The organism is Pseudomonas sp. LB3P25, from assembly GCF_054897985.1.
Window position 1 is genome coordinate 3,545,796 of sequence record NZ_CM142711.1, and the last position, 57,671, is coordinate 3,603,466.

Annotated in this window: 43 protein-coding genes and 1 tRNA gene (2 of these 44 cut by a window edge); 23 read left to right on the forward strand and 21 right to left on the reverse strand. The window is 60.0% G+C overall.

Annotated elements, in window-relative coordinates:
* Positions 1-302, forward strand: the 3' portion of a protein-coding gene (locus tag ACYZTW_RS16020) for an IS4 family transposase (RefSeq protein WP_462000820.1). Its footprint begins 1,030 nt before the window's first position; only the last 302 of its 1,332 coding nucleotides appear in the window; its start codon lies off the left edge, out of view; it ends in the stop codon at positions 300-302.
* A 47-nt stretch (positions 303-349) separates the two neighbouring features.
* On the opposite strand, the gene ACYZTW_RS16025 is transcribed toward ACYZTW_RS16020, so the two are convergent.
* From ACYZTW_RS16025 to ACYZTW_RS16040, 4 genes are all read right to left on the reverse strand, one after another.
* Complete coding sequence (locus ACYZTW_RS16025; protein WP_462000821.1) at positions 350-826, reverse strand: hemerythrin domain-containing protein; 477 nt, start codon at positions 824-826, stop codon at positions 350-352.
* A 254-nt stretch (positions 827-1,080) separates the two neighbouring features.
* Positions 1,081-1,593, reverse strand: coding sequence for a hypothetical protein (locus ACYZTW_RS16030; protein WP_462005880.1), 513 nt, complete (start codon positions 1,591-1,593; stop codon positions 1,081-1,083).
* The gene (locus ACYZTW_RS16035; RefSeq protein ID WP_462000822.1) at positions 1,565-2,908 is read right to left on the reverse strand and encodes a cation:proton antiporter; all 1,344 of its coding nucleotides are present in this window, start codon (positions 2,906-2,908) and stop codon (positions 1,565-1,567) included. Before ACYZTW_RS16035 ends, ACYZTW_RS16030 begins: the two co-directional genes overlap by 29 nt.
* Before the next feature lie 265 nt (positions 2,909-3,173).
* Positions 3,174-4,328 (reverse strand): MalY/PatB family protein, encoded by a 1,155-nt coding sequence (locus ACYZTW_RS16040; RefSeq protein ID WP_462000823.1) that lies wholly within the window; start codon positions 4,326-4,328, stop codon positions 3,174-3,176.
* 360 nt (positions 4,329-4,688) lie between these two features.
* Here ACYZTW_RS16040 and fdnG point away from each other — a divergent pair, with 360 nt between their 5' ends.
* The 7 genes from fdnG (at position 4,689) to ACYZTW_RS16075 (ending at position 13,765) form a co-directional block, all read left to right on the forward strand.
* Positions 4,689-7,754, forward strand: coding sequence for a formate dehydrogenase-N subunit alpha (gene fdnG / locus ACYZTW_RS16045; protein WP_462000824.1), 3,066 nt, complete (start codon positions 4,689-4,691; stop codon positions 7,752-7,754).
* The gene (fdxH, locus tag ACYZTW_RS16050; protein ID WP_462000825.1) at positions 7,755-8,690 is read left to right on the forward strand and encodes a formate dehydrogenase subunit beta; all 936 of its coding nucleotides are present in this window, start codon (positions 7,755-7,757) and stop codon (positions 8,688-8,690) included.
* Positions 8,687-9,340 (forward strand): formate dehydrogenase subunit gamma, encoded by a 654-nt coding sequence (locus tag ACYZTW_RS16055; RefSeq protein ID WP_462000826.1) that lies wholly within the window; start codon positions 8,687-8,689, stop codon positions 9,338-9,340. The genes fdxH and ACYZTW_RS16055 overlap by 4 nt, the downstream gene beginning before the upstream one ends.
* Before the next feature lie 4 nt (positions 9,341-9,344).
* Positions 9,345-10,271 (forward strand): formate dehydrogenase accessory protein FdhE, encoded by a 927-nt coding sequence (gene fdhE, locus ACYZTW_RS16060; RefSeq protein ID WP_462000827.1) that lies wholly within the window; start codon positions 9,345-9,347, stop codon positions 10,269-10,271.
* A gap of 63 nt (positions 10,272-10,334) precedes the next feature.
* Complete coding sequence (gene selA, locus ACYZTW_RS16065; RefSeq protein WP_462000828.1) at positions 10,335-11,759, forward strand: L-seryl-tRNA(Sec) selenium transferase; 1,425 nt, start codon at positions 10,335-10,337, stop codon at positions 11,757-11,759.
* The gene (gene selB, locus ACYZTW_RS16070; protein WP_462000829.1) at positions 11,756-13,663 is read left to right on the forward strand and encodes a selenocysteine-specific translation elongation factor; all 1,908 of its coding nucleotides are present in this window, start codon (positions 11,756-11,758) and stop codon (positions 13,661-13,663) included. The genes selA and selB overlap by 4 nt, the downstream gene beginning before the upstream one ends.
* A gap of 6 nt (positions 13,664-13,669) precedes the next feature.
* Positions 13,670-13,765: transfer RNA gene (locus ACYZTW_RS16075), tRNA-Sec, on the forward strand.
* Positions 13,766-13,774: 9 nt separating this feature from the next.
* On the opposite strand, the gene ACYZTW_RS16080 is transcribed toward ACYZTW_RS16075, so the two are convergent.
* From ACYZTW_RS16080 to phbB, 5 genes are all read right to left on the reverse strand, one after another.
* Positions 13,775-15,106, reverse strand: coding sequence for an OprD family porin (locus tag ACYZTW_RS16080; protein WP_462000830.1), 1,332 nt, complete (start codon positions 15,104-15,106; stop codon positions 13,775-13,777).
* A gap of 67 nt (positions 15,107-15,173) precedes the next feature.
* A complete protein-coding gene (locus tag ACYZTW_RS16085; protein ID WP_462000831.1) occupies positions 15,174-15,827 on the reverse strand; it encodes a hydrolase in 654 nt (217 codons plus the stop codon).
* A gap of 145 nt (positions 15,828-15,972) precedes the next feature.
* On the reverse strand, positions 15,973-17,676 hold the full coding sequence (gene phaC, locus ACYZTW_RS16090) for a class I poly(R)-hydroxyalkanoic acid synthase (RefSeq protein WP_462000832.1): 1,704 nt from the start codon (positions 17,674-17,676) through the stop codon (positions 15,973-15,975).
* A gap of 96 nt (positions 17,677-17,772) precedes the next feature.
* Positions 17,773-18,951, reverse strand: a complete 1,179-nt coding sequence (locus tag ACYZTW_RS16095; RefSeq protein ID WP_462000833.1) for an acetyl-CoA C-acetyltransferase — start codon at positions 18,949-18,951, stop codon at positions 17,773-17,775.
* 57 nt (positions 18,952-19,008) lie between these two features.
* A complete protein-coding gene (phbB, locus tag ACYZTW_RS16100) occupies positions 19,009-19,755 on the reverse strand; it encodes an acetoacetyl-CoA reductase (protein WP_462000834.1) in 747 nt (248 codons plus the stop codon).
* Between the two features lie 450 nt (positions 19,756-20,205).
* On the opposite strand from phbB, the gene ACYZTW_RS16105 reads away from it, so the two are divergent.
* Positions 20,206-21,249 carry an AraC family transcriptional regulator gene (locus ACYZTW_RS16105; RefSeq protein ID WP_462000835.1) on the forward strand — a complete coding sequence of 348 codons (1,044 nt, stop codon included), beginning with the start codon at positions 20,206-20,208 and terminating at the stop codon, positions 21,247-21,249.
* Positions 21,250-21,418: 169 nt separating this feature from the next.
* On the opposite strand, the gene ACYZTW_RS16110 is transcribed toward ACYZTW_RS16105, so the two are convergent.
* Complete coding sequence (locus ACYZTW_RS16110) at positions 21,419-23,851, reverse strand: DUF3141 domain-containing protein (RefSeq protein WP_462000836.1); 2,433 nt, start codon at positions 23,849-23,851, stop codon at positions 21,419-21,421.
* Between the two features lie 255 nt (positions 23,852-24,106).
* Between ACYZTW_RS16110 and phaP the strand changes: the two genes are divergently transcribed.
* Positions 24,107-24,676 carry a TIGR01841 family phasin gene (phaP, locus tag ACYZTW_RS16115; RefSeq protein ID WP_462000837.1) on the forward strand — a complete coding sequence of 190 codons (570 nt, stop codon included), beginning with the start codon at positions 24,107-24,109 and terminating at the stop codon, positions 24,674-24,676.
* Positions 24,677-24,711: 35 nt separating this feature from the next.
* Here the strand turns inward: phaP and phaR are convergent, their stop codons facing one another.
* The 6 genes from phaR to ACYZTW_RS16145 form a co-directional block, all read right to left on the reverse strand.
* Complete coding sequence (gene phaR, locus ACYZTW_RS16120; protein WP_462000838.1) at positions 24,712-25,233, reverse strand: polyhydroxyalkanoate synthesis repressor PhaR; 522 nt, start codon at positions 25,231-25,233, stop codon at positions 24,712-24,714.
* Positions 25,234-25,471: 238 nt separating this feature from the next.
* On the reverse strand, positions 25,472-26,740 hold the full coding sequence (locus ACYZTW_RS16125; RefSeq protein ID WP_462000839.1) for an OprD family porin: 1,269 nt from the start codon (positions 26,738-26,740) through the stop codon (positions 25,472-25,474).
* A gap of 128 nt (positions 26,741-26,868) precedes the next feature.
* The gene (locus ACYZTW_RS16130) at positions 26,869-28,641 is read right to left on the reverse strand and encodes an acyl-CoA dehydrogenase C-terminal domain-containing protein (RefSeq protein WP_462000840.1); all 1,773 of its coding nucleotides are present in this window, start codon (positions 28,639-28,641) and stop codon (positions 26,869-26,871) included.
* Positions 28,642-28,705: 64 nt separating this feature from the next.
* Positions 28,706-30,376, reverse strand: coding sequence for a cation acetate symporter (locus ACYZTW_RS16135; protein WP_462000841.1), 1,671 nt, complete (start codon positions 30,374-30,376; stop codon positions 28,706-28,708).
* Positions 30,376-30,702: a DUF485 domain-containing protein gene (locus tag ACYZTW_RS16140; RefSeq protein WP_048393398.1), complete on the reverse strand. Its 327-nt coding sequence runs from the start codon at positions 30,700-30,702 to the stop codon at positions 30,376-30,378. Before ACYZTW_RS16140 ends, ACYZTW_RS16135 begins: the two co-directional genes overlap by 1 nt.
* 122 nt (positions 30,703-30,824) lie before the next feature.
* Positions 30,825-32,447 (reverse strand): acyl-CoA synthetase, encoded by a 1,623-nt coding sequence (locus ACYZTW_RS16145; protein WP_102616629.1) that lies wholly within the window; start codon positions 32,445-32,447, stop codon positions 30,825-30,827.
* A 230-nt stretch (positions 32,448-32,677) separates the two neighbouring features.
* Here ACYZTW_RS16145 and ACYZTW_RS16150 point away from each other — a divergent pair, with 230 nt between their 5' ends.
* The 3 genes from ACYZTW_RS16150 (at position 32,678) to ACYZTW_RS16160 (ending at position 37,044) form a co-directional block, all read left to right on the forward strand.
* Positions 32,678-34,954, forward strand: coding sequence for a PAS domain-containing sensor histidine kinase (locus ACYZTW_RS16150; protein ID WP_462000842.1), 2,277 nt, complete (start codon positions 32,678-32,680; stop codon positions 34,952-34,954).
* A 4-nt stretch (positions 34,955-34,958) separates the two neighbouring features.
* Positions 34,959-35,594 carry a response regulator transcription factor gene (locus ACYZTW_RS16155; RefSeq protein WP_008146422.1) on the forward strand — a complete coding sequence of 212 codons (636 nt, stop codon included), beginning with the start codon at positions 34,959-34,961 and terminating at the stop codon, positions 35,592-35,594.
* A 349-nt stretch (positions 35,595-35,943) separates the two neighbouring features.
* Entirely contained in the window at positions 35,944-37,044 is a 1,101-nt protein-coding gene (locus ACYZTW_RS16160; RefSeq protein WP_462000843.1) for an AI-2E family transporter, read from the forward strand.
* A gap of 15 nt (positions 37,045-37,059) precedes the next feature.
* On the opposite strand, the gene ACYZTW_RS16165 is transcribed toward ACYZTW_RS16160, so the two are convergent.
* On the reverse strand, positions 37,060-37,200 hold the full coding sequence (locus ACYZTW_RS16165) for a hypothetical protein (protein ID WP_462000844.1): 141 nt from the start codon (positions 37,198-37,200) through the stop codon (positions 37,060-37,062).
* Positions 37,201-37,558: 358 nt separating this feature from the next.
* Between ACYZTW_RS16165 and ACYZTW_RS16170 the strand changes: the two genes are divergently transcribed.
* Together ACYZTW_RS16170 and ACYZTW_RS16175 are read left to right on the forward strand one after the other, a co-directional pair.
* On the forward strand, positions 37,559-38,023 hold the full coding sequence (locus ACYZTW_RS16170) for a MaoC family dehydratase (RefSeq protein WP_462000845.1): 465 nt from the start codon (positions 37,559-37,561) through the stop codon (positions 38,021-38,023).
* A gap of 69 nt (positions 38,024-38,092) precedes the next feature.
* The gene (locus ACYZTW_RS16175; RefSeq protein ID WP_462000846.1) at positions 38,093-39,277 is read left to right on the forward strand and encodes a patatin-like phospholipase family protein; all 1,185 of its coding nucleotides are present in this window, start codon (positions 38,093-38,095) and stop codon (positions 39,275-39,277) included.
* Positions 39,278-39,494: 217 nt separating this feature from the next.
* On the opposite strand, the gene ACYZTW_RS16180 is transcribed toward ACYZTW_RS16175, so the two are convergent.
* The 3 genes from ACYZTW_RS16180 to gfa all read right to left on the reverse strand — a co-directional run bounded on the left by ACYZTW_RS16180 (position 39,495) and on the right by gfa (position 41,329).
* On the reverse strand, positions 39,495-39,821 hold the full coding sequence (locus ACYZTW_RS16180; protein ID WP_462000847.1) for a nuclear transport factor 2 family protein: 327 nt from the start codon (positions 39,819-39,821) through the stop codon (positions 39,495-39,497).
* Positions 39,822-39,926: 105 nt separating this feature from the next.
* Complete coding sequence (locus tag ACYZTW_RS16185; RefSeq protein WP_462000848.1) at positions 39,927-40,586, reverse strand: MliC family protein; 660 nt, start codon at positions 40,584-40,586, stop codon at positions 39,927-39,929.
* 164 nt (positions 40,587-40,750) lie between these two features.
* Positions 40,751-41,329, reverse strand: a complete 579-nt coding sequence (gfa, locus tag ACYZTW_RS16190) for an S-(hydroxymethyl)glutathione synthase (protein ID WP_462000849.1) — start codon at positions 41,327-41,329, stop codon at positions 40,751-40,753.
* 460 nt (positions 41,330-41,789) lie between these two features.
* Here gfa and ACYZTW_RS16195 point away from each other — a divergent pair, with 460 nt between their 5' ends.
* On the forward strand, positions 41,790-43,511 hold the full coding sequence (locus tag ACYZTW_RS16195; RefSeq protein ID WP_462000850.1) for a type I secretion system permease/ATPase: 1,722 nt from the start codon (positions 41,790-41,792) through the stop codon (positions 43,509-43,511).
* Positions 43,504-44,874, forward strand: a complete 1,371-nt coding sequence (locus ACYZTW_RS16200; protein WP_462000851.1) for an HlyD family type I secretion periplasmic adaptor subunit — start codon at positions 43,504-43,506, stop codon at positions 44,872-44,874. The genes ACYZTW_RS16195 and ACYZTW_RS16200 overlap by 8 nt, the downstream gene beginning before the upstream one ends.
* Positions 44,875-45,144: 270 nt before the next feature.
* On the opposite strand, the gene ACYZTW_RS16205 is transcribed toward ACYZTW_RS16200, so the two are convergent.
* Entirely contained in the window at positions 45,145-50,439 is a 5,295-nt protein-coding gene (locus ACYZTW_RS16205) for a M10 family metallopeptidase C-terminal domain-containing protein (RefSeq protein ID WP_462000852.1), read from the reverse strand.
* 538 nt (positions 50,440-50,977) lie between these two features.
* On the opposite strand from ACYZTW_RS16205, the gene wrbA reads away from it, so the two are divergent.
* The 6 genes from wrbA to ACYZTW_RS16235 all read left to right on the forward strand — a co-directional run.
* Positions 50,978-51,580, forward strand: coding sequence for an NAD(P)H:quinone oxidoreductase (gene wrbA / locus ACYZTW_RS16210; protein WP_123359376.1), 603 nt, complete (start codon positions 50,978-50,980; stop codon positions 51,578-51,580).
* A 234-nt stretch (positions 51,581-51,814) separates the two neighbouring features.
* Complete coding sequence (locus tag ACYZTW_RS16215; RefSeq protein ID WP_462000853.1) at positions 51,815-52,978, forward strand: thiolase C-terminal domain-containing protein; 1,164 nt, start codon at positions 51,815-51,817, stop codon at positions 52,976-52,978.
* A gap of 68 nt (positions 52,979-53,046) precedes the next feature.
* Positions 53,047-54,876: a DUF1302 domain-containing protein gene (locus ACYZTW_RS16220; protein WP_462000854.1), complete on the forward strand. Its 1,830-nt coding sequence runs from the start codon at positions 53,047-53,049 to the stop codon at positions 54,874-54,876.
* A 33-nt stretch (positions 54,877-54,909) separates the two neighbouring features.
* Complete coding sequence (locus tag ACYZTW_RS16225; RefSeq protein ID WP_462000855.1) at positions 54,910-56,271, forward strand: DUF1329 domain-containing protein; 1,362 nt, start codon at positions 54,910-54,912, stop codon at positions 56,269-56,271.
* Positions 56,272-56,349: 78 nt separating this feature from the next.
* Complete coding sequence (locus ACYZTW_RS16230) at positions 56,350-57,426, forward strand: WD40/YVTN/BNR-like repeat-containing protein (RefSeq protein ID WP_462000856.1); 1,077 nt, start codon at positions 56,350-56,352, stop codon at positions 57,424-57,426.
* 36 nt (positions 57,427-57,462) lie between these two features.
* A protein-coding gene (locus tag ACYZTW_RS16235) for an efflux RND transporter permease subunit (protein WP_462000857.1) crosses the window boundary here: on the forward strand, positions 57,463-57,671 show its 5' end (the start). It continues 2,227 nt past the right edge of the window; the window shows 209 of its 2,436 coding nt (coding positions 1-209); the start codon lies at positions 57,463-57,465; its stop codon lies off the right edge, out of view.

Consider the following 57,671-nt stretch of genomic DNA (forward strand, 5'->3'; position numbering starts at 1 on the left):
AGGTATGGGGACTCTTGCTGGCTTACAACGTAATTCGTCGGGAAGCCAGTCAGGCGGCGGTGGCGTTTGGTCGAGCGCCATCGGACATCCGTTTCAAACCGGCCTGCCAGTACATCGCAGTCCAACTGATCGTCATGGCAGCGGCTAACCCGGTTTCAGCGACCGGGAGACGATTGGCAGAGTTGAGGGCAGGTATCGGAGGATTGTTTCTGGACCACCGCCCCAGGCCTTCGAGGCCAAGGACGGTGAAGATCTCAAAGACCCGGTTTCCAGTGGACCGTAAGGCTGCTCCGCTTAAGTGAACAGCATTACGGCTTGCACCGGGCCTTTTGTTGTCCTGGCACCTGCATCAAGCCGCCAGATTGGCGGCACTCATTTCTTTCTTGTACTGGGCTTTCAAACTTTCCATTTGCGTGCCCAGCTCTTCCAGTGTGGCTTTGCCCAACAGTTTTTTCGCCTGAGGGAACATTTCCGTTTCCTCTTCTTCAATGTGGTGTTCCAGCAGTTCCTTGACCACTTTCACGCGACCGGCAAATTCCGGGGTGGACGGGTCGGTGACTTTCAAGTCTGGCAGCACCAACGAATCAACGGTGCGATGTTCTTCCTTGGCTTCGTAATACATGACGTCCTGCTCTTTGCCTCCAGCCTTTTTATACGCCGGGTACAAAACTTCTTCTTCGAGACGGGTATGGATGGCGATCTCCATCTCCAGCTTGGCCAGCAACTCGCCGCGTTTTTTCACACCACGTTCGGTGGATTCGCTTAGTTGGGTCAGGATGCCTTTTACGCGTTCATGGTCGGCTTTCAACAGGTCTATGGCGTTCATGGTCGAGTCTCTCAAATAGTCAGGGGTGAGCGCTAACGGTCTCAAGGCCGAAAGTCGCTCATAGTCCTTGAGCATTTGTCGTGCCGGTTTTTCGGTGCGATAACTTTCTTATAAAACAATGAGTTGAAGTGACTGATAGCAAACTGAGGTCATGCAGCCTGCATGAGTCCGGGAATTGACTCATGCAGATCGCTGTGGCGTTATCGATGCACCGGGCAGCAAAAAGCCCGGCGACTGTGCCGGGCTTTTCAAGTTTATGTTCTGGATTCGAGCGCAGGGTGTAGACGATGAACGTTGTGCGTAGACGTCGAGATGGGTGGGAAATCTTCGTTAAGCAGCCGCAAGTGCTCGATCGCTTCCTCGAACTTCAAGTCGGCCTTCCTGCGCATTGCCTGATAGCGATCAAACAGTTCCACATCCATGTCGCTGACCTCGAGTAACGCCCAAGCGCTACGGCTTAGTGCCTGGGCGTCTTGAAACATCTGACGATTACGTTCCAGGGCGAATGCCCGGCAGGCTTTGATTTCATCGGAGGTGGAATAGTGAATCATGACCAGCACCTGATTTTCCCGAGGTTCCTTTTGATAGGTATTGACGCCGCAGGGGAACCGAACCTGATATGTCCCGCCGTGCAAAAGCCGGGCGAGATTAAAGTTGTGACTGGCCGGGACGCGAAGAATTTCAAATTTATGAACGCAAAAATCCGATAATTCCGACCCTGAACGCGCGGACATCAAATCAAATACCCTGTTTTTTATGCTGCTCATATCGAGCCAGGATCGGTTGAGTGCTGATCCCGTGGATGAGGATACTGAGCGCGACCACGGACAAGGTCAGATCAATACAGAGTGTGGAGATCGACTCGCCCAGCCCTTGGTTCAGGGCATAAAACAGGTAATACAGGCTGCCGATGCCGCGTATGCCGAACCAGCCAATCAACATTCGCTGGCGACCATCGAGCAAACCACCCCAGGGCATGGCGACGACGCTCAGCGGTCGTATCAGGCAAAACAAAACGCCGGCGATCGGCAACGCGCGCCAGTCCCAGTGCGCCATCAGCACCACGCCAAGCAGTGTGACCAGAAAGACTTCCATGGCCCGTTCCACCAGGCTGCCGAAAGCGAGCATGTCGCCCATCATGATGCCCGCGGCGACCTGAGTGTCTTCAAGGTTTGCGGTATCACCATGAATGGCCTGTTGCGGCTCGACGTTCTGATGACCCACAACAGGCTGAACCAGATGCTCGGCGGGAATCTCGTCGTCGCCGGTGGATTTGACTTCTTCGTGGCGCAAACCCAAGCCGGCGGCGAACACCGACAGAAAGCCGTAACCGTGAATTGACTCGGCCCCGACATACGCCAGGGCAATCAAGGCGAGGGCGAGGTAATCATTCGGAGAAAGGGTGCTGTCGTCATTCTTGATGCGCATTAACAACGTCAGGCGGCCAATACCGCGTCCCATCCAGTAGCCGGTGAGCAAACCGGCCGGGACTGCCCACAACAGACTGCGCAGCACCCAATCGCTCAGCCAGCCGGGGTTGCCGTCGTGTTGCACCAGGAGCAGGCCCAGGATCACAAACGGGAAGGCGATGCCGTCATTGAGCCCGGCTTCACCCGACAGCCCGAAGCGCACGCTGTCGTCATCCCGGGCGTCGTTGACTTGCACCAGGGCGGCGAGTACCGGGTCGGTGGGCGCCAGAATCGAGCCGACCAACACGGACGCGCCCCAAGACAATTCGAAACCGTAATGCAGCAACAGGCTGACGCCGGCAATGGTCAACACCATGACCGGGCCGGCCAGGCCGCAGGCGACGCGCCAGTTTTTATCCTTGAGCGGCAAGCGCAACTTCAAACCGCAGACAAACAACGAAAACAGCACCGCGACTTCCGTCAGGTGCTCCATCCAGGTGGACGCATCATCGGTATCCAATTTCAACAGCCCGAGCCCCGCGGGCCCGATGGCCACGCCCAGCACCAGGCACACCGCCGACGTGGTCACCGGCATCCATCGCAGATACGACGACGTCAGCGCCAGCGTCAGCAGCACGGCACCCAACACCGCCACCCACAAAATGAAACTCATGCTCGGTACTCGACGGGTGAGTGCTGCGATGTAGGGCCTTTGGCAATCAACCGACAGTCGCGCGCAGGTATTCAGGTGTCAGTACGTTGAACCATAGCAGGATCATCGAGACCAGGATGGATCAGCGCTACGCCGGCGACGATCCATGATCGTTCCCACGCGCAGCAAAGGAATGCAGCCGGGGACGCTCCGCGTCCCAAACCTGGACGCAGAGTGTCCGGTGAGGTATTCCCACGCGGGAGCGTGGGAACAATCAATCAAAAGGTCAGGCCTTGCGATTGAGCAAACTGCGCTCCATCCGCGCAATGCCTTCTTCCAGCAATGCCCGTGGGCAGCCGAAATTCAGGCGCACGAATTGTTTGCTGTCATCGCCGAAATCCAGACCAGGGCTCAACCCGACCTTGGCTTGCTCAAGGAAAAACTGCTGCGGGTTATCCAGTCCCAGCGCCGAGCAATCGAGCCACGCCAGATACGTACCCTGCGGGATATTCATGGTCACACCCGGCAGTCGCGTGTTGACCGCTTCCACCAGATAATCCCGATTGCTTTGCAGGTACGCCTTCAACCCGGCCAGCCAAGGACCGCCTTCGCTGTAGGCGACGCGAGTCGCTTCCATGCCCAACGGGTTGACGCTGTCGACCATGCCGCAGCGGGCGTGGTTGACCCGCGCACGCAACGCCGAGTCCTGAATGATCATGAACGATGTTTTCAGCCCGGCAATGTTGTAAGCCTTGCTCGCCGACATCAGCGTAATGGTTCGCTTGGCGATTTCCGGGCTCAGGGAAGCCGTCGGAACATGCACACGCCCGTCGAAACACAGCTCGGCGTGGATCTCGTCAGAGATGATCCAGGTGTCCTGCTCCAGGCAGATGTCAGCCACCGCTTGCAGCTCTTCCCTTGGGAAGACCTTGCCCAGCGGGTTGTGCGGGTTGCTCAGCAGCAGCGCACCGCCACCTGTCAGCGCCTGATTCAGGGCATCGAGTGGCGTGGCATACGTGCCGTCCGCCAACGCGTCGAATTCGAGTTCAACCTTGTTCAACCCCCAGTGACCCGGCGCATGGCGCAGCGGCGGGTAGTTCGGAACCTGAACCACAACGTTCTGCTGCGGCTGGACCAGCGCATTCAGCGCCATGTTGAAACCCGACTCCACGCCCGGCAGGAAAATCAGTTCCTCAGGCAATACGCGCCAAGCGTACTTGTTCCACAGATCGGCGACGATGGCATTGCGCAAGTCATCCTGGGCCACGCTGTAGCCGAGCATCGGGTGTTCCAGACGTTTTTGCAGGGCCTGGATAATCACCGGCGGTGCGGAGAAGTCCATGTCGGCCACCCACATCGGCAACACGTCGGCCGGATAACGGCTCCATTTGGTACTGCCGGTGTTGTGGCGGTCGAACACCTGATCAAAATCGAAAGTCATGCTCAGTCTCATAAAAAGCGTGGTTGGACGTGGGGCAATGATAAACGCCAAGCCCCTGTGGGAGCGAGCTTGTGTGGCGAGGGGATTTATCCCCGTTCGGCGGCGAAGCCGTCGTAATCCAGTGGGCGCGGTTTGGCTGGAAAAAACAGGGGCCGCTTCGCAGCCCAACGGGGATAAATCCCCTCGCCACGCAGGTTGTGTGTGATGGCTGATGCTCCGGTATTGCCCGATGGTCGGTTTTCACACAGTCAGTTCTAACATTGTCTACAGTTTTAAATGTCGGCAGCCAGACTGCCGCAACCGTGATTGTCCAGAAAAACCCGGCAAAAGTACCGGGTCTCCACCTGACAGGAGTGCACGATGGACCTCAACCGTCGTCAGTTCTTCAAGGTCGCTGGTATCGGCCTTGCGGGCTCGAGCCTCGGCGCGCTGGGCATGGCCCCCGCGACTGCCTTCGCCGAGCAAGTGCGCCACTTCAAGCTTGCCCACACCCATGAAACCCGCAACACCTGCCCGTACTGCTCGGTCGGCTGCGGCGTGATCATGTACAGCCAGGGCGATGCCGCCAAGAATGTCGCGCAATCTATCATCCACATCGAAGGCGATGCCGACCACCCGGTCAACCGCGGCACGCTATGCCCCAAAGGCGCAGGCCTGCTCGATTTCATTCACAGCCCCAGCCGTCTCCAGTATCCGCAGGTACGCAAGCCCGGCACCACGGAGTGGACGCGAATCTCCTGGGATGAAGCGCTGGATCGCATCGCCGACCTGATGAAGGCCGACCGCGACGCCAACTTCATCGAGAAGAATACCCAGGGGCAAACAGTGAATCGTTGGCTGACCACCGGTTTCCTTGCGGCGTCGGCGTCGTCCAACGAAGCGGGTTACATCACCCACAAGGTGATTCGCAGTCTGGGCATGCTGGGGTTCGATAACCAGGCACGTGTCTGACATGGCCCGACGGTGGCAAGTCTTGCCCCGACGTACGGCCGTGGTGCCATGACCAACCACTGGACCGATATCGCCAACGCGAATCTGGTTCTGGTGATGGGTGGTAATGCCGCCGAAGCGCACCCTTGCGGTTTCAAATGGGTGACCGAAGCCAAAGCCCACAACAAGGCGCGGCTGATTGTGGTCGACCCGCGTTTCACCCGTACGGCCTCGGTGGCCGACTATTACGCGCCGATCCGCACCGGCACCGACATCGCCTTCATGGGCGGGCTGATCAATTACCTGCTGACTGAAGACAAGATCCAGCACGAATACGTGCGCGCCTATACGGACGTGTCGTTCATCGTCAAGGCCAACTACGGCTTCGAGGACGGGTTGTTCAGCGGTTACGACGCGAGCAAGCGTACCTACACCGACAAGTCCGGCTGGGGCTACGAAATCGGCGAGGACGGTTTCGCCAAAGTCGACCCGACCTTGCAGGACCCGCATTGCGTCTATCAATTGATGAAGCAGCATTACAGCCGCTACACCCTGGAGCTGGCCAGTCAGGTTTGCGGCATGCCCACGGACGCGATGCAGAAAATCTGGGAGGAGATCGCCACCTGCTCGCAACCGGGCAAAACCATGACGATTCTCTACGCGCTGGGCTGGACCCAGCATTCGATCGGCTCGCAGATGATCCGCAGCGCGGCCATGGTGCAACTGTTGTTGGGCAACGTCGGCATGCCGGGCGGGGGCGTCAACGCCCTGCGCGGGCACTCCAACATCCAGGGCCTGACCGACCTGGGCTTGCTGTCCAACCTGCTGCCCGGTTACCTGACTCTGCCGTCTGAGGCCGAACAGGATTACAACACCTATATCGCCAAGCGGGCACTCAAGCCGCTGCGTCCCGGGCAGATGTCCTACTGGCAGAACTACGGCAAGTTCCACGTCAGCCTGATGAAAGCCTGGTACGGCGCCAATGCCACCGCTGAGAATAATTGGGGCTACGACTGGCTGCCCAAGCTGGACATTCCCGGCTACGACATCCTGAAAATGTTCGACATGATGGGTAAGGGCGAGGTCAATGGCTATATGTGCCAAGGCTTCAACCCGATCGCCGCCTTGCCGGACAAGAACCGTGTAATGAAGGCGCTCGCCAAACTCAAATGGCTGGTGGTGATGGACCCACTGGCCACCGAAACCTCAGAATTCTGGCGTAACGTCGGGCCTTACAACGATGTGGAAACGGCCAGCATCCAGACTGAAGTCATCCGCCTGCCGACCACCTGTTTCGCCGAAGAAAACGGTTCGCTGGTCAACAGCGGTCGCTGGCTGCAATGGCACTGGAAGGGTGCCGATGGCCCGGGGCAGGCGCGCACGGACGTGAAGATCATGGCCGAGCTGTTCTTGCGCCTGCGCAAGCGTTACCAGGCCAATGGTGGTGCCTGGGCCGAGCCGATCCTCAAGCTCGACTGGCCCTACAAGATTGCGGATGACCCGACGCCGGAAGAGCTGGCCCGGGAATTCAACGGCTATGCCGTCGCCGATGTCACTGACGCCTCGGGCGCGGTGGTCAAGGCCGGTCAGCAGCTGTCCGGCTTCGGCCAACTCAAGGACGATGGCAGCACGGCTTCCGGATGCTGGATCTTCTGCGGCAGCTGGACCGAGCAGGGCAACAACATGGCCCGGCGTGACAACAGCGATCCTTTCGGTATGAAGCAGAACCTGGGGTGGGCCTGGGCCTGGCCGATGAACCGGCGGATTCTCTACAACCGCGCGTCCTGTGACCCTCAAGGCAAACCGTGGGACGCGAACAAACGGCTGGTGTGGTGGAACGGCAAGGTCTGGACCGGCACCGACGTGCCCGACTACAAGGTCGACGCCCCGCCGGAAGCGGGCATCAACCCGTTCATCATGAACCCCGAAGGCGTGGCGCGTTTCTTCGCCCTCGACAAGATGAACGAAGGGCCGTTCCCGGAACACTATGAGCCGTTCGAGACGCCCATTGGCATCAACCCGATGCACCCGAACAACAAGCAGGCGACCAGCAACCCGGCCGGGCGGATCTTCGATTCAGTCTGGGAAACCCTGGGACAGGCCAAGGACTTCCCTTATGCGGCGACCAGCTACCGGCTGACCGAACACTTCCACTTCTGGACCAAGCATTGCCCCATCAATGCCGTGACCCAGCCTGAGCAGTTTGTCGAAATCGGTGAAGCCCTGGCCAAGGAGAAGGGCATTGCCGCCGGCGACCGGGTGCGGGTCAGTTCCAAACGCGGGCATATCGAAGCGGTGGCGGTGGTGACCAAGCGGATTCGTCCGCTGCAGGTCAACAATCAGGTGGTGCACCAGATCGGTATTCCGTTGCACTGGGGCTTCACTGGCGCCACCCGCCACGGCTACCTGACCAACACCCTGGTGCCGTTCCTCGGCGATGGCAACACTCAGACCCCGGAATCCAAGTCATTCCTGGTCAACGTGGAGAAAGTCTAAATGGCCAGCCAAGACATCATCGCCCGTTCGGCCACCACGACCGTCCCGTCCTCGGTACGCAATCAGGAGGAAGTGGCCAAGCTGATCGACACCACCAAGTGCATTGGCTGCAAGGCGTGTCAGGTTGCCTGCTCGGAATGGAACGAGCTGCGCGACGATGTCGGCCGCAACCTCGGCACCTACGACAACCCTCAGGACCTCAGCGCAGAAACCTGGACCTTGATGCGCTTCACCGAGCACGAAACCGACGCCGGCAATCTGGAGTGGCTGATTCGCAAGGACGGCTGCATGCACTGCGCAGAGCCCGGTTGCCTGGCGGCATGCCCGAGTCCGGGGGCGATCATCAAGCATGCCAATGGCATCGTCGATTTCGACCAGGACCATTGCATCGGCTGCGGGTATTGCATCACCGGTTGCCCGTTCAATATCCCGCGAATCTCGCAAAAGGATCACAAGGCCTACAAATGCACGTTGTGCTCGGACCGGGTGGCGGTGGGGCTGGAACCGGCCTGCGTAAAAACCTGCCCGACGGGCGCCATTGTGTTCGGCACCAAAGACGACATGAAAGAACACGCGGCCGAAAGGATCGTCGACCTCAAGAGCCGTGGCTTCGAACACGCGGGTCTGTACGACCCGAGTGGCGTCGGCGGTACTCACGTGATGTATGTGCTGCACCATGCCGATGAGCCCCGGTTGTATGCCGGTCTGCCGGATCAACCGACCATCAGTCCGCTGGTGGACCTGTGGAAAGGCGTGAGCAAACCCTTGGGGTTGCTGGCCATGGGTTTGGCGGTGCTGGCCGGGTTCTTCCACTACGTGCGCATCGGGCCGCAGTTGGTCGAGGAGGACGAACACCCGACCATCCCCGATCCCGCCGTGCATGAAATCGATCCATCGGTGCACACCTATGATCCGAAGGGGGAGGACAGGCCATGAACGACAAACCGATCCTTCGCTACACATCAAACCAGCGCACTAACCATTGGCTGGTGGCGATTCTGTTTCTGATGGCGGCACTGTCGGGGCTGGCGTTATTCCACCCGGCGCTGTTCTGGCTCAGCAACCTGTTTGGCGGCGGCCCGTGGACGCGCATCCTGCATCCGTTCATGGGGGTGGTGATGTTTGTGCTGTTCCTGGGGCTGGTGTTCCGTTTCTGGCGCGCGAATTACTTTATCGCCAACGATCGGTTGTGGCTGAGGCGAGTCGGGCGGGTGATCAAGAATGAGGAGGAGGGCGTGCCGCCCATCGGCAAGTACAACCCTGGGCAGAAGCTGCTGTTCTGGACCTTGCTGATTTGCATGCTGGTGCTGCTGTTCAGCGGGCTGGTGATCTGGCGCGCGTACTTCAGCGAGTACTTCGGCATCACGACGATTCGTTGGGCCATGCTGCTGCATGCGTTGGCGGGTTTTGTGCTGGTGCTGAGCATCATCGTGCACATTTATGCCGGCATCTGGATCAAGGGGTCGGTCAGCGCCATGTTGCATGGCCGGGTCAGCCGCGCCTGGGCCAGAAAGCACCATGAACTGTGGTACCGCGAAGTGACCCGCGACGAGCACCCCGACCGGCCGATCAGCAAAAAAGGATAACCCCTTGGCGACGATTCTTGAGCCTGGCGAGATCGAAGCGGCGGCGAGCTCGCCGCCGTTTCTGCACCTGCCACCGAAAAACCTGTTCACCTTGCGCGCATTGCGACTGGAGCGTCTGGTCGACGGCCATCCACTGGCCGATTACCTGCGGCTGGTGACCGGCCTGTGCCACGTGCAGCAGCGTCTGATGGACGATCCACCCGTGGCCGCCATGCCCGATCCCGAACGCCTTCGAGTGTGCCAACAACACGGTTTACCGCCGTTCGCCGCCGACAGTCTGGTGCGTGAAGACCTTTGGCTGGCGTACCTCGAAGACCTGTTGCAGCGTTACCAGCCACCGCCGCAACCTGCCGTGGAAAAAGCCGTGGCGACCTTGCGCCGAGCCAACGTCGGGCAACTCAAGGCCTGGGCGATTGCGCTGGTCAGCGGCCAGTTCGCCTTGCTGCCCGCCGCCGTGGTGCCGTTTCTCGGCGCGGCGTTGCAGGTGGCCTGGAGTCATTGGTTGCTGAGCACGCCGGACCTTGCGCTGAAGCCCGGCGACAGTCTCAGCCAATGCCCGGCCTGCGGTTCGCCGGCCATGGCCGGGGTGATTCGCCATCGCGGCAAGTACAACGGCTTGCGGTATCTGGTGTGCTCGCTGTGTGCCTGCGAATGGCATGTGGTGCGGGTCAAATGCGTGTATTGCGAACAAAGCAAAGGCCTTGAATACGTCAGCCTCGATGACGATCGCCACGCCGCCAACCAGGCGCCGTTACGCGCGGAGGTCTGTCCTGGCTGCCATAGCTATCTGAAGCTGCTTTATCTGGAAAACGACGCCGAGGCCGAAGCGCTTTCGGCGGACCTGACCAGCCTGCTGCTGGACATGCGCCTGGAGCAGGAAGGTTACCAGCGTCCGGCGCCTAATCTTCTGCTGGCACCCGGAGGTGACTGAGCTATCCCTTTGAGCTGAGCGGCTACACTCAGGCGCTACGGTCAACGTTTGCGGGAGCGCCTGATGTCCTCCAGATCCGCCAGCCAGGCTCTGCGGCTGCCCTCCATCGACAGTTTACTGCGCCATCCCGCCTGCCAACCGCTGGCCGAGCGTTATGGGCGTGACGCGTTGCTGGCCAATTTGCGGCAATTGCTGGATGACTTGCGTGAACCGGTTCTTTCAGGGCAACTCGACGCTATTGAAATCGCGCCTGAAGTGTTAGCGGGCAGGGCGGGTGAACGCTTGGCATCGCAGCATCGCAGCAACGTGCGTCGGGTGTTCAACCTCACCGGCACGGTGCTGCACACCAATCTGGGGCGAGCGTTGTTACCGGAGGAAGCCATCGACGCCGTGCAGAGGGCGGCCCGTTATCCGCTCAATCTGGAGTTCGACCTGCACAGCGGCAAGCGCGGCGACCGTGATGACCTGATCGAAGGCCTGATCCGCGAGCTGACCGGCGCCGAGGCGGTGACGGTGGTCAACAACAACGCCGCCGCGGTGTTGCTGACGCTCAACAGCCTGGGCGCGCGCAAGGAAGGCATCATTTCCCGGGGCGAACTGATCGAAATCGGCGGCGCCTTCCGCATTCCCGACATCATGGCGAGAGCCGGGGTCAGGCTCCACGAAGTCGGCACCACCAATCGCACCCATGCCAGAGACTACGAAGCCGCGATCGGTCCGCGCAGTGGACTGGTCATGCGGGTACACGCCAGCAACTACAGCATTGAAGGCTTCACCGCTCGGGTGCCGACCGCCGAGTTAGCGCAACTCGCGCATAAACACGGCTTGCCGTTGCTTGAAGACCTCGGCAGCGGCAGCCTGCTGGACCTGACGCGCTGGGGCTTGCCCGCCGAGCCGACCGTGCGCCAGGCGCTGATCGATGGCGCCGACATCGTCACCTTCAGCGGGGACAAGCTACTCGGCGGTCCCCAGGCCGGGTTGATTGTCGGCCGAAAAGACCTGATCGCGAAGATCAAGAAAAATCCACTCAAACGCGCCTTGCGGGTCGACAAACTGACCCTGGCCGCCCTCGAAGCGGTGTTGGGCCTGTACCGCGATCCTGATCGACTGGCCGAGCGGTTGCCGAGTTTGCGCCTGCTGACCCGACCCCAAGCGGACATCCTCGCCCAGGCTGAGCGCCTGCAACCCTCGCTGGCCAAGGTCTTGGGCGACGGCTGGAGCGTCAGCGCGGTCCCGGCGCTGGGCATGATCGGCAGCGGCAGCCAACCGGTGGCGCGATTGCCGAGTGCGGCTTTATGCCTGCGACCGCACGCGTCCAAACGTCTTCGCGGACGGCAGCTGCACGGTCTGGAGGCGGCCCTGCGTGCGTTGCCGATTCCGGTGCTCGGGCGCATTGACGACGATGCGTTGTGGCTGGATCTGCGGCAATTGGACGATGAGCCGGCGTGGCTGGCGCAACTCGATCAAATTGCAGGAGCCGTAGGGTGATCGTCGGCACCGCAGGGCACATCGACCACGGCAAGACGTCCTTGCTCCAGGCACTGACCGGCCAGGCCGGCGACCGCCGTCGGGAAGAGCGTGAACGCGGCATGACCATCGACCTCGGCTACCTTTACGCGGCGCTGGAACCGCAGGCGCCCCTGACCGGTTTTATCGATGTGCCCGGTCATGAGCGCTTCACCCACAATATGCTGGCGGGCGCTCAGGGCATTGATCTGGTGTTGCTGGTGGTCGCGGCCGACGATGGCGTCATGCCGCAGACCCGCGAACACCTGAACATCGTTGAATTGTTGGGCATTCCTCGGGCGCTGGTGGCGATCAGCAAATGCGACCGCGTTGAACCGTCCAGAGTGCAAGTCGTCCGCGAACAGATCCAGACACTGCTGGCCCCGGGATCCTATGCAAACGCGCCGCAGATTGCGCTGTCGAGTGTAACCGGGGAGGGCGTCGAGACCCTGCGACAGGCCTTGCTCGAGGCGCAACGTGAAGTCCTTCAACGCAGCACCACCGGCGGTTTTCGCCTGGCGATCGATCGTGCCTTCAACGTGGCCGGCGTCGGTATCGTGGTGACCGGCACTGCGTTGTCTGGCCAGGTGGCGGTGGGCGACACGCTGATGCTCGGCCCGCAGGGCAAACCCGTGCGCGTGCGCGGCCTGCATGCGCAGAATCAGTCTGCCGAGGTCGCAACGGCCGGGCAGCGAGTAGCGTTAAACCTGAGTGCCGAACGCTTGGCCCTGGAGCAGATTCATCGCGGTCACTGGTTGCTGGCCGAGTGGCTGTACGCGCCGACCCAGCGAGTGGATATCGACCTGCAATTGCTGGCGAGCGAACCCAAAGCCTTCGAGCACTTTCAACCCGTGCACGTTCACGTGGGGACTCAGGACGTGACCGGGCGGGTGGCGTTGCTGGAAGGTTCCAGCCTGGCGGCGGGTGAACGGATGTTCGCGCAACTGCTGCTGAATGCGCCGGTGCAGGCCGTGAAGGGCGATCCATTGATCCTGCGTAACCAGAGCGCCCAACGCACCCTCGGTGGCGCTCGGGTGCTCGACCCGTTTGCACCGACCCGACAACGCCGAAGTCCCGAGCGGCTGGCGCAGCTACACGCCCTCGCCACAGGCAATGAGTTGGAAGACAGCCTGCCGGCGTTATTGGCCAACAGCGACACCGGGCTCGATCCGCAGCGTTTGGAGCGTCAATTCAACCGCCTCCGCAACACGTGGGTTTTGCCCGATGCCGTGCGCCTGATCGACACCCGCCAAGGTCCGTTGCTGTTCAGTGCAGCCCGCTGGGAAGCGCTGAAAGCGCCGTTGCTGGAACACCTCGCACGTTTTCATCAACTGGAACCGGATCAAATGGGCCCGGACCGGGATCGCCTGCGGCGGTTCACCGGCACAGCGCTGGCCCGTCCGACGTTCATCAGCCTGCTCGACGAATTACTCGCCAATGGTGCGATTGTCGCCAGCGGGCCATGGCTGCATTTGCCCGATCATCAGGTGCGTTTGAGCGAAGACGACAAAGCCCTGTGGCAACACTTGCAACCGTTGTTCGAACAGGCTGGTTTTGATCCGCCGTGGGTGCGCAACCTTGGCCATGACGAGGCGGCCGTGCGCTTGCTGCTGTGCAAAATGGCGAGGTTGGGATTGGTGCATCAAGTCGTCCGTGACCTGTTCTACACCGACACGATGATCCGCCGATTGGCGGCTATGCTTGTGCAACTGGCCGCGCAAAACCCGGTGATTCAGGTCACGGTGTTTCGTGATGCGGTGGGCCTGGGTCGCAAGCGCAGCATCCAGATTCTCGAATACTTCGACCGGCTCGGCCTGACACGACGGTTTGGTGACAAGCGCCAAATCCGCCTCGACAATGCCTTGGCCCAGCGCACCGAGCACTGACTTCAAGGAAGGCAATCGCGCCCGGTGGCGCGGCCGGGCTTCAAACCCGGTTGGGGACGGCATCCGTTCCCGGGCAGGTTCGACTCCGGCTGCCTTCCGCCATTTTTCCCATCAGAGATGCCCGACGCTCAGCGGGTACTGGATGACCAAATAAACCCTGTCGATATCGTCGCCCGCCTGGGCTGCGTTGGCCCGATGCGAAACATGGGACAGCTGCACAGACAACCCTTTGGCCGCGCCGGACTGCACGATGTAACGCAGGTCTATGTCGCGTTCCCAATGCCGTCCGCCATTGCCTTGTTGGGGCAGGTATTCACCGGCCGAGTCATCGAAACGGTTGTAGGCGCCGCCCTTGGGTGCATGGGTGCCGTCGATCTGGCTGCCCATGACGTAACGCGTCATGAAGTTCAGGCCGGGAATTGCGAAAGTGCTTAAGTCGAGGTCGTAACGTGCTTGCCAGGAACGTTCATGGGCGCCGTTGAAGTCGGCGTATTTGATCGAGTTGGCGAGGTAGATGGAGTCGCCACCGACGAAATCGAAGGGCGTGTCACCATTGATTTTTTGATAAGCCAGCGTAAACGCGTGGGCATCGTGAGTGTATTTCCCCGACAGGCTGAACGCCGTGTTGTCGATGGCGCCGGCCAGCGCCTGGCCGGTGTCCTTCGTGTGATAGACATTGGCGTCGAGAAACACCCCGGGCTGCTTCAGGTGCAGGTTGCCGTAGTACTGATGCCAGGTGTCGGTCAGCTCGGACGCGTAGAGCGCTCCCCCGACGGGACTCTGGGTGAACAGGTCAGCGCCGAGAAACGAGATACCACCCGCCTCGGTGTTGGCGCCGTAGCCGTAGAAGTTGCCCTTGCTCGAAGAACTGTCCTGGTTCTTGAACGCTGTGAAATGACCGGCAACCAGATTGACGCCTTCAATTTCGCGGCTGTTCAGCAGTAATCCTGTGGCGTACTCCGGTTGCAGACGCTTGTCCGCGGTATCGAACACCGGGGTTTCCACCATCATTTCACCGAACGCCAAGGTCGTTCGGGAGGCTCTGATTTTCAGCGCGCCGCCACCACTGGAATAGTTGTCTTCGCTACGACCGTCATCATCCACGGGCAGCAATCCCGTCCCGGAATGTCCCTTGCCGCCATCCAGCTTCAGTCCCAGAAAGGCGTGGGCGTCGAGGCCAAACCCAAGCGTGCCGGGTGTGAAACCGGATTCAAAAGCGCTGATAAAGCCTTGAGCCCATTCCGCTTTATAGCTTTTTCCTGTCGGCGAAGGGGACCGGTAGTCGCTGTTGAGATAGAAGTTGCGGCCGAGCACGTCAAGCGTTGCGCCGTCCAGAAACCCTTGTGCAGATTCATCAGCCAGGGCTGTCCCGGCGGTACCGGCGAACAGCACCGATAACCAGAAGGGGAACCCGGGGCGAAGGTCTTGCTTACCAATCTTCATCGGTCAATCACCAAGCAGCAGTGACTGCGGAATGTCCGCAGTCACTCGCTTTTTATAGGGAAACCGCTTAATGGCCTTCCGAGGCACCGAACATGGTTTTGGCGTAGATCAGGCCAAGACCGTAGGAGCCTCCGTTGGCAATCGAGGTTTTCACCGTTTCTTCATAGGTTTCGATGCGCGCCCAGTCGCGCTGGAGTTCCAGCAGGTATTGCAGCGAGGTCATTGGGCGGGCACCGATCTGGATCATGCGCTGCATCGCCATTTCATGGGCTTCGGTACTGACGTCGCCACAGGCATCGGCAATCACGTAAACCTCGAAACCCTGGTCGATCGCCGACAGCGCCGGGCCCACGATGCACACAGAGGTCCACAGGCCGGCGAGAACGATTTTCTGTTTGCCGAACGCGTTGACTTCGACGGCAATGCGCTCGTCTTCCCAGGTGTTCATGCTGGTACGGTCGATGACGTTGTGCTCCGGGAATACTGACTTGATTTCGTCGAAGATCGGTCCGGAAAAGCTCTTCTCGGCGACGGTGGTCAGGATGGTCGACACCTTGAAGCCCCGCGCGGCCTTGGCCACGAGTGCGGCGTTGTTGCGCAAGGTGACGGCGTCAATCGACTTGGTCGCAAAGGACATCTGCGACTGGTGATCGATCATGATCAGGGTGTGGTCGGTCGGGGTCAGCAGGGTTTTGCCGGGAACAGCTTTTGCGAGGGCCATGGCGATGTCCTTACGGGTGAGTGAGGAGGCCATGGTTGCGTAGATTCAGGCGGGGATATTGAGCTAATGTGCTGTGTTTGGTTTTCTTGCGAGGACGCTTGAAGGACCGCCCCGCGCGCTATCAGCTATGGCGCGGGGCTGTCTGTCATTGCATCACATAACGCCCCGGTGCCGACTCAATCGCCGGGTATTGTGCGTTACCGGTGTGCAGCACCGAAGGCTGGCGTTCGCCGGACTGTTCAGCCAGCCAGACGAACCAGTCATTCCACCAGCTACCGGAATGTTGCTGGGCGTTCTTGAACCAGGTTTCAGGGTTTTTAGTAACCCGATTGTTGGTCCAGTAGTGGCGTTTTTCCTTGGCCGGTGGGTTGATCACGCCGGCGATATGCCCCGAAGCGCCCAGCACAAAACGCTTGGTCCCGGAAAGCAACTCGGTGCTGGCGTAAGCGCTTCTCCACGGCACGATGTGATCATCATGGGTGGCGAGGATATACGCAGGAGCATCGATGGCGCGCAGGTCCAGTTTGACCCCGCAACAGTCCAGCTCACCGGATTTCAGGTCGTTTTGCAGATAGGTGTGACGCAGATACCAGCAATACATCGGGCCGGGGAGGTTGGTGCTGTCGTTGTTCCAGTACAGCAGGTCAAGGGGGATCGGTTTCTGGCCCTTGAGGTATTTGTCGACGTTGTAGTTCCACCACAGGTCGTTGGGGCGCAGCAGCGAGAAGGTGTTGCCCATGTCCTCGCCCTTGAACAGGCCGATGGGGCCATCCTTGCCACCGATGGTGCGCTCGCGGTAGGCCACCAATTGTTCGTCGACGAAGACGTCGATGGGGCCGGTGTCGAGGTAGTCGAGGAAGGTGGTCAGCAGGCTCACGCTGCCGATCTCGCGATCACCGCGCGCTGCCAGGACGGCCAGCGCCGAACTCAGCAAGGTGCCGCCGATGCAGAAACCGACGCAATTGGGCCGTTGTTCGCCGCTGATTTCACGGGTCACTTGCAGGCCTTTGAGGATGCCGGTTTCGATCAGATCATCCCAGGTGGTGTCAGCGTGTTCCTGGTCGAAGTTGCGCCACGACATCAGAAACACCGGGTGCCCTTGTTTCAACAGATGGCCCACCATCGAGTTGTCCGGGCGCAAGTCGAGAATGTAGTACTTGTTGATTGACGGCGGCACGACAAACACCGGGCGCCGGTACTGGGTTTCGCTTTGCGGGTAATACTGGATGAGCTGGAAGAGTTCGTTCTCGAACACCACTTCGCCGGGGGTGTTGGCAAGGTCGACACCCACTTTGAATGCACCGGCGTCGCACTGGCGCATCTTGCCTTCTTGCAGGTCGCTGGCCAGGTGCAACAGGCCGGTGAGGAGGCTGCTTCCCTGGGTGTCGACGACACGTTGCAACGCATCGGGATTACTGGCCAGAAAGTTGCTGGGTGCCCCGGCGGCGATGGCTTGTTCCACCAGATAGAGCAGGCGTTGGCGCGGCTTTTTGTCCGGAATCGCTAACGTGTCCAGCAGCTTCAGCAGAAACCCTGCGTTGAGCAGATAAAAGGCGGCGAGGGAGCCGAACAGTGGCTGGCTCCAGTTGCCGCTGGCAAAACGTCGATCGTCGAAGCTGAACGGCTGACCGGTCAGCAGACGCTGGCCGAGTTCGCCCCATTGCTGTTGGTAATCCGATTGAAGGCTGTCCAGGGTGCCGCGCGGCAGGTCAAACCATTCGTTGTATTCCTGGCCGGTAAACCACGGATTGCTACTGACCCAGAGACGTAATTGTTGCACTGCAAAGGAGGCAATGAACGGAACCTGGCCTGACCAGAAGGTGTTGAAGGTATGCGCGTTATTGTCCATGGAACTCCTTGCCCACTTACGTAAGCCGGGCAGAAAAAAACCGCGGCGCCGGACTTCGGCGCCGCGTCAGCAACTTAAGCAAACACTCCTGTGTTTCTAGCGCTCGATGACCAGGCTGACGCCCTGGCCGCCACCGATGCACAACGTAGCCAAGCCTTTTTTGCCATCGCGACGAATCAGCTCGTGCAACAGCGACACCAGAATCCGCGCGCCCGATGCGCCGATCGGATGACCCAGGGCAATCGCGCCACCGTTGACGTTGACTTTGCTGGTGTCCCAACCCAGTTCCCGGCCGACCGCCAGTGACTGCGCTGCGAACGCTTCATTGGCTTCGATCAGGTCGAGGTCGTCCAGGGTCCAGCCGGCTTTGGTCAATGCCAGACGGGTGGCCGGCACCGGGCCGATGCCCATGATCGACGGGTCGACGCCAGCGCTGGCGTAAGCCTTGATGCGTGCCAGAACCGGCAAGCCGAGGGCCAGGGCCTTGGCGGCGCTAGCCAGCAACAGCACGGCGGCACCGTCGTTGAGGGTGGACGAGTTACCGGCGGTCACGCTGCCGTTTTTCTGGAACGCGGGTTTGAGGTTGCCCAGCGCTTGCAGCGTGCTGTCTGGACGCGGCTGTTCATCGGTGTCGAAGACCAGCGGCTCACCCTTGCGCTGAGGGATCAGGATCGGGGTGATTTCACGCTTGAAGTAGCCCGCTTCGATGGCAGCAGCGGCTTTCTGTTGCGAGGCCGCGGCGAAAGCGTCCTGGTCTTCGCGACTGAGGTTGTACTTCTCTGCCAGATTTTCGGCGGTGATGCCCATGTGGTAGTCGTTGAAGGCATCCCACAAACCGTCCTGAATCACGCTGTCTTGCAGTTGCGCATGACCCAGACGCAAACCGGTGCGTGCCTTGGGCAGCACATAGGGCGCCAGGCTCATGTTTTCCTGACCGCCGGCAATCACCAGTTCGGCGTCGCCGCAACGGATGGCCTGGACCGCGAGCTGGACCGCCTTGAGGCCCGAGCCGCAGACCTTGTTCAGGGTCAGGGCAGGGGTGGTATGGGGCAGGCCGGCCTTGATCGCCGTCTGGCGTGCCGGGTTTTGCCCCGAGCCTGCGGTGAGTACCTGACCGAGGATCACTTCATCGATCTGCGAGCCGTCCAGACCTGTCTCTTCCAGCAGGCGGCGAATGACCGCCGCGCCCAGCTCGGTGGCTGGAATCGCGGACAAGGCACCTTGAAAACTGCCAATGGCGGTACGAGTAGCGGCAACGATTACGACTTCGTTCATGCGTGACCTCATTAAGATTTTGTCGAGCGAAAGCAGGGCATCCATGCCCTGACAGGTCTACTGCATGTTCATGCCGCCGTTGACCGAGAAGTCGGCCCCGGTGCTATAGGCCGATTCATCGGAAGCCAGCCAGGCCACGATGGAGGCGATTTCTTCAGGTTGGCCGAGGCGCCCGACCGGTGTGGCCGCGATCATGGTGTCGAGAATGTCCGGGCGGATGGCCGCGGTCATGCTGGTCTGGATGTAGCCTGGGGAAACGGTGTTGACGGTCACGCCTTTGCCGGAAACTTCCCGGGCCAGTGCCATGGTGAAGCCGTGGATGCCGGCCTTGGCCGCGCTGTAGTTGGTCTGGCCGAACTGGCCGCGCTGACCGTTGATCGAGGAGATGTTGATGACCCGTCCCCAACCCTTGGCCAACATCCCTTCAATCACCTGTTTGGTGGTGTTGAACAGGCCACTCAGGTTGGTGCCGATGACCGCGTTCCAGTCTTCGGGCGTCAGTTTGCGAAAGGACGCATCACGCGTGATGCCGGCGTTGTTGACCAATACATCGATCGGGCCGAATTGCTCTCGTGCCATCTCGAACGCTTTGCGCGTTGATTCCCAATCGGTGATGTCGCCATAGATGCATTCGAATTGATAACCCGCCTCCAGTTGGCTCGCCATCCATTCGTTCTTGCGGGCGGAATCAGAGCTGCAGCCCACGATGACCTTGAATCCTTCCTTGTACAGGCGTTGGCTAATCGCAGTACCAATCCCACCCATACCACCCGTGACCAACGCAATACGACCAAGCGACTTCATATGCTCTCTTCCTTTTTGTATTTTGCGTTGCAAGATGGGGGGATTGTTCGGCATTGACGGGGTGTGCGGAAGTGTTGAGAGGTGACGGTCTGGTGTCCAACGGTGCCATGCACGAAATGAATCTGAACTTTCTGTCGTCGCCTCGACGCTCATCTGTAGCAGCTGCCTTGTGGCGAGGGGATTTATCCCCGTTGGGCTGCGAAGCGGCCCCTGTTTTTCCAGCCACACCGCGTCCAATGGATTACGACGGCTTCGCCGCCGAACGGGGATAAATCCCCTCGCCACAAGGCTGCTACAGAGTGACGAATGGTCTGAAATAGTGGCTAAAAGTGAGAGTTACCTATACTGGGGTCAATATTGGTAACGGTACGATCCGTTAGTATTTGATGTAACGTAGATCAGTCATGGCTCCGGACAGGATGTTCGGTTCCACAGGTCATTGAGGACGCCATGTATAGAATGAGTTCAGGCTATGCCAGCGTGCTGGTAAATACGCTCTCGGCTCAAGGACTGGATGTTGCCAGTCTGTGTCGGGAGGCTGAACTAGACATAAAGCTCGCGAACAAACCAGGAGCGTTTTGCGAGCGAAGGGCTATCTATCGACTATGGGATCTGGCCGCTCAGGCCTCGGGTGATCCAGACATCGGCTTGAAGGCCTATGGAAGCTTCCACCCTGGCAGCTTTCAGATCGTCGGCTACACCATGATGTCCAGCCTGAATCTGAAAAAAGCCCTTGAACGACTGGTCCGTTTCAGTCCGTTGATTGGCACCGGATTCAGCCTTTTCTTTACATCGGAACAAAAAAATTTCCGACTTTCCGGCCTCGATCATCAACAAAAAGGGTCGGTCAAACCTCGCCAATACACCGATGCAGGGCTGGCTTCATTGCTGGGTTTCTGCCGTAAGCTGGCGGGCGGCAACTCACCGCAACCCTTGAGCGTGGGATTCACCTATCCCGAACCTGAAGACACCTCCGAGCATCGACGGCTGTTTGGCTGCAATCTGCATTTCGACGCGCCTTACGACAGCATTTTGTTTGACGAGCAGGAACTGCTGCATCCGTTGAGCATGGCCAACGAAGCGTTGGCGGTCATGCATGACAGTTTTGCCGAGGCTGAGCTGGACCTGCTGTTTGGCTTTTGCATTGTCGGCAGGATTCGCGCGCTGCTTACCGAGCGCTTGAGTCAGGGCCAGGGGCAGGGGCAATGCGACATGGAGTCGATCGCGGCGGCATTGAACATTAGCAAGCGGACGCTGCAACGCGCGCTGGAAAAGGAAGGGACGCAATTCAAGGACGTGCAGAACGCTGTGCGCCGGCAATTGGCCGATTTCTACCTGCGCCATTCTCACTTCAACATGAAGCATGTCGCGTATCTCCTTGGTTTTCATGATCACAGCAGTTTCAACAAAGCCTGTAGCCGCTGGTTTGGCATGACACCCGGTCAGTATCGGGCCGATGAATCGCTTGAAATCGAGGAGGCCGCGCCGGTCTGACACGGTCCTGTGTGGCGAGGGGATTTATCCCCGTTGGGCTGCGAAGCGGCCCCGAAATCGGAAACCGCGGTGTATCAGGTACACCGCACACAATGGTTTTACGACTGCTTCGCAGCCGAACGGGGCGGTGCGACGTTTCGCTAAATCCCCTCGCCACACAGGTTGCTCATCAGGGTGCAGGAGGTTTCTTCGCGCCTTTTTTGCCCTTGGCGGGTTTGCGCGTTTTTGTCGGCGCTACCGGGGCAACCGGCTCAAGGACTACCACTGGGGTTGTCTGCTTGATCGGCTCAGGGGTTATCGCCGGAACTTTCTCTTCGATAGCATCGGCTGCACCGGGTGGTTGGGTCAGGCTGAAACCTGGCAACGGCACGTCGAGCAGCGTGTGCAGCTCGCACCAGAATGGGTTGTCTGCGCCGCTGGTCAGCAGTTCCGGCAGCAAATTGGCGACGGCCGCCAGCACTTGTTGGCGCTCTTCGACTTCGACAAGCATCAAGGGCAGGCTGTGCAGGCTTTCTTGCGGGTGGGTGGCGACCAGCAGTTTTTGCAGGCGCAGGGTTTCGCGCAAATCAAGCGGTTCGGCACTGTAGTCCTGGAGCAGCACCTGCAGTTGCAAGATCAATTTTTCGACGCTTTCCTTGCCCGACTTGTCGCTGTCGCGGCCCAGCAGGAACAGGATCCGTATCAAGGCTTCCATCAGACCGCCAAGGGGCAGGGCATCCTGCAGGCGCTCGATCAGCACCTTGTCGTGCTGCTCGGCATGTTCCTGCAAATTTCGCCCGGGCGCATTGCCGGTGAGGCTGTTGAGTACGCCATACACGCCGTAGAAACACATTTCCTGAGCCGCATCACGCAGGTCCCGATAGCCGTTCAAGGCGTCCTGCACCTGGTTGGAAAACAGCTCCTGCCAGACCAACAACGGGTTGTTTTGGCCGGCGGGATGACGATCCTTGCTCACTTGGGCGGCACTGCCTGCCAACCACCACAGCGCCGGGTTCAAACTGCTCCAGGCCACTTGCTGCTGATGGAAAGGGTGTGTCCGGCGCAGCATTTCGGCGCTGGGTTCGTTGATCAGCTGGCGCAACCATGGGCGTATGAATTCGTCGTACACACTGTTGTTGATGTCGGACGCGCGCTGGACCAGCGCAAATTCGCGATCATCGTCACGGGGCGGCTGCACCTGGCCATGGATATCGGCGATACGCCGGGGCTCGAAACGCACGGCATACGGCGTCGCCGAATTCTCCGGCAGGTCTTCGATCAGCATTTCATACAGTCCGGCAGGCAACGCATTGATCGCATTGACTGCACCGAGCAACTCACGGTGCTCGCGCCGGGCCACTTCACCGGACACGAAGATGCCCAGGTGACCGATGCTCGCGTGTCGCAGGTAAACGATGGTGCGTCCGGCATTTTGCAACGCGAGATCGCTGGGATAGACGTCGGTGATCCAGTCCAGTGCCTGCTGCGGGGAGGTGATGTTGTCGCCATACGAGCAAAACACCACCACCGGGACTTCGATCAGCTTGAGGTCAAGCCCGCTGCTCTTGCGCCCGAGGCCACCGGACAGCCGATTGCCGATGAACAGGTCGTCGACAATCATCTCGATCTCTTCGCCGTTGAGCAGGGTCGGGCTGCCCCACCAGCGTTCGAAATCCAGAAAGCGTGCGGCCTCGCTGTCGACTTCACTGAACAGGTGGTAGTACTTGCCCCAATAGGTGTTGGCCGGGTCCAGGTTTTCGAAATTGCTCACCAGCCAGGTGCCGTCGAAACGGTCATTACCGAGGTCACTACCGAGGCGCGCCATCCAGCCACCGCCCAGCAAACCGCCGGTGTAGCGCATCGGATTGCGGCCATTGACGCCGGCCCAATACGACAACGGCGCACCATTGACAATGATCAGACCCGGCAGCTCCGGCCGGGTGGCCGCGAGGCCCATTAACGCCCAGCCCGCCTGACAGTTGCCGATGACCACGGGTTTGGTGCTGTCGGGATGTCGGGCGCTGACGACTTCGATGAACCGCGCCTGGGCTTCTGTGATATCGGCGAGGGTTTGCCCAGGGCGTGGCGAGTGACTGAAGGAGACGAAGTAGGTCGGGTGGCCGGCTCTCAGACTTTCGCCGATGACCGAATCCTGTTTGAAACCGCCGATCCCCGAGCCGTGGCCGCCGCGTGGGTCAATGATGATCACCGGCTGTTTTTTGCTGTCGATCTGTTGACCGGGGCCGCCGAGGATTTGCAAAAGCGAGTAATTGACCGGGCGGGGCAGGTCTTCCCCGGCGACCAGCGTTTCATGATTGAACTTGAGCAGCAGCGGATACCCGGCGCGTTCGTGGGCCAGGGTGTTGTCGCCGCGCTGACGCAAGGTGTCCCAGAACAAAACGCTGCGTTGGCCGAGGTCCGTGAAGTAGTCCTGCCAGTCAGCGGTCGTCGGCGGCCTGAGTTGCCCAAGGCTTAAAGGCGCGAAGGTTTTTGCCTGGCGCTTCTGCACGGCGTCCAGGACGTTGCGGGTATTGAGGCGTTGCAGATGATTCAGGTGTTCGAACAAGCCAGCGGGTTCGGAGAACTCTTCATCTTGCAGCGCAATATTTACTTCCTGACCCATCGTGATCTCCTGACGCTATGCATGGCAACCTGCGCATCTGAACCCTTTAGTTAAAGAGGACTAGGCTGGCCGTTCGATAGTCTGGAGTTTATAGCGAATAGGGAGGGCATGAGCAAAGTTTATTTTGCACCGCACAAAAATAGACGTTGCCAAATGGTTTTGTGCACTGCAATATCAAGGCTAACGCGATGACTGGCCGGATCGCTATCGCGTCCTCAGGTCCATCAGGGCCTTCCAGTACCAGGAGATTCAAGCATGTCTTTTTTCAATTCGGAAAAACTGCAAACCGCTCAGAAAGCCAACCTCGATCTTTTGCAGCAAATCAGCGGCAAAGTCTTCGCCAGCGTTGAACAGCTCAGCCAGTTGCAGTTCAAGGCACTGCGCGACTCCACCGAAGAGCACTTCGAAGGTGTTCGCAAGCTGCTGGCCGTCCGTGATCCACAAGGTTTCGCCGAGCTGCAGGCTTCTTTCACCCAGCCGAGCGCACAGACCGAACGTCTGGCCGAGTTCAATCGCCAGGTTCAAGCGCTGATCGTCGGTACTCAGTCGGACATCGCCAAACTGACCTCGAGTCAGGTCGAAGCGGGCACCCAACAGGTGCAAGAGTTCGTTGAAGCCATCAGCAAGAATGCACCGGCCGGCTCCGAGCCTGTTGTGGCAGCGTTCAAGTCGAGCCTGGCGAATGCCGGTACCGTGTTCGAAAGCGCACAGAAAGCCGTAAAACAGGCTGCCGATGTGGCTCAGAGCAGTTTCGACGCAGCGACTGCCTCGGCCACCAAAGCGGCTCCAGAAGCAAGCGCCAAGGCTACCAGCGGTAACAAGTAAGTCACACTAGATCAGCGACACCAATGGCGATGGGTTTATTCCCCATCGCCATTTTTTTTCGGCCCGTTATCGGTGCCGGGTTTACCGCCAAACATGCCAAACAGGTTCTGGGTATTGAGATACAACGCCTTGGACTGGTCGACATATTGGCGCATCAGGTCCTGCATCACCGGGGCCTGTTGATGCATGAAGTCGCTCCAGGCCTCGGACGACTGCGCGCCGGTCTGAGACTGGATGTCGATCACGGTCTGAATGCTCTTGTCCAGATAGCTGCCGAGTACACCCTGATAAGGGCCGTAGAACTGGATAATCCCCATCAGCATTTCGGTAGTGAAGATGGGTTCACCGCCGCTTTCGGCTTCCAGGATCACTTGCAGCAGGATGCTGCGCGTCAGATCCTCGCCGCTCTTGGCATCGACCACCTGAAAGGCAATTTTGTCGACCACCAACTGGCGTATGTCCGCCAGCGTCAAATGACTGCTGGTGTGGGTGTCATACAGTCGGCGATTGGGGTACTTCTTGATCAGGCGGGGAGTGTTTCGACTGTTATCTGGCATACGGGCGTCTCGTGGCGAACCTGATTTGCAGGCATCTTAACCTACTCTCATCCTTGGCGCTTTTGAGGCCGCCTTCGCGAGCAGGCTCGCTCCCACATTAAACCGTGTCAATCTGAACAACCCGGTCAACTGTGGGAGCGAGCCTGCTCCCGAAGAGGCCCGCCATCACTGCGAAAATCCAGAATAAAAAAGAGGACTGCGCCGTCAAGCGAGTCCCCCTTGTGAAACCTGAATTGGCTTACCAGATCGGCAAGGTGTAGCTGACGATCAAACGGTTTTCATCCAGATCGCTGCCGAAATTGGTCGAACGCACCGTCGCGTTACGCCACTTCACCCCGACATTCTTCAACGGCCCGCTCTGCACGACATAGCCGATGTCGGTATCACGTTCCCATTCCTTGCCTTCCGGGCGGTTGTTGCCCAGATCGATATTGTCGCCGGTGAGGTAGCGGGTCATGAAGGTCAGGCCCGGAACGCCGATGGCCGCAAAGTTGTAGTCGTAACGCGCCTGCCAGGACTTTTCGTCCTTGCTGGCGAAGTCGCCAATCTGCACGAAGTTCACCAGGAAGGCATCGGTGCCGTTGACGTAGGCGTACCCGGTGTCGCCGCTCATGCCTTGATAACCCAGGCCCAGCGCATGCCCGCCGAGGTTGTAGGTGAACATCGCGCCAATGGCATTGTTATCGACATTACTGCCACCATCGTCCGTGGAGCGGGCGAAGCGCAGATCCGTCTTCAGCGACTGGCCGGTTGTGACCGGCAACACGTAGGTCAGGTTGACCAGGTGCTGGCTGTAGAAGTTGTCGAGGTGACCGTAGCTGTAGCCGGTGGCGAGGTTGCTGGTCCATTTGTAGTTCAGGCTGGCGAAATCGAAGCTGTCGCTATCGACATGACGTGTGGTGATGCCCTTGGCACCGGTGCGGGTGATGCCCATGTCCTCGTAATCCGAAGAGTCGCGCTGATTGACCTGCGTCAGTCGCCCGGCATCCACGGTCAGGCCTTCGATTTCCAGCGACGTCAACTGACCGCCCTCGAAGGTTTGTGGCAACAGCCGTGAATCGTTGGCCAGTACCGTCGGCAGTTTCGGCAGCAACGTGCCGAGTTTCAGCGTGCTTTTTGAGGCACGCACTTTGGCGGTCAGGCCCAGTTCACCGTACTCGTCCTGAGCCCCTTTGCTCGTGTCGCGGTGGCGTTTGAGCAGGCCGGAGCCTGCGCGATCGGGGCTGGAATCGAGCTTGACACCGACCAGGCCAATCGCATCGAATCCCACGCCGATCAACCCTTCGGTGAAGCCCGATTCATAGCGCAGCAGGAATCCCTGCGCCCATTCCTCTTGTTTGGATTGCGGGGCGTTGTCCTGGCGATAGTCACGGTTGAAATAGAAGTTGCGCAGCTCAAGGCTGGCCTTGCTGTCTTTGACGAAGTCAGCAGCGGCGGGGGCCGAGAGGCTGATGACGCCGCCGGCCAGTAACAATCGGGTAGCGAGGGTGCGGGTGTTGCGGTCCATGGTGAAGCCCCTTTGTTTTTATTATGGAAAGACGGGTCCCGCGGCCCTCGCCTGGTGGGCGAGGGCTTATCAATAAAAAAACGCGAACGCTGAAAGATAGGAGCGTGGCGCCGCGTGCGGTTCAATCGTTAGAACTGTTCGGCGCTCAGGCCAAACAAGGAGGCACTGCCCGCGCGGATGGATTGTTCCAGGCTCAAAATGCGCGGCAGCAGGCGGTGGATGTAGAAGTCGGCGGTGGCGATCTTCGCGCCATAAAACCCTTCATCTTCGTGCAGCTTTTGCTTGGCAACCTGTGCCATGCGCGCCCAAAGCCAGGCGTAGGCGACGTAACCGAACAGGTGCAAATACTCCACCGACGCGGCGCCGACTTCGTTGCGATTGGTCGCGGCTTGATCCTGTAGCCAGTCGCTCAGGTCTTCCAGACGCTGCACGGCAGCGAACAATTGAGCGGAGTAGGGCGCGTCAGGCTGATGGGCGAAATGGCGGATCTCGCCGGTGAACTGGCCCAGCGCGAAGCCCTTGTCGGCGAGCACTTTGCGTCCGAGCAAGTCCAGGGCCTGAATGCCGTTGGTGCCTTCGTAGATCTGTGCGATGCGCACGTCACGGACCAATTGTTCCTGGCCCCATTCGCGGATGTAGCCATGGCCGCCGAACACTTGCTGGCCGTTGATGCAGCTTTCCAGGCCGGTGTCGGTGAAAAACGCCTTGGCCACCGGCGTCAGCAGCGCGACCAGGGTTTGCGCGCTGTCGCGTTCCTGGACGTCATCGGAAAACTTCGCCAGGTCCAGCTGCTGCCCGACATAACTGGCGAACGCACGGCCGCCCTCGGTCATGGCTTTCATGCTCAGCAGCATGCGACGCACATCGGGGTGGACGATGATCGGGTCGGCCACTTTGTCTGGAGCAATGGCACCGGTCGGCGCGCGGCTCTGCACACGGTCACGGGCGTAAGCCACGGCGCTCTGATAGGACGCTTCGGCGCAGCCAATGCCCTGAATGCCGATGGACAGGCGCTCGTAGTTCATCATGGTGAACATCGCCGCCAGGCCTTTGTTGGCTTCGCCGACCAGCCAACCGCTGGCGCCGTCGAAGTTTATCACGCAGGTGGCCGAGGCCTTGATGCCCATCTTGTGTTCGATCGAACCGCAACTCACCGCGTTGGCATCGCCGAGGGAACCGTCGGCATTGACCAGCACTTTGGGCACTACGAACAGCGAGATGCCTTTCGGACCCGCCGGTGCGTCCGGCAGTTTGGCCAGCACCAGATGGACAATGTTTTCGGTCAGGTCGTGATCGCCACCGGTGATGAAGATCTTGCTGCCGGTGATGCTGAAGCTGCCGTCGGCCTGAGGTTCGGCGCGGGTGCGGATAATCCCCAGATCGGTGCCGGCGTGGGCTTCGGTCAGGCACATGGAACCGGCCCAGCGGCCTTCGTACATCGGCGGCAGATAGAGGCTTTTCAGGGTGTCGCTGGCGTGGGCATCCAGCGCCAGGCAGGCACCGGAACTCAACGCTGAATACAGCGCGAAGCTGGAGTTGGCGCCGTAGAGCATTTCTTCGAACTGCACGGCGAGCATCTTCGGCATGCCCATGCCGCCGAAATCGGCGTTACCGGACAGACCCACCCAACCGCCTTCGATGTAGGTGGCATAAGCCTGTTTGAAACCGATTGGCGTGCTGACCTGGCCATCGGCCCACTGGGCGCCTTCTTCGTCGCCGCTGCGATTCAATGGCGCAATCAGGTGCGAGGTGACTTTGGCCGCCTCCTCAAGAATGGCGTCAGCGGTGGCGGCGTCGACACTGTCGGCCAGGGCTGGCAGGCGTGCCCACAGGGCCGGGGCGTCGAACACTTCATGCAAGACAAAGCGCATGTCGCGCAGCGGGGCGTTGAATTCGGGCATAGCGTGAACCTCAAAAGGTTGTGCGATGGGCACGGCGCCGCTTTTGCAGGCCGTGCCCTTTCAATCAATGAGCGCAAGCGCTGGCGGCACCGAGGCCGGTCTGGGCGCGAACGAACTGGTCGGCGTAAGCGTCACGCTCCTTGTCGGCCCGCACGCTGCGGTCGAGTTTGGAAACGATGACGATCACGAAGAACGCCAGCGGCATGGAGAACAGCGCCGGGTGGTCGTACGGGAAGATCGCGTGAGCATGGCCGAGTACGGTGACCCAGACGGCTGGCGAGAGGATCACCAGCACCAGCGCACAGATCAGGCCGGCGAAACCGCCGATGATGGCGCCTTTGGTGGTCAAGCCTTTCCAGTACATGGCCATGATCAGCACCGGGAAGTTGGTCGATGCGGCAATGCCGAAGGTCAGGCCCACCAGGAACGCGACGTTCATCTTCTCGAACAGAATGCCCAGCAGAATCGCGATGATGCCAAGGCCCACGGTGGCCATGCGGGTCACGCGCATTTCCTGCTTCTCGCTGGCTTTGCCCTTCTTGAACACCGTGGCGTAGAGGTCATGGGAAATCGCCGAAGCACCGGCCAGAGCCAGCCCGGAGACCACCGCCAGAATGGTGGCGAAGGCCACGGCCGAGAGGAAACCGAAGAACAGGTTGCCGCCCACTGCTTTGGCCAGGTGCATCGCGACCATGTTGCCGCCACCAATCAAGGTGCCGCCGACTTCGCCGTTGACGTAGTACTGCGGGTCGGTGCCGATGATCACCATCGCGGCGAAGCCCAGGGTGCAAACCACCAGGAAGAAGAAGCCGATGAAGCCCGTGGCGTAGAACACCGATTTGCGCGCTTCCTTGGCGTTAGGCACGGTGAAGAAACGCATCAGGATGTGCGGCAGGCCGGCAATCCCGAACACCAGGCCCAGCGACATCGAAGCGGTGTTGATCGGGTCGGCGAGCATTGAGCCGGGGCCCATGATGTTCCAGCCGCTGGCATGGGCTTCGACGGCTTTGGTGGCCAGGGTTTCGTAGCTGAAGCCGAACTGCGACATGGCCATGAACGCCAGGGTCGTGCCGCCGGCAAGCAGCAACACGGCCTTGATGATCTGCACCCAGGTGGTGGCGATCATGCCGCCGAAGATCACATACACCAGCATCAGCGCGCCGACGATCACCACCGCAACCGGGTAGTCGAGGCCGAACAGCAACTTGATCAACTGCCCCGCACCGACCATCTGCACGATCAGGTAGCAGCACACCACCGTCAACGAGCCAAACGCGGCGAAAATCCGCACTTTGTTCTGGTCCAGTCGATAGGACACGATGTCGGCAAAGGTGTAGCGCCCCAGGTTGCGCAAGCGCTCAGCCATCAGGAAGGTGATGATCGGCCAGCCAACAAAGAAGCCGATGGTATAGATGAAGCCATCGTAGCCCTTGGCGAACACCAGGCTGGACAGCCCCAGCAGCGTGGCGGCGGACATGTAGTCACCGGCAATTGCCAGGCCGTTCTGGAACCCGGTGATGCCACCGCCCGCGGTGTAGAAGTCCGAAGTGGATTTGGTTTGCCGCGCGGCCCACCAGGTGATGGCCAGCGTGCCCAGCACGAAGACGAAAAACATGCCGATCGCATGCAGGTTAAGCGGTTGTTTTTCCACCGCACCCAACGCGGGTGCAGCCAGTACAACGGAGGCCGGCAAGAGCCCGGCACCAGCGAGGAGAAGTTTACGGAGCAGGTTCATTACTTGCTCTCCTCGAGAATGGCGGCGCCCAGTGCATCGAAGCGCGTGTTGGCGCTGTAGACGTACCAACCGGTCAGTAGCCAGGAAAAAATGATGATCGCCGCGCCAACCGGCATGCCCAGGGTCAACATCCGATGCTCGGCGATCGGCGCATGCAGCCACTGCGGGGCAAACGCCACCACCAGCATGAACGCGTAGTAAGTACCCAGCACGGCAGCACTCAGCGACCAGGCCAGGCGCGACCGGCTGCTCACCAATTGAAGGAATTTCGGATTGGACCGAATGCGTTCACAGCGTTGGGTATCGGTTGAATGGATGTCGATCATGGGTGGCTCCACATTGTTTTTGTTATCAGTGTGTGGGCCAGGGCAGGGCCAAATTCAGCCTGCACGAGCCCGAAGCGGCAGGTAAAACACCTGCCGCCTGGTGGGTAAAACGTCGGTTCGGGTTAGAGCGCTTTGGCCCTGTCGCGCAGAACGTACTTCTGGATCTTGCCGGTTGAAGTCTTCGGCAACAGGGTGAAAACCACCGTGCGCGGGACTTTGAAACCGGCCAGGTGTTCGCGGCAGAAACTGATAATGTCGGCCTCGCGAACGTCCTGGTGATCAGCCTTCAACGTGATAAAGGCGCAGGGCGTTTCGCCCCACTTCTCATCGGGACGGGCGACGACGGCCGCTTCCATGACGGCTGGATGGCGATAGAGCACACCTTCCAGTTCGATGGTGGAAATGTTCTCGCCGCCGGAAATGATGATGTCCTTGAGTCGGTCCTTGATCTCGACATAACCGTTCGGATGACACACCGCCAGGTCGCCGGTGTGGAACCAGCCGCCTTCGAATGCTTCAGCCGTGGCAGTCGGGTTTTTCAGGTAGCCCTTCATCACGGTGTTGCCGCGCATGAAGATCTCACCGATGGTCTGACCGTCCCGCGGGGTCGGCTCCAGTGTCTTCGAATCGCCGACCATCACGCCTTCGAGCGTCGGGTAGCGCACGCCCTGACGGGATTTGATTTGCGCCCGTTCGTCCAGCGGCAACTCATCCCATTCGGCATGCCAGGCGCAGAGCGTCACCGGACCATAGGTTTCGGTCAGGCCATACACGTGGGTGACCTTGATGCCCATTTCTTCCACGGCACCGATCACTTTGGCCGGTGGCGCTGCACCGGCAACCATCGCGTTGACCGGGTGATCAATGGCCGCTTTAGCCGACTCCGGCATGTTGACCAAGGCATTGAGCACGATCGGCGCAGCGCACAGATGGGTGACCTGATGCTCGCGGATCAGCGTGAGGATTTTCTGCGGATCGACACGACGCAGAAACACATGCACACCGGCCATGGCGGTGATGATCCACGGGTAGCACCAACCATTGCAATGGAACATCGGCAGGGTCCAGAGGTACACCGGGTGGTTGCCCATGGCCCAGGTCATCTGGTTGCCCAACGAGTTCAGATAAGCACCGCGATGGTGGTAAACCACGCCTTTGGGGTTGCCGGTGGTGCCTGAGGTGTAATTCAGCGAGATGGCTTGCCATTCATCGTCGGGCCACTGCCAGGCGAAGGCCGGGTCGCCTTCGGCCAACAGCGCTTCATAGTCCAGATCGCTGACAGCCTGGCCTTCACCGTATTCCGGGTCATTAACGTCGATGACCAGTGGAGGGTGATCCAGCATGCCGATCGCCGCGTGAATCACATCATGGAATTCACGGTCGGTAATCAGCACCTTGGCTTCGCCATGCTGCAGCATGAACGCAATGGCTTCGGCATCCAGACGCACGTTGAGCGGGTTGAGCACCGCGCCAATCATCGGCACGCCGAAGTGCACTTCAAGCATCTCGGGAATGTTGGGCAGCATGACCGCCACCGTGTCGTTCTTGCCGATGCCGCGACCGGCCAGCGCCGAAGCCAGACGGCGGCAGCGGGTGTAGGTCTGTGCCCAGGTGCGGCGGATAGAGCCATGGATGACGGCGGGGTAGTCTGGATAAACGCTGGCGGTGCGCTCGATGAAGCTGAGCGGAGACAAGGCAATATGATTGACAGCCGCAGGGCCTAGCCCTTGTTCATAGATCGACATGTACGGGTACTCGGTGGCTGATTGTTAGCTCTATAGGTGACCTTGCAGCGTAGCCGCTGGGGTCACCTTTTATGTCCGGTCTGCTTTATATAACATTCAGCTACTGATATGGAAGTACAACCTACGTCATATAGGATATGTACTATATTTGCTTCTGGCAGATCTAAATGAATGCAGTGACACCGCCAAGGCCGGTATATCCTTGGCTTCCCCAACGAAGCGGACCTGTGATGACCCTGACTCCCGTTCGATTGCACAGCTGGTTGCGCCTGCAGCGCGAGGGTGTGTCTCTGGCCGCCCGGGCCGATGCGTTGTGCCGTGCGCTGCAGGATTGCCCCGAGGTGCGCCGGGCGGTTTATCTGAGTTGGCAACCCACTGCGCGAATTTACAGCCACGAGGGCGCCGCCCAGCATTTTCCTCCGGGGCTGGGCGACCCTTCGCTGGCCAGTGACCAGCGGCTGTTTGATCGGCTGGTCGAGGCGGGGCGGCTGGATCTGGCTCAAGTACGCCAACTCGATTGCTGGCTGGCTGGCCGACTGCGCCGGGCGGCTATCAGCCATGGCCAGGTGTTTGATCTGGCCTTGCAAACGGGGCAGCCGGGGTTGTTGTTGGTGGAAGTGTGCGAGGGCGTGAGTCTTGATTGGCTGGGGTGGGTGCAGGACTTGCTGACGACCTTGCTGAGCAGCGTCAACGGTATGCTGCGCGGCTCACCGTTGTTGGGCCACGATCCGCAACCGAGTCTGTTGCTTGATGCGCAGGGCCGGCCGCTGGAGTTCAATGCCGCGCTGTTGGCCTTGCTGGCCGAAAAACCGCTGACCGAGGTGCTGGGCTTTTTGCCGGTGAATCACCGGGTGCTGGTCCGTGCCTGCCTGGACCAGCAACGCGCCATCGAAGGGGTCGAAGCCCAGTTCGAAGCGCAAATATTGATCTGGACGTTTATCCCCGATCCCCAGGACAACCGTGTGCTCGCCCGTTGCCGCGATGCCACGGCGCAAGTGCTGGCCGAGCGTGAAGCAGCCACGGCACGACGGCTGTACAGGCTGATCATCGAGAACACCACCGACCTGATTTCCAGGCATACACCCGACGGGCGCTTTCTCGACGCCTCACCGGCGTCCTGGACATTGCTCGGCTACTGGCCGGAGGAGTTGCGCGGGCAAATGGCCCAGGGCTTGTTCCATGGTCAGGACCTGGCCAGCCTGGTGCAGCGTGCGCGGGATGCCCTGGAGCAGGACGGTTATCACACGATGACGTATCGCATTCGCCATCGAGACGGGCATTACCTGTGGTTCGAAACCGCCAGCCGGGCGATTCGTGAGACCTATACCGGGGCTGTGGTGGAAGTGGTCAGCGTGTCCCGGGACATCACCGCCCGGGTGCAAGCCGAGGAGAACAAGCGGCGTCTGGCAGAGGTGGTCGAAGCCAACACCGATCCAGTGTTGTTCATCGACCCCGAGGGGCAGGTCACTTATCTCAATCCTGCTGCTCGGCGCATCCTCGGGATCGACGAGCAACAACCGATGCCGGCCCTGGCGGCGTTGTTCGCCAGCGGCGACCTGGCACGTCTGCAGCGTGATGGCTGGAGCAGCGCCGAACGCGACGGTGTCTGGAGCACCGATGCGCGGTTGCAGCCACCGGGTGGCGGCACTTCAGTGCCGGTGTCGCTGGTGCTGCTGGCGCACCGTTCGGCCGGTGGCGAGCGCTATTACTCCTTGGTGGCGCGGGACATGACCGAGCGTGAACTGCGTGAGGTGCAACAGCGCCGCCATCAGGACGAACTGGCGCACACAGCGCGCCTGGTCACCCTGGGTGAATTGGCCTCGGGCATCGCTCACGAAATCAACCAGCCGCTGGCTGCGGTGGTCAATTACGCCAATGCCAGCCAGCGTTATTTACAGACGCTGGATTCCAATCCCCAGGCCGCCGCGCGAGTGGCGCAAGGGCTGGAACGCATTACCCATCACGCCACGCATGCTTCAGAAGTGATCAGACGTTTACGGGCGTTTCTGCGCAAGGGACAACGCCGGATGCAGGCCCTGAATTTCACCGACGTCGCCCGCGAGGCTGTGCGTTTATGTGCCTGGGAGGCGAGCAATTGCCAAGTGACAATCGAGGATCGCCTGCCGGATAATCTGCCGCCGATTTATGCCGACCGGGTGCTGCTGGAACAGGTGCTGCTCAATCTGTTGCGCAATGCCATCGACGCCAACCGCGAACAACATCCGGGGCAACCGTCACTGATCGTGATGGCTGCGGGGCAGGGCGGCGGTGCAACCGTGGAAATCAGTGTGCAAGACCAGGGGCCAGGCGTCAGCGAGCCGGAACTGGAGCAGATATTTACCCCGTTCTATACCAGCAAGGCCGATGGCCTGGGACTTGGCTTGTCCATGAGCCGCAGCATCATCGAAGGTTTCGGTGGCGAATTGCAGGCCCGACGCCAACCTGTCGGGCTGCTGATGTGCTGCCGTTTGCCGCTGGCCGGCCCAACAAAACAACAACAGGAATAACGTAATGGCAGGTGTGACGGAGCACGTGGTGTATGTGGTCGACGACGATCAAGGCATGCTCGATTCAACAGTCTGGTTGTTGGAGTCGGTAGGGCTCAAGGCCTTGCCGTTTACCAGTGGCGTGGAGTTTCTCAATGCCTGTGATGCCACGCTCGATGCCTGCGTGCTGCTCGATGTTCGCATGCCCGGCATGGGCGGTTTGAACGTGCAGGAAGAAATGCGCGCACGTGAGCTGAACCTGCCGATCATTTTCGTCAGCGGGCACGCGGATGTGCCGATCGTGGTTCGCGCCTTCAAGGCGGGCGCCCATGACTTCATCGAGAAGCCCTATAACGAGCAATTGCTGCTGGACAGCGTGCAACAGGCGCTCAGTAACTGTGCAGCAAACCGTTCAGGCAATCAGGGACACGAAGCCTTGCAGGCACGCTTGCTGACATTGACCCCACGGGAGCGCGATGTCTTGCTGCCGCTGGTCCAGGGTTACACCACCCGTGAGATCGCTGAACAATTGGGCGTGAGCGCAAAAACCGTCGACCTGTATCGCTCGCGGGTGATGAAACGCATGCAGGCCAATACCTTGCCGGATCTGGTGGGCATGGCCATCGCCGCTGAACTGGTCGATCCGCTGAAGCTGCGGTGATTTGCGCAGGGGTAACAGGGGTGTCAGATTGTGTGAGTCTTCAAAGGCCACCCCTCACCCCAGCCCTCTCCCCACGGGGGAGAGGGGGAAAGGGAGCCGATCTTCACTGTTTTCAAGGCCTGAGTTCGACTCGATGTTTCAGGTCGCAGAATTACTAAAGAAACTCACGGTCAGTCCCCTCTACCTCTGGGAGAGGGTTAGGGTGAGGGGTGGATCCTGAGTCAGACACAAAATCCAGAATCACCCAATCAACGCTTCGCTTTCAACCCATCCAGCCACTTATCCAACTGAACGTCTATGCTGGGCTAACCGATCCCATACCTTTGCAGCGATCTGCAAGGAGGCAGCCATGGTGCCCACATCCAGCTCCGAAAAGGCGTTCACTCGCAGTCTGCTCGATGTTTTGATCCGTGCCGGGCTGATTGCCGTACTGGTGCTGTTCTGCTTTGAGATCTTCAGCCCGTTCCGCGACCTCATGCTGTGGTCGCTGATTCTGGCGGTCACCCTTTACCCGCTGCAACAGCGGCTCAAGGGGCCGCTGGGCCAGAAAGACGGCCGCATTGCGACGCTGATTGTGCTTTTCGCCATCGTTATTCTCATGGTGCCGGTCTATCTGTTGGGCACCTCGATGGTCGATTCGGTCGAGCATGCCATGACCACCGTCAAGGACGGCAGCTTCCATATTCCGCCACCCGCCGATTCAGTCGCTGCCTGGCCGTTAGTGGGCAAGTCTGTCTCTGCTTTATGGCTGCAGGCCTCAACCGATCTTCCCGAGCTGGCAGCGAAGTACCTACCGCAAATAAAACATTTCAGCGTGAGCTTCTTGGGCAAACTCGCCGGTGTCGGCATGGGGTTCCTCACCTTTATCTTTGCGTTGATCATCGCCGGCATTTTCATGGCCTATGGCGAGAGCGGCAGCCGCAGTGCGGTACAAATCGCGACCCGCGTCAGCGATCCGGGCAAGGGGCCGAAAATTGCCGAACTGTGTACCGCCACGATCCGTGCGGTCGCTTTGGGAGTGGTCGGCATCGCCTTCATCCAGATGCTGCTGGTGGGCCTCGGTTTCGTGCTCAAGGGTGTCCCCGGTGCCGGTCTGCTTGCCTTGGCGGTGCTGCTGCTCGGCATCATGCAATTGCCGGCGACGCTGATTACACTGCCCGTGATTGCTTTTGTGTTCGCCACCGAGGGGGCCAGCACGGCGACCATTATTTTCGCCATTTATGTGTTCGTTGCCGGCCTGGTGGATAACGTACTCAAGCCATTGCTGCTGGGGCGCGGTGTCGATGTGCCGATGCCGGTGGTATTGATCGGCGCCCTGGGCGGCATGGTCACAAGCGGTATCCTCGGCCTGTTCATCGGCCCGGTGGTGCTTGCGGTCGGCTATCGGTTGTTCTGGCAATGGGTGGAGGATCAGCCGCAGGACAGACCGGACGTCCCGCCGACGTTATGACTGCCCTGGCTTGCGCTAGCATGAAAGATGTTCAGGCCACTCGCCCTGACGAGCAGGGCTGCCACCATGACTGCACAGAATCATCAACTGCTGGACCAGGTGCTGATCGCCCATGGTGGTCTGGAACGCTGGAACCACTTCAGATCGCATTGCCATCGAAACCACCGAGGGCAAGGTGATTGCCGAGCGATCAGCGCCCAGGGAATCCTTTCGCGGTCACGGGGAACAGACTCACTGGGATCCACTGCACCGTGCGTACTCCAACGGTTATGCGCTCTGGTCCTACCTGACCATGCCTTTTCTGTTCACCTTGCCGGGAGTCATGAGCGAGGAAGTCGAGCCCTTGCAAGAGGGACCACAGCGCTGGCGACGATTACGGGTGACCTTTCCCGAGAACACATGCCCGGCAAACGGCGTGCCTATCGGCGCGAGGATGACGGCCAGGCCGACAAGAATGACGTGCTGGTGGCTATCGACCTCAGCGACATCAGCTACGCCTAGAGAGGGTTGAATCATGACCATCCATTCCTGGGAAAAACTCTACCTCGATGACCTGAGCCTGGGTCAGCAGTTCGAAAGCGACAGCTTGCGTGTCCATCGAGCGTCGATGCTGGCCTTCGCTCAGGAGTTCGACCCGCAACCGTTTCACCTCGATCCCGAACTCGCCGAGCTGAGCCTGTTCCGTGGTCTGGCAGCCAGCGGCTGGAACACCGCAGCCCTGACCATGAAGCTGCTGGTGGAAAGCGTGCCGTTGGCAGACGGGATTATCGGCCTGGGCATCGAATTGAGCTGGCCGACGCCGACCTACCCGGACGATCTGTTGCGTCTGCAATGCACCGTGCAGGCCATCGAGCCGTCCAGCTCCAAGCCGGACCGGGGCGTGGTGACCCTGTTCATGGAAACACTCAATCAGAATGACAAGGTGGTGCAGCGAGCCACCGGCAAACTGCTGGTATTCAGAAGACCGGCGCCTGATTGAGAAGGCAGTCATGGGTGTGTGGAGCGTGCGTGATGGGCTCTGTCGATTGCAGGGGGCGGAGGAGGAATCTTGAAACAATTCGTGCTCAGACCTAGTGCCTCAACGCTGAACATGTTGCGTCAAGCGTGCCTGCAACGCCGTGATGCGGTGCCGCCAACGTTAACCGAAAAAGCGCTCATCCCTGGCATTCCAGATGCTCGCTACTGGCTGGACCAAAATCTGACCCCGTTCATTCGGGATGTGAGTCAGGCCAACATTCGAGAGGCTGAGGCGCTCGCCAGCGCAGGGATGCCCAATGACACCCTGCCGCTGGCGAGCATGTTGGCCGTTTCGGGGGGCGGCGACGCCGGCACATTCGCGGGGGGCATCATTGCGGGATGGACCCTGCATGGGTCTCGACCGGTGTTCAAAGTCGTCACCGGCATTAGCGCTGGCGCCCTGGTCGCCCCGTTCGCCTACCTGGGGCCCCAGTACGACGGTGTCATTCTGGGTATCTGCAACGCAGTCGGTCCAAAAGACATTTTCCATCCGCGCAATGTGCTGACCCGTCTTGCCAGTGACGGTATCGCGCACAGCAAGCCACTGTCGCGGCTCATTGCACAGCACATCACTGCCGAGGTTCTTGCGGCGATCGCGTCGCAATACGCCAAAGGACGTCTGCTGATGATCGGCACCACCGACCTTGATTCAGGACGCCCGGTCACCTGGAACATGGGCGCTATTGCCTCCAGCCAGGCACCAGGCGCGCTCGACCTGTTTCGCAACATTATGATCGCGTCGATGAGTATTCCCGGCGCCGTCTCACCCGTCATGATCGATGTGGAGGTTGACGGTCAACAGTTTCAGGAAATGCACGTGGACGGAGGTGTCCTGACTCAGGTGTTCCTTTACCCACCAGGCACCGTCATGGAGCTGAACCGCGTGACCGGGGCGCGTTTGCGTGATGAACGGCATTTCTATGTCATTCGCAACGGCAAACTGGAGCTGCAGTGGTCCGGAACGAAGCGCCGCACCTTGAGCATCGGCGGTCGCGCCATCAGCGCATTGATCCAGACTCAGGGGATCAGCGATCTGGATCGAATTTACCGAATTGCACAGCAGGATGGCGCGGACTTCAATTTGGCGTACATCGGCTCCGATTTTGATATTTCTCGCAATCATCGATTTGATGGCGAGTACATGAAGCGCTTGTTCGATTACGCCTTTCAACTCAGCGCGAAAGGGTATCCGTGGCATAAATCGCCAACTACGTGAGAAAGGGCCGGCGCTCTGCCTAATTAACGCGATCTGTAGCAGCTGCCGAGCCCGCGAGGCTGCGTTCGGCTGCATAGCAGTCGTGAGTCCGGCTGACGCGGTATGCCTGACATACCGCAATGACTGATTTTACGACTGCTTCGCAGCCGAACGCAGCCTCGCGGGCTCGGCAGCTGCTACAAAAGTGTCGCGGCTGAAATTGCTTAACTGACTGGCATCAGGAAATATCCAGAGACGCGATCTTGCCTTCGGCGAGTTCGAAGGTGTAGGTGAGCTCGACAGGGCTGCCAGGAAAGTTTCCGCTTAGCCGGGCGAGCAGGGTAACGGTCTGTCCTTCCTGTGAGCTGCTCAAGGGTTCGACGCTGTATTGGTACTTGGCCTGGGAATCTTGCTTCCAGGTTTTGATCGCCTCCAGTCCTTTGTACGTCCGGCTTTCGTCGCGCACCACGGCATCTGTGGCGAAGCAGCGGTCCAGCATCCCGGCGTCGTGACTCTTCTCCGCTGCAAGGTAGCTGGCGATGGGTTCAGGCAATTCGATGTTCATATTGCGCTACCTCTATGGTGTGAGATTGCTCCACCGACATACTCACTCTTTGAGCCAGAGCTTCTCGCGCCGCTCGCAGGCGTCAATCAATCGCGCCAAAAAAAATCAGCTGACCGGCTCGACCGTACAACTCATTTCTCTTGTGCCTGGCATCTGGAAAAGGACAATGTTGCCGTCTTGCCAGAAGCGGTAGTTCCCACGGTAATCCTTGCCCGTGTATTGGGTTCCCGAATCACTCGGCACCTGGCTCAGGGTGATCGAGGTGTTCGCCCATTTCAGGTACACGACACCCGGCTGCGTGGTAAAGAAGGTGGCGGCAATCAGCGCGTTAAACCCTGCACAACGAAACGCCAGGGGGCCTTCGGTGAGTCTGTCTGGATCTTTGGTTCGCACAATGGCCGAGCCTTGACGTAGCTGATGCGCGCGCTCGGCATAACTTCGGATCGTGCACGCTTTGGGCTCAGGCTCCGAGGCACACTGATTGCGGGCGTCGATCCAGAACTGCTGGTCGATCACGATTTTGTCTGGCCGCGGTACTGAATGTTCATCCGTGAGCGCCAGGCGATAAAGACGCGTCAGTTCGATATCCATCTGCGCCAGTTGCGGATCGCGACAGATAAGCTTTTCGACGGATGCTCTTGCCGCGGCGCAGTCGAAGCTGGTCTTGAAGATTTTCGAAGGGGACGCAGCATTCGCACAGGTGCTCGTCGCCGTGCACACGCTGGCAGCGAGCAGACAGGTGAAAAGGATCGTGACCGTTTTCATGTTGGCTTCACCCAGATCATTACGTGATGCCCGGATTGCCGTGGGACATATCGGTCCGTTGAACAGTCATTCATTCGCATTGGGTGTATCGCAGTGTAAGTCAGTGCTCAAAAACTGCCACACCGCGGCCGCGGTCCGACGAAGAAACCGCGGCGGCCGATCAATCAGGCGGCGGGGAGCACGCCTTTCTGTTTGGCGACATGAGTCGCCATTGCATCCATCAAGTCCGGGGACAGGCAGTCATAGGGCTCCAGGCCGATCGAGCGCAGGCGCTCACGGATGGCCTTCATTTGCGCTGGCGGTGTGCCGGTTTCGATGAGGGAGGACACGAACGCTGCGAAGCCCGGCGCAGCCCATCCTCTCTGGGGAGAGAGCTCGGTGTGGACGAAGTCCAGGCCATAAAACGCATGGTCCTTGTTCTCGATGCGCCCGAAGAGATGGGCGTGGCACTGCTTGCAGGCGTGCCGCTGGATGGTGGCGGTTTCGTCGACAATTGCCAGTTTTTCAGCGTGGGCAGTGACGCTGACCTTATCCCGAGGTACTACGGCAATGACGGCGAATGTCGCGTTTTGCGGTTTCCAGCATTTGCTGCAGCCGCACGCGTGGTTATACAGGGTTTGTGCGTCGATTTTGACCTCGACCTTGTCGGTCGCACACAGGCATTGCAGGGTGCCACCTGTGAAATTCTCGGCGGCGGGTTGGATACCATTGTCCAGTGCAGGGTGAAGTTTCAAGGTGCTCACGTTGGCGTCTCCGTTTCAGGGTGTCAGACGAAAGTGCCTGGGGCCGTGCACCAGGCGACGGTGCAGATCGATTGCCTTCATGCATCAGGTCGAACGCTTCGTTGATTCGCTCCAGCGGCATGGGTGTGAGTGACGAAAGACGCCAATTCGAGCTAGCCATTCATCGCATCCTAGACCATCTTCGGCAACTGGGTGCGGCCTTTGACGCCTCCAAACGCTGAGACTTTGATGGTGCCGCCATTGGCCACTATTCCCGCCCGTCACCCACATGAAAACCCAGTCCGTCGAACCGGCACTAACCCGTGGTTGCGTTGTCAGTTATTGGCGCCTGTAGCGACGAGGGTCGTCTCTGATAGCGGCACGTCAGGCTACGTTTAGTGTTCTCTCCATTGCCTTAGGGCAAAAAAACTCGCGATGGATTGCGTCTTGGACCGACTATTCCTTTTGCGGGCGACACTCTATGGGTTTGCTTCTCGATCCGCGTCATGACATTGATGCCGCTTTATTAAGCTATCGCCGGGTGTTCTGGTCGCTGGCGCTGTTCAGTGGCGTGATCAACCTGCTGGTGCTGGTGCCGTCGCTCTACATGATGCAGGTGTACGACCGGGTCCTCACCAGCCGCAACGAAACCACCTTGCTCATGCTCACCTTGATCGCCCTGGGACTGTTCATGTCCAGCGCCCTGATCGAGTGGGTACGCGGCGAGGTGATGATTCGCATGAGCGCGGGGCTGGACGATGCCTTGGGCGAGCGGATTTTCGACGCCGCCTTCGCCCGCAGCCTGCGCGAGCACAACGCCAACCCGGCTCAGGTGCTCACCGATCTGGCGACGCTGCGGCAGTTGATCACCGGCCAGGGCCTGATCGCCTTGCTCGATGCGCCGTGGTTGCCAATCTTCCTGCTGGTGGCGTTCATCTTTCATCCCTGGTTCGGTGTTCTGACGCTGGTTCTGGCCCTGGTGCTGATCGGCCTGGCGCTGTGGGGCGAACTGGCGACTCGCACGCGCTTGGGCGAAGCCAATCGCCTGGGCGTGCAATCGTCGATCTATCTAAACAGCACGTTACACAATGCCGAAGTCATCCAGGCCCTGGGCATGCTCGGGCCGTTGCGCCAGCGCTGGAGCCTGCTGCAGCAACGCATCATTGCCGCCCAGTCCCATGCCAGCGACCGCGGCGCGCGTATCACGTCGACGACCCGTTTCGTGCGCATCTCCGGACAGTCGCTGGCCCTGGGGTTGGGGGCGTTGCTGGTGCTTGAAGGCCAATTGTCGGCGGGCATGATGATTGCGATGTCGCTGCTGCTGGGGCGTGCCCTGGCGCCCGTGGAAATCGCCATTGGCTCGTGGAAGCAATTCAACTCCGGCCGCCAGAGCTACCAGCGCCTGAGCCAACTGCTTGCCCAGCATCCGCGCGAGCGCCTGCGCATGCCATTGCCACCGCCCACCGGCGCGGTGCGCCTGGAGCAGTTGTATGTCGGCCCGCCCGGCGCCTCGCAACCGATCCTGCGGGGCATCAATTTCAGCCTGGCCAAAGGTGATGTGCTCGCTGTCGTCGGCCCCAGCGCCAGTGGTAAATCAACGCTGGCCAGAGCGCTGGTCGGGGTATGGCCGGCCATGGGCGGGTCGGTGCGCCTGGACGACGCCGAGATCAGTCAATGGTCCCACGACGCCCTGGGTCCGCACCTTGGATACCTGCCGCAGGACATCGAGCTGTTCGACGGCAGTGTGGCCGACAACATTGCCCGCTTCGGCGAGCAGGACGCCGACAAGATCATCGCCGCCGGGCGTCACGCCGGCATTCACGAGATGATCCTGAGGTTCCCCAAGGGTTATGACGCGCCGCTGGGCCCCGGCGGGCTTGGCTTGTCCGGTGGACAAAAGCAACGCATCGGCCTGGCTCGCGCGCTCTATGGGCGCCCGTCGCTGATCGTGCTCGATGAGCCCAACTCCAACCTCGATGACGCCGGAGAGCGGGCGCTGGTGCAGGCCATTCGTGCGCTCAAGGCTGCTGGCAGCACCGTGGTGCTGATTACCCACCGGCCTAGTGTGCTGGCGGTGGTCGATCACATCCTGGTGCTCAAGGACGGCACTCAACAAGTATTCGGTCCACGGGATCGGGTGCTCAAGGCATTGATGCCGGGGCCAAGACCGGCCGTGGTCAGGGAGGCTGGCAAAGATGCGTGATTCGACCCCTGGGGCACAAACGTACAACGAGCAGGGGCTGAGCGTGCGCGGCGCCACAACGCTACCCTGCGCCAGTACTGACGCCGGGGGGGCGGCCCGCTATGGTGTGGGTTTCCTGGTCCTGACGCTGGGTGGCTTCCTGCTCTGGGCCTGCCTGGCGCCGCTCGACCAGGGTGTCGTGGGCAGCGGCACCGTGGTGGTGGCGGGCGAACGCAAGGCTGTGCAGTCGTTAGTCGGTGGGGTGGTGGAAAAGCTGCTGGTCAGCGATGGCGACCGCGTCACCCAGGGACAATTGCTGGTGCAGCTCAATACGGTACAGGCGCAGTCGCAACGGGACGTGACCCTGGGCAAGTTGCTCAACGATCGCAGCGTCGAGGCGCGGTTGATTGCCGAGCGCCTGGGCTCAGCCGAGATCCAATGGCCCGCTGAACTGCTGGAACGCGCCGACGAGCCTCCGGTCAAGGCCGCCATGGCCTTGCAGAGCCAGTTGTTTCTGACCCGCCGCGCAGAACTGGGTAGCCGCTTGCAGATCATCGAACACGAAGCTGCGGCATTGCAGCAGCAATTGCTCGGCTACGAAGGCGTCAAGCGCAACTACGACACGCAGATGCGTTTCCAGCAGCAGGAGCTGGAAGGCCTGCGTAATTTGGCCCGTGAAGGCTACGTTCCGCGCAACAAACTCTTCGAGGCCGAGCGCAACACAGCCCAATTGGCCGGGCAGATTTCCTCCGGGGTGGGCGATGTCGGCAGGACCCGCCAGGCGATCAACGAAAGCCGGCTCAAGGCCTTGCAGGCGCAGCAGGAATTTCGCCGCGATGCCGAAACCCAGCTCAGTGAGGTCTCCGCCGAGGCGGCAGGTTATGCCGATCAGATTCATGCCTTGCAGTTTGAAGTCGACAACGGTGCGATCCGTGCGCCGGTGTCCGGGCAGGTCATGGACGTGAGCATTCATACGGTCGGGGGCGTTGCGCAGGCCGGCCAAACCCTGATGCAGGTGGTGCCGCTGGATGCGCCGATGGCGATCACCGCGCGTTTCGAGCCGCTGATGGCCAATAAGTTGCGCCCGGGTCTGCCGGTGCATGTGCATTTCACCGCGCTGCAACGGGTGGATACGCCGACGGTCACCGGCACGGTGACTACGGTGTCGGCGGACCAGTTGATCAATGAACAGACGCACCAGCCGTACTTTTCCGCCAAGGTCGAAATTCCCGCCGACACCGTCGCCTCGCTGCAGGCCGCCGGCCTGCTGGTGCGCCCCGGCATGCTCGCCGATGTCACGGTGGTGACGGGGGAACGCACCTTGATGAATTACCTGATGAAACCTTTGCGTGAACGCTTGCTTGCGGCTTTCAAAGAGGAATGAGCATGACCGCCGTGGCGAGGGGATTTATCCCCGTAGCGGCGCCAAGGAAGCCAATTGAAGTCAGCCTGACACACCGCGATGGCAGATTTCAGGGCTGCTTCGCAGCCCAACGGGGATAAATCCCCTCGCCACATTGGGTCTGTGGTTAGGGGCTGTGGTGGTCTTTGATTTTTCGGGCACTGCAATTCCCTTGCTCGCGATAGCGGTGGATCAATCAGCATCCATGCTGAATGTACCGCCGTCTTCGCGAGCAGGCTCTCCCACATGAGGTCAGGCTGTAAAGTCGCTGGCGTGCAGCTCCTTGACGCCCAGCAGTTCGAATTCGAACTCAGGGGTGGCGTCAGCGTTGACACTGCCAGATAGGATGCCATCGGCAAAGCGCAGTTGGCCGGTGGCGTTGGTGGGGTCGAAGGCGTTGCTGCCGATGAACGTGAAGGCGTCGACGGTGGCGGTCAAGGGGTTGGCGTCCAGGCCGGTAAGGTCCAGATGATCACCCTCGGTGGTCTTGAATCCGCTGATCACATCGCGCAAAGCCCCGACGCCCATGTCCGACAGGGCACCAAACGCGTAGGTGTCTGCGCCAGTGCCGCCGGTGAGGTTGTCGGTGCCTGCACCGCCGATCAGCCGGTCATCGCCCGAACCGCCCACCAAAGTATCGTTACCCGCACCACCGTTCAGAACGTTCGCTGCGCTGTTGCCCGAGAGACTGTCGGCGTAGGCGCTTCCCGTCACGTTTTCAAAGAATTTCAGGGTGTCGAGCCCGGAACCCACGGTGTTTTGTTGGGCGGACGTCGAGAGGCTTACGGTAACCCCCGCCAAGGCACGCTCAAAGGACACCGTGTCATTGCCATCGCGCCCGTCCAGCACGTTGTTGCCGGCACCGGCGAACAGCGTGTTGTCCAGCGCGTTGCCCGTGCCGTTGGCGGCACCCGCACTGTCGATATACAGATTCTCGACGTTGTTGCCGAGGGTATAGGCCGCCAGGGTGCTGTGCACGCTGTCGATCCCTCCAGCCACCACATTGCTGTTGGTTTCGATCACGGTGTCGTCGGCGTTGTCGACATAGTAGGTGTCGTTGCCATTGCCGCCGCTCATGCTGTCGCCCCCTGCGGCACCATCGAGCACGTTATTGGCGGCATTGCCGGTGATGAAGTTGCTCCGCTCATTGCCGGTGCCGTCGATCTCCGACACGCCGGTGAGCACCAGGTTCTCGAGATTGGCGCCAAGCGTCCAACTGACCGAGGCCAGCACCGTATCGATCTGCGAGGTCGAGGTGTTGGTTTCCACCACGCTGTCGAACGCGTTATCGACCACATAGATGTCGTTGCCATCGCCACCGGTCATGGTGTCGGCGCCCAGGTGACCATCCAGTGTGTCGTTGCCCGAAGTGCCCACCAGGGTATCCGCCTGGTCGGTACCGGAAATCATCCCGCGGTTGTTGAAAATGTCCTGCACGCTGTTGTTGTCGCTGGGGTTGCCTTGGAAGCCAAGGTCATTGGCAATGTAGTCGGCCAGGCGCTGGCCGACGATCTCCGCCGACTCCTCGTGCAGGTGCCAGACGTCGTCGGGATACACCAGCGGATCGACTTCGTAGCGCAAGGGGAGGTCGGTGTAGTCCACCGCCAGCTTGACGTCGGCGCGCTCGGCGGCGATGGCTTCCTGGGCGGCGCGGACATAGCCAACCCCCTCGACGATGGAGGCTATCTTCTCTTCGGAATAACCACGGGCACGCGCCGCATCCTGCTCGTAGTGACCGGTTTCCATCATGTACACGCTGAAGTTGCCGAGCTGGGCATGCAGGTAATCAAACACCTTCAGGGTCGCGGCCTTGTAGGCCGCTGCCGCCGCTGGTTTGTCCGTGGCGCGGCCGATCTCCTGGGCGCCTTCCTCGCCCTGGCCCCAAATGATGCCCATGGTGACGTTATCGATGGATTGCAGTTCGGTGAGCTGGTCCCGCAGCAACCCTACGGCACGCAACAGCGCAGGCCCGGGTTGGTTGGTGTCGGTCAGCCACCAGCACAACTTGAGTTCCTCGGCGCTGAGAGTCGACAGGCCGGTGACCGTGCTGCCGCCCACCGCGATGTCGATGCCGTTGCCATCGGCATCGGTGAACTGGCTGCGCACGTCATAGGGGGTGTAGCGGTCCAGGTCCTTGACCAGCATCGAGGTGCCGGACTGATCGTCGTCCTCCGTCATGCGCATCAGGCGCGCATTGGATTGGCCGAGGGTGGGCAGGTAGAGGATGTCCTGCTGGGCGTGCTCGCCGAACACGAAGTCGCTGGCGGTCAGGGTGTTGAGGTAGTTGCCGTTGAGGGCGATTTCGAAGCGATTGCCATCGGCGTCGGCCGCGGCGGATTTGATGTAGGTCTTGTCGCCGGCCGCGTTGAGGGTCATGTACAACGTGCCATTGCTGCCATCGCCGAGGCCGGTAAAGCCAAGGCCCGAAACATTGATCTTGTCGACGCCCACGGTGAAGTCATAAATCGTGTCGGTGGCCGTGACACCGCCGGTGTCGTAGTCGCGGTAGCTGTCGAGCACGTTGGTGTAGCGGAAGGTGTCGGCACCGTCGCCGCCGTACAGCGAGTCGCGTCCGGCGCCGCCGTCGACGGTGTCCGCGCCGGTGCCGGCCTTGATCGTGTCGTTGCCACCGAGGCCGAGGATCAGGTCCGCATCCGCCGTGCCGTTGAGGGTTTCGGCGTTGTTGGTGCCGGTGACGGTGTTGGCGGGCGCATCGGCCGCGAAGACAAAATGACTCGCCGTCAGGCTGTTCACCAGGTTGCCCACCAGCGACACTTCGAAGCGGTTGCCGTTGGCGTCGGCGGTGAGATCCTTGAGGTAGGTGCGGTTGCTCGAAGCGCTGTAGGTCACTTGCAGCGTGCCGTTCAGGCCATTGCCCAGGGCCGTGTACCCGAGCGCGGAGACATCGATCTTGTCGGCGGTCACGTCGAAATCGAGGATCTGGTCACTGGCGCTGGTGGAGCTGGTGCGGTAGCTGTCGAGTTTTGAGGTGTAGCGGAATACGTCGGCACCCGCGCCGCCGGTGAGTTTGTCCACGCCGGTGCCACCGACCAGGATGTCGTTGCCGGCGCCGCCATTAAGGGTGTCGTTACCGGCGCCACCGAACAGTTGTTCGTTGGCAGCGGTGCCAGTCAGCGTGTCGTTGTTCGGCGTGCCATTGATCACAGTGGGTGCGGCCGGTACGTCCTGTACGGCCAGGGTAAAGCTGTCGCTGACGGTTGCATTGCTGCCATCGGACGCGGTGACCTGAATGGAGTAAGTGCCCGATGCCGTGTCGCTTGGCGTGCCGCTGAAGGCACGGGTGGCGGCGTCGAAGGTCAGCCAGCTGGGCAGGGCGCTGCCATTGGCCAGTTTGGCGGTGTAACTGAGGCTGTCGTTATCCGGATCGGTAAAACTGGTGGCCGGCACCACGTAGCTGAACGGGGTATTTTCGCTGGCGTTCTGATCCAGCAACGCCGTTGCCACCACCGGCGCATGGTTGACCGTTGGCGAAGTGGCAAAGACGAAATTGGCGCTGGTCAGCTTGTCGAGGTAATTGCCGTCCAGCGCCACCTCGAACCGGTTGCCATTGGCGTCGGCGGTCAGGGACTTGATGTAAGTCTTGGTGCCGGCACTGTTGAGCACCAGGTACACGGTGTTGTTCTTGCCATCCCCCAGGCCGGTGAAACCCATGGCCGAGAGGTCGATCTTGTCGGCGGTGATATCGAAATCGGTGATCAGGTCGCCAAGGTTGGCACCGCCGGTGTTGTAGTTGCGGTAACTGTCCAGGCGATTGGAGAACACAAAGATGTCCGCTCCGGCGCCACCGGTGAGGGTGTCCATACCGGTACCGCCGTCGAGCTTGTCGTCGCCCGCGCCGCCACTGAGGCTGTCGTTACCCGCCAGGCCGAGCAGGGTGTCGGCCGAATCGCTACCCAGCAGCGAGTCGCTGCCGCTGGTGCCGGTGACCACATGATTGAAGATGAAATTGCTGGCGGTCAGCGTGCTGGCCAGGTTGCCCGAGAGAATTAACTCGAAGCGATTGCCGCTGGCGTCGGCATCGTAGTCCTTGATGTAGGTGCGGTCGTTGCTGGCGCTGTAGCTGACCTGCAGGGTGCCGCCGCGGCCATTGCCCAGGCCGGTGAAACCGAGGCCGGCGAGGTCGATCTTGTCCTGGGTGACGTCGAAGTCGGTGATGGTGTCATCGAAGCTTGCGGTTGCGTTGCGGTAACTGTCGGACTGGGCGATGAAACGGAACGTATCGGCACCCGTGCCGCCGGTGAGTTTGTCGATGCCTGCACCGCCCACCAGAATGTCGCCACCGGCCCCGCCATTGATAGTGTCGTTGCCGGCTGCGCCATAGAAAATCTCGCTGGCGGCGCTGCCCAGCAGGGTGTCGTTGCCAGCCGTACCTTGCACGGTGGTCATCGGCACCGTGGCGCTGACGTAGCTGCCGTCACCATAGACCAGCGTGGCACCGTTGCTGGTGTGACTGATGGTGTTGCCAATAATGGCGTTGCGATCGGTGCCGTCTTCATTGCGCTCTGCAACACCGTAGGTCGACAGGTTGCTGCCGCTGATGATGTTGCCCTGGATCGTGTTGTCGCTGCCGTTGAAGTACTTGCCGGACACGCCCAGGGTGTCGTCGTAGGACTGGATGATGATTTCCGGTACGGGGTTGCCCAGGGAATTGTTGGTGAGCGTGTTGTCGATGATCTCGACGTGGTTGCTGCCGTAGATGCGGATCCCGGCGCTGGTGTTGTCGTGAATGTCGACGCCGCTGACGGTCACCTCGCTGGACAGTTTGATCAGCACCCCTTCGGCGCCGTTGCCGTACACCTCGCCACCGGTGATGGTGATGTTGCTGGGGGAGGGGATGTTCTCGCTGCCGCGCTGCACCACGATGCCATTACCGCCATTGTTGTAGGCAACGTTGTTGGTGAGGGTGAAGTCGTGGGTACTGGTGACGACGTTGAAACCGTGGCGGTCATTGTCGTAGGCGACGTTGTTTTCGAAGGTGCTGTCGCTGAGGAAGTCAGCAACGAAGCCGTCCAGGCCATTGCCGTGGGACACGCTGTTCTTGATGACCATGTTGACGGTCTGCTCGTGGGGGTCAAAACCGTACCCGGAGCAATCCTTGATCTCGACGCTGTCGAGGGTGACGTTGGAGTCGTGGCCTGCTTCGCCGGGAATGTAGCCGTTGAACCAACCGTCGATCTTGCCGGTGGTGTGGTCGCGGTTACCGTCGATGGTGAGGTTGCTGACGCCAAAGTCGTGGGTTTCCTCGCCGTAGGCCGAGCGGATGACACCCGTGATCTTGGTGTCGGAGCCGTCAGCCACCTTGACGGTGGATTTGCCCATGCCGTCGCCGTACAGGTAGACGTTGCTCTTGAGCATCAGGCAGCCGTCGGAGGGTTCCTCGCCTCCCGAAACGATATAAGTGCCGGTCGGCATATACACCTGCCCCCCGCCTGCGGCGGCGGCCGCATCAATTGCACGTTGTATCGCCGCCGTGTCGTCAGTGATGCCATCTCCTTTGGCGCCAAAATTTTGCACATTGAAAATCATGAGCTTATCTCCGTATCAGGCTAATACCTCGGAAGATGCCAATATTCCATCGACAGCCACCGTGTTATGACCCAACGGAGCGCAAAAGTTGTGACCACATATCGGGGAAGTGTCAAAAAACCGCACTAACTGATCAGCGGTTGTGAGTTGTTTCGAAAGAGTAATGTTCTGTTGACGCTCGCTCAGTTAGCGAGCGATTCCCTGTGGGAGCGGGCTCGCGAAGACCGTTCAGGTTTGATCATGAGATGTGCCTCGGCATGGGTATTGAATATTCATGCCGAGGTGTTGAAGGAACCTGTCATTGCAGGTTTTCAATGGAGGGGGGAGGGGCAATAAAAGCGTCTCGGTCTGCCAGCAGGCAGCATACGGAGCTGCTAGTGTTAAGTCCGCATGCCGTCAACGTCTCTGCATTCGGGTGGGTGTGAGCCGCAGTTTTGTTCATGACCAGCGCTACACCTGCCGCTGTTGTTCGTTGGCAGTGGTGTAATCCAAGATCTTCCTAATCCATCGAATGGCGCTTAATCCAGGAGAAAAAATCATGGCGAAGGTACTGGTTCTCTATTACTCAATGTACGGTCACCTCGAAACGATGGCTGGCGCAGTGGCCGAAGGCGCACGATCCGTACCCGGCACCGACGTGACGCTCAAGCGTGTCGCTGAAACCATCCCGGCCGAACAGGCAGCAGCCATCGGCGTCAAACTTGATCAGAAGGCACCGGTGGCGACACCTGACGAGCTAGCCAATTACGATGCCATCATCTTTGGTACACCGACGCGCTTTGGCAATATGGCCGGACAGATGCGCACGTTTCTCGACCAGACCGGCGGACTGTGGATGAGCGGTGCGCTGGTCGGGAAAATCGGCAGTGTCTTTGCGTCGACCGGCACCCAGCACGGTGGCCAGGAAACCACTATTACGTCGTTCCACAGCACACTCCTGCATCAGGGGATGGTCATCGTGGGTGTGCCTTACACCTGCGCAGGGCTGACCAATATGAGCGAGATCACCGGCGGTACGCCCTATGGCGCGACCACCCTGGCAGGCGCCGACGGTAAACGCCAACCGTCACAAAATGAACTGGATATTGCGCGTTTCCAGGGTAAACACGTCGCTGAGCTTGCAATAAAGATCGCGGGTTAACGCAAGCACGTAAATGGGCGCATGTTGCAGGACAGGAGTCGAGCTTCGCTGGCCTGTGTAATCCCTTCCTTCTAGTGTTGTAACCCTGAGGTGATCCGTTCGGATCATCTTTTTACTCCCCCAATCTGATTTCAAGCCCACCCCCCCTGACGATGGGGGGGACGCTGATCGGCTACGCAATAGTCTGGACTCAACAAGAGTGTGGCGCGTATCGACTGGCGGGGAGCAAGGCATATGACTGAACGAGTGCTGATCGCCGGCGTGGGTATGGCGCCGTTTCTACCGCTGGGTGGCTGTGACAGTCACGCAGCGTTGGCGGGCCAGGCCATACGTTCGACGCTGGACGATGCACGAATCGACTATGACCTGGTCGATCAGGTCTTTACCTCGTGCGTGCAGGGTGACGCCTCTATCGGAGAACAGCTGCTGTCCCGGATCGGCTATTCGGGCATCCCGGTTTTCAGCCTCAGCGATGGATGTGCGTCGGCCAGCAGCGCCTTCCAACTGGCCCGCAACAGCATTCTTTGCGGTGAAGCCGAGTGTGTTTTGGTCGTGGGTGTCGAGTGCATGCCCGCACGGATTTCCACTCGTGAGTTTTTTGGCTTGAAGGATCCTGCTGGCGATCAGGTCAGGCACGAAGGGCAAGCCAGGGATTCCATCGTTTTACTAGAGCGTCGAGAGCATCCAGCCGTACTTTTTGCGGCTCAAACCAGTTGGCTGTTGACTCGAATGGGCATCTCCGAGCGTTGTTTCGATGACGTGCTGAGTCGGGCGAGGGCTCAAGCCGCGATCAATCCCAACGCTCTGTTGAACCGCATTCCGGATCGTGATGGCTGGCTCCCTCCCTACCTTTGTCCGCCGGCCTGCGGCGCGGCGGCGGTCTTGATCTGCACCCCGGCCTTCGCCCTGCGCTTTGGCGCTCGGGCTGACGTTAGCGTTCTGGCGAGTGCCAGGGGCAGCGACTGCATGTCGGAACAAGAGTCCGGCTGTGTGCTGGATGTGCTGGGACGGGCGACTACCCGGCGCGTGGCGCAGCACGCCTATCAGCAGGCTGGCCTGGGGGCCGAGGACATCGATGTGGTTGAGCTGCACGATCAAAGCGTTGGTGACTTCATGGTCAACAGTGCGGCACTGGGCTTTTGCCAAGAGGAAGAGATCGACCGTTTCGTACAGCTCGGTCATTGCCTGAAAGGGCAGATGAATGCGGTGTGCCCATCGGGCGGGCTACTGGGACGTGGACACGCCCCGGGTGCCACCGGTTTGGCGCAATTGGTCGAGCTGGTCTGGCAACTGCGTGGCACGGCCAAGGGCCGGCAGATTGCAGGTGCCCGCACGGCACTCCAGCACAGTGCCGCGCTGGGTCGATCCGTGTCGGTAACGCTTTTGCAGCGCACTTGATCGCGATCTTCGCGAGCGGTGAATTCAACCCAAGTTTTTCGTAAACCAAAGAGCAGGTGGCAAGTTAGATGAACAAAAATAATAAGATCTGCCATGCAAACCTCCGCAAGGGGTTGCTGACTTCAGCCATCCTGGCGGGTCTGGGCATAACACCGGCACACGCACTGGAAATCGACACCGGGAACGAGGACCTGGCGGTTCGCTTCGACAACACCGTGAAGCTCAACTACGCCCAGCGTGTGGAATCAGCCAACAGCAAATTGGCCCATTCATGGAACAACAATGACGGGGATCGCAACTTCTCCTCCGGCAGCGCGGTTTCTCAGCGCATGGATGTGCTTTCCGAACTGGACGTTGTTTACAAGCAGAAGGTTGGCTTTCGTGTCAGTGCTAATACCTGGTACGACCATGCCTACGACGATGTCGGCAGTGATAACGCATCGACCAACCAGCTCAACAGTGGTGTGCCAGACTCCCGACACCAAAGTGGTTACGCCGACCGTTACTACAACGGTCCTTCTTCTGAAATCCTCGATGCCTTCGTTTTTGGCAGCACGGAAGTTGGCGATGAGTCGCTGCTCAGCGGCAAGGCAGGCAAGCACACCCTCTACTGGGGCGAGAGCCTCCTGGCCTTTGCACACGGCAACAGTTACGGGCAATCCGGGCTCGATCTTTCCAAGGCGCTGGCGGTACCCGGAACGGAAGCCAAAGAGCTGTTCATCCCGCGCAATCAGTTGTCCACCAGCTTCACGCTCAACCCGGAACTGACCGTCGCCGCGCAATACTTTCTGGATTGGGACGCCGCGCGACTGCCGGAATCAGGCACCTACCTTGGCTTCAACGACGGCATCCAAAATGGTGGGCACAACCTGTCGTTGATTGGTGCACAAAATCCTCGCTTTGGTACGCCCGGCCCATTGGGTGCCAATCAGTTTTTGCGGCTTTCCAACGGTCACACCTTCACTCCGGACAAGCACGGCGACTTCGGTTTGATGGCTAAGTGGAGCCCGGACTGGCTGCAAGGCACGCTGGGTGTCTACTACCGCAAAACCTCCGACATTTTGCCGAACCTGGCCTTGCAGCCAACGGCTGTCGGTCCTGCGCAACTGATCTCCGGCAACATCGGCAGCTACAACCAGTTTTACGTCGATGACATCGATATCTATGGCATCAGCCTGTCGAAAAGCCTCGGTGGGGTCAGCGTCGGTTTCGACCTGAACTACCGCGAGAACATGCCCCTGGCCAGCGTCGCCGGCACCGTCAGCCCGGCCGCGGCAGCCGCCGGTTTGCCAGGTTTCATTGGCAGCTTCAACGGCGAAAACGGCGTGGCCCGCGGCAACACCGTGCATGCGGTGCTCAACGGCCTGACCACCTTTGGCGACACGCCGGTCTGGGACAGTTCTTCGCTGCTGGTCGAGCTCGCTTACAGCCGCTGGCTGGACGTGACCGAGAACAAACAGCTGTTCAAGGGCGAGGATTGGTACCACGGCACCGACAAGGTCACCAAGGACAACTACATCATCGGCGTCAACTTCAACCCGACCTGGTATCAGGTGTTCCCCGGCATCGATATGTTCATGCCGATGACTTACAACGTCGGCCTTAATGGCAACTCCGCCGTCCAGTTAGGCGGCAACGAAGACGCTGGCAGTTATTCGGTGGGTGTCGGCATGGACGTCCACAACCAGTATCGCTTCGACCTGAAATACGTGGACAACTTCGGTCCATTCGACACGTGCAGCTCGCCAGGCAGCGCTGGCAGTCAGGGAGACGGTGCTGCACCAGGTGCCAACGGGCAATACAACTGCGTACCGGGGCAGACCACTGCCTTTGGCGGTACTCAGTCTCAGCTCAAGGATCGGGGCATGGTCACTTTGACGTTCAAAACGACCATTTGATCGAAGTCTTTGCTTGATAGCAGGAGTCACTCCATGAAGTTCGTAAATTCTCTATTGTTCTCTGCCTTGACCGTCGCCCTCGCAGGCGCGGCACACGCAGCCGTTTCCCCGGACGAAGCGGCAAAACTCGGCAGCAGCCTGACAGGCGTCGGCGCTGAAAAGGCCGGCAACGCCGACAACACCATTCCGGCCTATACCGGCGGCCTCACCACGCCGCCAGCCGGTTACCAGTCGGGCAGTTCATTTCGTCCAGACCCTTATGAGGCTGACAAGCCGCGTGCCGTCATCGATGGCAAAAACATTGCTCAGTACGCCGACAAACTGACCGCCACCACTCAAGAGTTGCTCAAGCGTTACCCGACGTTCCGTGTCGATGTGTTCCCTACCCATCGTAGCGTTGCGCTGCCGCAACGGTTGCTGGATAACACCGCGAAAAACGCCGTCGGCACCAAAACGCTTGAGAGCGGTGTCGCACTGGAAAATGCGCTGCCGGGCATTCCGTTCCCGATCCCGAAAGATGGCTATGAGGCCATGTGGAACCACCTGCTGCGTTATCAGGGTTACGCCACTAACTTCAAATACGACTCTTGGAACGTCGACGGTTCCGGCAAGGCGATTCTGGCCACGACCGGTAACGCCTATCTCGAATACCCGCTCTACGATCCGAAACGTACGGACCCGGCAAAAGAGAGCGATCTGTTCTTCAAGACCAAACTCTATTACCAGGCCCCGGCCCGCCGCGCGGGTGAAGCCATCCTGGTGCAGGATGCCGTCAACCCTCTGAAAATGGAGCGTCGTGGCTGGCAATACCTGCCGGGTCAGCGCCGTATAAAACTCGCGCCGGACATCGCTTACGACACCCCTAACCCTGGCTCGGCCGGTGCCTCGACCTATGACGATGCCTGGGTGTTCAACGGCGCACTGGACCGCTACGACTTCAAACTCGTCGGCAAGAAGGAAATGATCATTCCTTACAACACTTACAAGCTGAACTATCACAAGGAAGCGGCGGATATCACCACCGCACATCACGTCAATCCGGACTTGATGCGCTGGGAGTTGCACCGTGTGTGGGTCGTTGAAGCCACGCTGAAACCGGGCAAACGCCACATCTACAGCAAACGTACCTTCTACCTCGACGAAGACAGCTGGATTGCCCTGGCCTCGGATGAATACGACGCCAGCGGCAAGCTGTACCGCGGCTCCTTTGCGCACCTGGCTTACAGCTATGACGTGCAGGCACCGAACTCCGACAACCACATGATTTATGACTTTGTTTCCGGCAGCTACAACATCACCGGCATCTACGGCCCGTATGGCGGCATCAAGTACATCGACCCGCTTTCGAAAGCGCAGTGGGCACCTGAGTCATTGGCTGGCACGGGCATTCGCTAAGCCATAAACGCAGGTGTTTTTTTGTCGCCGACAGTGTTCCTCGCACTGTTCGGCGGCTTTTTTTGCCGAGTAAACCTCATGAATACATTTAGATGGATAACGCTGGCTGCGCTAGGCGTGGCATTGGCCGTGCCATTTACCAGAGCCGTGGTCGCCGCGGACTTTGTCGATACGTTGTCGAGCCCGGCGATTCAGAGTGAAAAGGCCATTGACGGGATGTTCACTGGGTTGGCCAGTGCGGGTAAACGCCTGATCGCCGTGGGCCAGCGAGGCCATATTTTTTATTCCGATGATGCCGGCGTCCGCTGGCATCAGGCGCAAGTGCCGGTGAGTTCCGACCTGGTGGCCGTGCAGTTCCCAAGCCCGACGCAGGGCTGGGCCGTCGGGCACGACGGCATTGTGCTGCACAGCAACGACAGTGGTGAAACCTGGAAGCGCCAGCTCGATGGCCGTCAGGTCGGGCAGATCATGCTCGAACACTATCAGCGCCTGGCAGCGCAACAACCGGATGACGCCGCCAGTACTTTGTTATTGGGTGAAGCTCAACGAATGATCGATGAAGGGGCGGACAAACCCTTTCTGGACGTGTGGTTCGCTGATGAGAAAACCGGCTACGTCGTCGGCGCGTTCAACCTGATTTTTCGCACCGACGATGGCGGGCAGACCTGGGTTCCGTTGATGGAGCGTACAGACAACCCGGGGGCGCTGAACTTCTATGGGATGCGTGCGATCGGTGATGACGTGTTCATTGTCGGTGAGCAAGGCCTGGTGCTGAAACTGGACCCGACGAGTCAACGATTCGTCAGCGTTCCCACCCCCTACAGCGGCAGCTATTTCGGCATCACCGGCAAGCCGGGGACTGTGTTGGTTTATGGCCTGCGGGGCAATGTTTACCGCAGTGTCGATCACGGCACGAACTGGGAAAAAGTTGAGCTGGGTTTGTCATCCAGTATCACCGCGAGCACGGTCACTGCAGACGGTCGAATCATTCTGGTCAGCCAGGCAGGTCATGTGCTGATCAGCTCGGATGACGGTGCCAGCTTTACGCAAAAGTCACAAGAACGCTTGGGGCCGGCTGCTGCGGCGCAAGCCATCGGGTCAGGCTCCGTGGTGGTCGCGGGTGCCCAGGGTTTGCGCCAGCTGCCCTTCGAATGAGCCCACTTCACATAATAAAAAGAGACGAGCCACGTCATGGGTAACTACAACCTCGATACGATGCCGGTGATCCGAGAGCTCAAGGGCTTCGATGCACGTTCCGGCAATTTCCTTGAACGCCTGATTTTCAACAATCGCCTGCTGGTGGTGCTGAGCTGCCTGATCGTGACGGTATTGCTGAGCTATTTCGCCGCCACTCGGCTGACGCTCAATGCCAGCTTCGAAAAGATGATTCCGCAGAGTCA

What these genes read in the sequence shown, in the direction of transcription:
- ACYZTW_RS16230 (WP_462000856.1), top strand. Translation starts at nt 56,350, where the DNA reads ATGAATACATTTAGATGGATAACGCTGGCTGCGCTAGGCGTGGCATTG.
- ACYZTW_RS16200 (WP_462000851.1), top strand. Translation starts at nt 43,504, where the DNA reads ATGCGTGATTCGACCCCTGGGGCACAAACGTACAACGAGCAGGGGCTG.
- fdxH (WP_462000825.1), top strand. Translation starts at nt 7,755, where the DNA reads ATGGCCAGCCAAGACATCATCGCCCGTTCGGCCACCACGACCGTCCCG.
- ACYZTW_RS16130 (WP_462000840.1), bottom strand. Translation starts at nt 28,641, where the DNA reads ATGCCCGAATTCAACGCCCCGCTGCGCGACATGCGCTTTGTCTTGCAT.
- ACYZTW_RS16135 (WP_462000841.1), bottom strand. Translation starts at nt 30,376, where the DNA reads ATGAACCTGCTCCGTAAACTTCTCCTCGCTGGTGCCGGGCTCTTGCCG.
- ACYZTW_RS16225 (WP_462000855.1), top strand. Translation starts at nt 54,910, where the DNA reads ATGAAGTTCGTAAATTCTCTATTGTTCTCTGCCTTGACCGTCGCCCTC.
- ACYZTW_RS16105 (WP_462000835.1), top strand. Translation starts at nt 20,206, where the DNA reads ATGTATAGAATGAGTTCAGGCTATGCCAGCGTGCTGGTAAATACGCTC.
- phaR (WP_462000838.1), bottom strand. Translation starts at nt 25,233, where the DNA reads ATGCCAGATAACAGTCGAAACACTCCCCGCCTGATCAAGAAGTACCCC.
- ACYZTW_RS16095 (WP_462000833.1), bottom strand. Translation starts at nt 18,951, where the DNA reads ATGAACGAAGTCGTAATCGTTGCCGCTACTCGTACCGCCATTGGCAGT.
- ACYZTW_RS16180 (WP_462000847.1), bottom strand. Translation starts at nt 39,821, where the DNA reads ATGAACATCGAATTGCCTGAACCCATCGCCAGCTACCTTGCAGCGGAG.
- ACYZTW_RS16165 (WP_462000844.1), bottom strand. Translation starts at nt 37,200, where the DNA reads ATGGCAATGCGATCTGAAGTGGTTCCAGCGTTCCAGACCACCATGGGC.
- ACYZTW_RS16195 (WP_462000850.1), top strand. Translation starts at nt 41,790, where the DNA reads ATGGGTTTGCTTCTCGATCCGCGTCATGACATTGATGCCGCTTTATTA.
- ACYZTW_RS16205 (WP_462000852.1), bottom strand. Translation starts at nt 50,439, where the DNA reads ATGATTTTCAATGTGCAAAATTTTGGCGCCAAAGGAGATGGCATCACT.
- ACYZTW_RS16035 (WP_462000822.1), bottom strand. Translation starts at nt 2,908, where the DNA reads ATGAGTTTCATTTTGTGGGTGGCGGTGTTGGGTGCCGTGCTGCTGACG.
- phaC (WP_462000832.1), bottom strand. Translation starts at nt 17,676, where the DNA reads ATGGACAATAACGCGCATACCTTCAACACCTTCTGGTCAGGCCAGGTT.
- ACYZTW_RS16140 (WP_048393398.1), bottom strand. Translation starts at nt 30,702, where the DNA reads ATGATCGACATCCATTCAACCGATACCCAACGCTGTGAACGCATTCGG.
- phaP (WP_462000837.1), top strand. Translation starts at nt 24,107, where the DNA reads ATGTCTTTTTTCAATTCGGAAAAACTGCAAACCGCTCAGAAAGCCAAC.
- wrbA (WP_123359376.1), top strand. Translation starts at nt 50,978, where the DNA reads ATGGCGAAGGTACTGGTTCTCTATTACTCAATGTACGGTCACCTCGAA.
- ACYZTW_RS16040 (WP_462000823.1), bottom strand. Translation starts at nt 4,328, where the DNA reads ATGACTTTCGATTTTGATCAGGTGTTCGACCGCCACAACACCGGCAGT.
- ACYZTW_RS16220 (WP_462000854.1), top strand. Translation starts at nt 53,047, where the DNA reads ATGAACAAAAATAATAAGATCTGCCATGCAAACCTCCGCAAGGGGTTG.
- ACYZTW_RS16085 (WP_462000831.1), bottom strand. Translation starts at nt 15,827, where the DNA reads ATGGCCCTCGCAAAAGCTGTTCCCGGCAAAACCCTGCTGACCCCGACC.
- ACYZTW_RS16030 (WP_462005880.1), bottom strand. Translation starts at nt 1,593, where the DNA reads ATGAGCAGCATAAAAAACAGGGTATTTGATTTGATGTCCGCGCGTTCA.
- ACYZTW_RS16170 (WP_462000845.1), top strand. Translation starts at nt 37,559, where the DNA reads ATGACCATCCATTCCTGGGAAAAACTCTACCTCGATGACCTGAGCCTG.
- ACYZTW_RS16055 (WP_462000826.1), top strand. Translation starts at nt 8,687, where the DNA reads ATGAACGACAAACCGATCCTTCGCTACACATCAAACCAGCGCACTAAC.
- ACYZTW_RS16110 (WP_462000836.1), bottom strand. Translation starts at nt 23,851, where the DNA reads ATGGGTCAGGAAGTAAATATTGCGCTGCAAGATGAAGAGTTCTCCGAA.
- ACYZTW_RS16215 (WP_462000853.1), top strand. Translation starts at nt 51,815, where the DNA reads ATGACTGAACGAGTGCTGATCGCCGGCGTGGGTATGGCGCCGTTTCTA.
- ACYZTW_RS16080 (WP_462000830.1), bottom strand. Translation starts at nt 15,106, where the DNA reads ATGAAGATTGGTAAGCAAGACCTTCGCCCCGGGTTCCCCTTCTGGTTA.
- selA (WP_462000828.1), top strand. Translation starts at nt 10,335, where the DNA reads ATGTCCTCCAGATCCGCCAGCCAGGCTCTGCGGCTGCCCTCCATCGAC.
- ACYZTW_RS16145 (WP_102616629.1), bottom strand. Translation starts at nt 32,447, where the DNA reads ATGTCGATCTATGAACAAGGGCTAGGCCCTGCGGCTGTCAATCATATT.
- ACYZTW_RS16185 (WP_462000848.1), bottom strand. Translation starts at nt 40,586, where the DNA reads ATGAAAACGGTCACGATCCTTTTCACCTGTCTGCTCGCTGCCAGCGTG.
- ACYZTW_RS16150 (WP_462000842.1), top strand. Translation starts at nt 32,678, where the DNA reads ATGACCCTGACTCCCGTTCGATTGCACAGCTGGTTGCGCCTGCAGCGC.
- ACYZTW_RS16125 (WP_462000839.1), bottom strand. Translation starts at nt 26,740, where the DNA reads ATGGACCGCAACACCCGCACCCTCGCTACCCGATTGTTACTGGCCGGC.
- ACYZTW_RS16160 (WP_462000843.1), top strand. Translation starts at nt 35,944, where the DNA reads ATGGTGCCCACATCCAGCTCCGAAAAGGCGTTCACTCGCAGTCTGCTC.
- phbB (WP_462000834.1), bottom strand. Translation starts at nt 19,755, where the DNA reads ATGAAGTCGCTTGGTCGTATTGCGTTGGTCACGGGTGGTATGGGTGGG.
- ACYZTW_RS16155 (WP_008146422.1), top strand. Translation starts at nt 34,959, where the DNA reads ATGGCAGGTGTGACGGAGCACGTGGTGTATGTGGTCGACGACGATCAA.
- ACYZTW_RS16025 (WP_462000821.1), bottom strand. Translation starts at nt 826, where the DNA reads ATGAACGCCATAGACCTGTTGAAAGCCGACCATGAACGCGTAAAAGGC.